We start from the raw sequence: 57130 nt of genomic DNA, 5'->3' as shown, positions 1-57130 counted from the left end.
TGATCGTCTCCGTCTACTCGGCGATGGTGTACCTGCTCGCCATGCCCGGCGGCTGGCTCGGCGACCGCGTCTGGGGCCCCCGCAAGACGGTGGCCATCGCGGCCGTCACGATCATGGCCGGCCACGTCACGCTGGCGCTGCCCGGCGGCCAGGCCCCGTTCTTCGCGGGCCTCGCGCTGGTCGCGGCCGGCTCCGGTCTGCTCAAGGCCAACATCTCCACGATGGTGGGCCACCTGTACGACGGCCCGGACGACCCGCGCCGTGACGGCGGCTTCACGATCTTCTACATGGGCATCAACGCCGGTGCGTTCTTCGCTCCGCTGGCCATCGGCACCGTCGGCCAGAAGGTCAGCTGGCACCTCGGCTTCGGCATGGCCGCGGTCGGCATGGCGATCGGCCTGGCGGCGTTCCTGCTCGGCACGCGCAACCTGAGCCCGAAGTCGAGCGTCGTCCCGAAGCCGCTGGCGGCGGAGGAGCACGCGGCCTTCCTGCGCAAGGGTCTGCTCTGGGTGATCGCCGCGACCGTCTTCTACGGTGTCGTCGGCCTCACCGGCCACTTCACGCTGAACTGGGCGATGATCCCGCTGACGATCATCGGTCTGGTCGTCCCGGCCGGTGTGCTGCTGCGCATCAAGCGGGACAAGGATCTGTCGGCCACCGAGCAGTCGAAGATGACCGGCTACATCTGGTTCTTCGTCGCGGCCGCCGTGTTCTGGATGATCTACGACCAGGGCGCGTCCACCGTCCAGGCGTTCGGCGAGGGCAAGGCGGCGACGTCGCTGCTCGGCTTCGACTTCCCGACCTCCTGGTACCAGTCGCTGAACCCGCTGTTCATCATGGCGCTGGCCCCGGTCTTCGCCTGGATCTGGGTGTGGCTGAACCGCCAGGGCAAGGAGCCCAGCACCATCGTGAAGTTCTCGATGGGCCTGGTCCTGATCGGCGTCTCGTTCTTCTTCTTCCTGGTCCCGCTCGCCATGGCGGCGGGCGGCACCGCGGTCAGCCCGATGTGGCTGGTGGGCATCTACTTCATCCAGACCGTCGGTGAGCTGTGCCTGTCGCCGGTGGGTCTGTCGGTGACGACGAAGATGGCTCCGGCCAAGTACGCGAGCCAGATGATGGGCGTGTGGTTCCTCGCGGTCACCGCGGGAGACTCGATCACGGGCCTGCTGTCCAACCCGGCGATCGCGGGGGTCGACCTCAGCGGGACGCCTGCGGTCTTCGGCGAAGCGGCACTTGCGGCTCTCGCCGGGTTCGCGGTGTGGATGTACCGCCGGAAGGTGAAGTCGCTGATGGGTGACGTGCACTGAGTTCGACGCGCTGAAGAGGGCCACTGCACTGCAGTGGCCCTCTTTGTCATCGCTCTAACTGCTCCTCCGCTTCGGCAGGAACGTGAACACGCCCGCGCCCAACAGCACCGCCGTACCGGCCACCAGCCCCAGGGCCTTCAGCGCACCATGGTCGTCCGAACCGGTCTCGGCCAAGCCCCCGCTCGACGACGAGGACGACGTGCCGCCCGAACTCGACGACGAGCCGCCCGACGCCCCGCTCGCCTGTTCCGTCGTGTCCAGGGTCAGGGAGACCTCTGTCTTGTCGGGCTTGCACGTGGTGGTCGTGCCCAGGGCGTTGATCGTCAGGACGCCCGGGGAGAGCGTCGACCTGCCGTCCGCGCCCGGCTTGTAGGTGCCGGTCAGGTCAGGGATTTCGATCGGGTCGCCCGACTTGATGTCCTTGGCGTTGGTGGGCCCCTCGACGTGGACCGTGCCCTTGTCCGCGCCGCCCAGGACGACCTCCATCGACGGCTTGACCGAGCCCTTGGGGATGTCGGCCGGGCTGTCCATCACCGACTTCTTGAACTGCACGGTGAGGTCGAAACTGCCGCCGTTCTTCTTGGCGTTGATCTGGATGGGCGAGGTCGCCTTCTTCTCACCGATCGGCGACTGGCAGGTGTACGGGATCTCGACCTCCTTGCCGGTGAAGTCCGTCTGGTCGCTGCCCGTGCCGTCGCTTGCGGAGGCGGAAGCCGATGCGCTGCTCGTGTCGGAGGCCGAGGCCGAGGGGGATGCCGACTGCGAGGCCGAGTCCGTCGGGTCCGGTGTCGTGCTCGACGTGCTTCCGTCCCCCGGCGCCACCTCGATCGTCGCCGCCTTCTGCACCGTCTCCGTAGGCGTGCACTTGGTGTCCGTCGACATCGCGTTGACCGTGTACGCGTCCGGTGTCAGCGTCACCTCGCCCGGCGCCGTCAGCTTCAGCGTGCCCTTCATGTCGGACAGCACCATGGCGCCGCCCTTGGGGATCGCCGGGTTCTCCCGCGCCCCCTGCATCGCGATGTCCGCGGCCTGCGCGCCGGCCGCCTTCAACACCCCGGACGGCTGGACCGAGTTGGCGGGCAGGTCGATGATGTCCGGGTTCTTGGACGCGGCCTGGACGAACTTCCATACGACGTCCACCGTGTCGCCCACCTTCGCCGTGGCCGGCGCGGTGATCTCGACCTTCGTCGTGCCGTCGACGGGATCGATGCCCGCGGGCGGCACACAGTGCGTCGCGAACGACACCTCCGCGGCCTGCGCGGTCCCGGCGGCCACGCCGAGCAGCACGCCCGCCCCGCCGAGCACCAGCGCGGCACCCGCCGCACCCGCTCTCCGGACCCGGTCCACGCCGACCGGTATGACTCTCCTTCGCTTGCTCACGTGGGTCCCTTCCTGGTGGGAGTCGTAGGACTCGTCGGGCTGTCGTCGTGCGGTGCGGAGAGCCTCCCGGCCGTGCCCGGATCGGAGTCCGGGGTGAACCACGGCAGGGTCGAGTCGGAGGCGGGTTCTTCGTCCGCCCTGGGTGTCGTGAACTTCGGCATGCGCAGGGTCAGTTCGGGCATACGCAGCCCGCGGTGCCGCAGGCCGCCCGCGCGCCGCGGCCGTACCCGGTCCACGACGGCCATCCCGGCGCGGAACACCGCGGCGGGCACGACCACGCACACCAGGATCCAGAACAGGGTCACGCCCCAGGGCCGGCCCACGCCCCAGGGCTGCTCGGCGAGGACCTTCCCGCCGTACTTCAGGGAGACGGTGTAGTCGCCGTGCGCGCCCGACGTGAGTTCGAAGGGCAGCTTGATCTGCGCCTTCTTGCCGGGCGCGATGGTGCCGCGCCACTGCTGCTCCTCCCACTGCGGGGCGAACACGCCGTGGGAGGTACCGAGTTGGAAGACGGGGTTCTTGATCGCGGTCGTACCGGCGTTGCCGACGGTGAAGACGAGGCTGCGGGCGGGCGGTGCGCCGAACCAGGTGAGCAGGCCGCTGGAGCCGTCGAGCCGGGTGTCCGTGAGGACGGACAGACGCCCGCCGGACGGCTCCGTGGGCAGCGGTTCCACCGCGTGTCCGGCCACCTGGAGGACCGCGTCGGCCTGCGCCTTCGCGCCCTCCACGGTCGCCACATGCACCACGCACGGGCACGGCACCGGCGGCTCGGCCACCGGCAGCTTCTTGCTGAAGCTCCCCTTGGCGTCGGTGGTGACGGCCCGCCCGTCGCCGTTGGCGCAGGAGTTGGTGCCGCCGATCACGCCCCGCGAGGGCGTGGACTGCCCGCAGATCAGCATCATCAGCAGCGCGTGCGACCGCCAGCCGCTGCCGCTCACGGTGATCGAACCGCCGGTCCCCGCCTGGGACTTGGAGAGCTTCACGCTCGGCCCGTCGGCCGTCGCCGTTCCGGTCATGGGCAGCAGGAGCAGCGCGAGCACCGCCAGCAGCGCCGAAATCCGCAGCTTGCCGTTCACGTCACCGCTCCCGTCAACTCGACTTCCGTAAGCGGGGGTTCGCGTAGTTCGTCGGGCTTACGGCGCCTGCGACGTCGTACGGCCGACAAGGCGCCCCCTGCCGCCACCGCCCCCGCAACCCCGACCACCGCACCCCACGGCACGAACCGTGCCGACGCCCCTGCCGAGTCGTGCGCGCCGCCCGCCGCCGTCACCGTGAGGCGTACGTCGACGGCGTCCAGGGCGGGGCGGTCCGGCCACGGCTCGGTGAGTTGCAGGCGGCGGCCGGGCGCGAGGCGCAGGGGCAGGGTGCGCGAAGGGCGGTCGAGGACCGGGCCGAAGAGACCGTGCGCGTGCACCGCGAGGCTCGGTACGAGGGTGGTCGTACCGCGGTTGACCAGGTCGTACGTGATGCGGTCGCCGTGCACGGACACATGCTCGACGGTCAGCGCGGACAGCGCCGGTCCGCCCACCCGCAGACGGACCGGAACCTCGGCAGTGCGGCCGTCCTGGTCGCGGGCGACGATCTCGCCGCTGCGGTCGCCGCGCGCGCTCACCGTGAACGGGATGTCGGCGCGGGTGCGGGCCGGCACCCGTACGCGGCTCTCGGCGAAGGTGACCGGAACGCCGCTGCCGCTCAGCCGCACCGTGACCGCCCGCCCGCTCCGGTTGGTCACGGACACCGTGTCCTGCAGCACTGTCCCGGGCGCCCCCTCGGCGTAGAAGGTGGGGCGTCCGCCGCCGGAGGGCGCGACGGACCAGCCGTCGGCGGCGGAGGCCACCGGGGCAGCGGTCAGCACGAGCAGGAGTGACACGAACAGGACACGGGCGGCAGACGACATCCGGCGGCTCCAGCGGTCGTTCGGGTGGTTCAGCGGCGAGCCGTCTGGTTCCTTCGCGTGATCCACAGCGCGCCCGCCGCACCCGCGAGGAGCACGGTGCCGCCGAACGTGCCCAGGGCGATCGCGGAGTCGTCGGGGCCGGTCCGCGGGAGCGAGGAGCCCGACTCGCTGCCGCTCTGGCTGGTCCCGCCGGAGCCGCCGCTCGCCGCCGTCACGTCCAGCGTCAGTGCCGGACCGGGGCTGTTGGACGGCGTGCACGTGGTCGTCGTACCGAGCGCCTTGATGGTGAGGATGCCCGGGGTGAAGGTGACGCTGCCCGTCTTCTTCGGGGTGTAGGTGCCCGTCAGGTCATTGATCTTGATGGGGGTGTTGGCCGGGATGGCGGCCTGGTTGGCCGGGCCGCTCACGTTCATGGTGCCGCTGTCGGCGCCGCCCAGCTTGATGGTCGCGCTCGGGTTCATCGCACCCTTGCCCAGCTCGACCGGGCTGGAGGAGACACCCTTCTGCCAGGACATGGTGATCTTGTAGCCACTGCCGCTCTTGACGCCCTTGATGTCGATGGGCGAGACGGCGCTCTTGTTGCCGATCGGCGTCTTGCACTGGTAGTTGACGTCGACGACCTTGGCCTCGGCTGCGGGGGCGGCCATCAGCACCGCCGAGCCGGCCAGAGCCGCGACGGACGCGAGCGCGGCGGTTCGTTTCCGGTACGACACGATTTCCGCTCCCTTTCGGTTTCCTGACGGCACATCAGATCGGCCGTCAAGGTACGCCCGGGCTCTTGAGGAGGGAAGAGAAGGTGCGCGCCGGAGTTGTGGGGATCCGGCGCGCACGAAAGGGGGTTCGAGTGGAGGGAGCGGCCCGAGGGTGACCCTGGGTAACCCGAGCTAGTGCGCCCGCAGGGCCTCCGGCAGGCCCCACCGCCGCAGCACGTCCGGCACTTCCACCGTCCCGTCGGCCCGCTGGTGCTGCTCCAGGATCGCGGGCAGCAGCCGGCTGGTGGCGAGGCCCGAGGCGTTGAGGGTGTGGACGTACGCCGGTTTGCCGCCGCCGGCCGGGCGGTAGCGGATGCCACCGCGCCGGGCCTGGTACTCGCGGGCGTTCGACACCGAGCTGACCTCGGCGTACGCGCCCAGGCTCGGCAGCCAGACCTCGACGTCGTAGGTCTTGGCCTGCGCGGGGCTGGTGTCCTCGGCGGCGAGTTTGGTGACGCGGTGGTGCAGGCCGAGTCCGGCGACCAACTCCTCGGCACGAGCGAGCAGTTCGAGCTGGGCGGCCTCCGAGTCCCCGGGCCGGGCGAACTGGAACAGCTCGACCTTGTTGAACTGGTGACCGCGCAGCGTCCCGCGGTCCGCGGTGCGGTAGCCGCCGCTCTCCTTGCGGTAACAGGGCGTGTAGGCCACGTACTTCAGCGGCAACTGGTGTTCGTCGAGGGTCTCTCCGCGGTGCAGGTTGACCAGGGCGGTCTCGGCGGTGGGCAGGAGGAAGTGCTCGCCCGTGCGGAAGACCTCGTCGGCGAACTTCGGGAACTGGCCCGCCGTATAGCCCGCTTCGTACGTCAGCAGGTGCGGCGGCAGCACGAACTCGTAGCCCGCCCGGCGGTGGGCGTCCAGGAAGTGGTTGAGCAGCGCCCACTCCAGGGCGGCACCCTCACCGCGATAGATCCAGTGGCCGTTTCCGGCGAGGGCGGCGCCACGCCGGTAGTCGACCAGGCCGAGGTCCTGGGCGAGGTCCACATGGTCCTTGGGCTCGAAGTCGAAGGCGGGCGGGGCCCCTACGGCCCGTACGACTTCGTTGTTCTCCTTGCCGCCGGCCACGACGTCCTCGTCGGGGAGATTGGGCAGGGCGTCCAGGAACTCCTGATGCCTCCCGGCGAGTTCGGCCAGCCGGGCCTCCGCCTCGGCGAGCCGGTCGGTGAGGTCCTTGGCCCCGGCCTGGAGCTCCTCGGCCACCTCGCCGGCCCGGCGCCGTACGGCGATGTCCGCCGAGACGCGGCGACGCTCGCCGCGCAGCCGCTCCACGGTCGTGCGGGCCTCGCGGAAGGCGGTGTCCAGGGCGAGGAAGGCGGGGATGTCGGCGTCGACCGCGCGCTTGCGCAGGCCGTCGCGGACCTGGTCGGGATGGTTGCGGATGAGGGTGACGTCGAGCATGGTGCGCGCTCCGTCCGGTTCTGCCGGAACGGCACACGCCGCCCCGGGGTGGGTCCCTCGGGGCGTGGGCGAGAGGGTGCTCGCGGTGCCACCACGCCTTCACCGCCGTACGTACGAAAACTCACGGCCGTACGACGGTCTCGTTGTGGCCCGATGACGGGGGCCGGCCGGCGGGGCATTTCCTCCCCGCACTCGGGAGTGGATTCACCCGGGCCCGCGTGGACCCCGGCTACTTGTCTCCGTCAGCGCGTTGCAGACGAGGGTAGGCAGCAGGTCCCGGGCGGCCAAGTGAATTACGCCGGTGCGCCCAGCTCCGCCCACACCGTCTTGCCCGCCGTTCCCGGTGTCCGTACGACCCCCCAGTCCAGACAGAGCCGCTGCACGATGAACATGCCGTGGCCGCCGGGACGGCCCGCGCGGTGCGGGGTGCGGGGGGCCGGCTGGCCCGAGCCCCTGTCCGAGACCTCGATGCGGATCACCTTCCTGTCGCAGGCGATCCACAGCTCGTCCGGGCCTTCGGCGTGCAGACAGGCGTTCGTGACCAGCTCGGAGACCACGAGCAGCACGTCCTCGGCGGCGGCCCGCTGGTCGGCGGTCGCGGCGGGCAGCCAGCCCCACGCGTACAGCGCCTGGCGGGCGAAGTCGCGGGCGAGCGGGACGACGCCGCTCTCGCCGTCGAAGTTCAGTCTGCGGACCTGAGGCCCGCCGGACGACGCGGACGCGGCCGACGACGGGCTCACGTCCCCTTCGGACGCCCCGGCCACCGCCGGCACGCCCCTGTCGGACGCCCCCGTGCTCGGCGTGCCCCCCTCGGACGCCCCGGAAGCGCCGCTGGGCTCCGGGCCGCGGTCGCCCGGCGAGTAAGGCCGGGTCGTGCTCATCAGCGCTTCACCTCACCGATTCACCGGTTCACGATTCAAGAGTCAGTACGTGGCTCGACGGTCAGTACGTGGCTCGACGGGAAATCCGTCGCCGTACCGCCGACATGTTCAGGATGTCTCCTGCCCGACCGAACCGGACGAACACCCCCTTGTTCGGCACGGCCGGTGTGACGCCCGGAAAGTGCCGGTCACACAGAGGCGACCGGCACATCACACAGGGTCGACGGGCTCGCCGGGTCAACCGGTCTCGTCGGCCAGGGCGGCCTCGAGGGTGTCATGGACGGTGAAGACCGCCTCCGCCCCGGTGATCTCGAAGACGCGCGCCACCACGGGCAGCATCCCCGCGAGATGCACCCCGCCCCCCGCGGCCTCCGCCTTCAGTCGCGCACCCAGCAGCACGTTGAGCCCCGTGGAGTCGCAGAACTCCAGTCGTGAGCAGTCCACGACCAGTCGGCTGAATCCCTTGTCGAGGCAGTCCTCGAGTGGCTCACGCAACAAATCGGCCGTGTGGTGATCCAACTCACCGGCCGGGGTCACGACGGCGCTGGAGCCCTCTTCCCTGACCTCCACCAGTAGCCGGCCAGACTGTGTGCTGCCGACCGTCCCGCGGTCCATGCCGTCTCTTCTCCCGACGTCGTGGCTGCTGACGTACGCCCTCGAACACTACGCCTTCCTCACACTCTCCGACACCCGAACAACCGCCCACAAACGGACATATCCCCACAGAAAGCACTTGCGGCGGATGCGGGAAAGCGGGTAGGGCTAGTAGAGATACGTAACCGACACGGCCGGCTTTGGAGGCGCCGCACACCGCAGTGCACGCAATGGCATCGGCAGCCAAATGCCGAGAACGATGGAGGACATCATGTCACCCCGGCTCGACGCATCGCATACCCAGGAGGCGACGTCGACATCCCTTCCGGAACATCTGGCTCCCATCGAGAGCAGCGACACCGACGTGCTGGCCGGGCTTGACGGACTTCCGGAGATCCCCCCGTACGACGAGGTGGGACCGGTCGACGCACGGGCCCTGTCCAAGACCCTCTTCGAGCGCCTCGAATCCCTCGAGGAAGGCACGCACGAGTACTCGTACGTGCGCAACACGCTCGTCGAACTCAACCTCGCCCTGGTCAAGTTCGCCGCCTCCCGCTTTCGCTCCCGCAGCGAACCGATGGAGGACATCATCCAGGTCGGCACGATAGGCCTGATCAAGGCGATCGACCGGTTCGAGCTCGCGAGGGGCGTGGAGTTCCCCACCTTCGCGATGCCGACCATCGTCGGCGAGATCAAGCGCTTCTTCCGCGACACCTCGTGGTCCGTGCGCGTCCCGCGCAGGCTGCAGGAGCTCCGGCTCGACCTGGCCAAGGCCGGCGACGAACTGGCCCAGCAGCTCGACCGGGCGCCCACGGTGGCCGAACTCGCCGAGCGCCTGGGCCTGTCGAAGGACGAGGTCGTCGAGGGCATGGCGGCGTCGAACGCGTACACCGCCTCCTCGCTGGACGCCCAGCCGGAGGAGGACGACGCCGAGGGCGCGCTCGCGGACCGGATCGGATACGAGGACCACGGACTCGAAGGCATCGAGTACGTCGAGTCGTTGAAGCCGCTGATCGCCGAACTCCCGTCCCGGGACCGGAAGATCCTCTCCCTGCGCTTCGTGGCCGGCCTGACCCAGTCGGAGATCGGGGACGAGCTCGGGATCTCGCAGATGCATGTGTCGCGGCTGCTGTCGCGGACGCTGATTCGACTGCGCAAGGGGCTGACGCTGGAGGAGTGACGTCTCCTTCGTACGTCCTTCACGAGTACGAGCACATCAGGCGGCCACTGTGACCTCGACAGTCATGGTGGCCGCTCTGGTTACCCACAGAAACTCTTTCCCCTGAGGTTTACTTCCATCACTATGGGCCTCCATACCCACCGGTAGGTCAGGTCTCCGGCGGGCGTAAGTGCAAGGAGGCGGATGGCGATGGCTCGGGCCGACCGGACCGACAACGGCGTCGAGACCGGAGGCGGGATCCCCGAGCCCGGGGGCGGGATTCACGCGGGCACGTCCGACGTGCGCCTGGTCGAACTGCTGCGCACCAGCACCTCCACCGCCTACCCGGCCCTGCAGGAGGTCCGCGCCCGCCACCAGCCCGCGGTCCTCGGCTACGCCCGTCTGTGCACGGGAGGCGACTCCGCCGCCCGGCAACTGGCCGCGCAGGCCTTCACCCTGGCGGCCCGTCAGACCGCGCGCGGCACCGAGCCACTTGTTCCGCTACGGCTGCAACTCCTGCTGCTGACCGGCCGGTTGGCGGCGTCCTGGGCGGGCGACGAGCGGGCGGGGGGCCTCGACGCCGGTCTGCTGCTGGTCCTGAGCACGGCGGGCCCCGAGGGCCCGACCCCGCCGATGCTGGCCGCCTTCCAGTCCCTCCCGTCCCGCGCGCAGGGCCTGGTCTGGTACGGCGTGGTGGAGCAGGAGCCGACGGACCGCACTGCCGTCCTGCTGGGCCTCACCCGCGAGGACGTCGCCCACGAGACCGCCGCCGCGCTCCAGGCCATGGGCCAGGCCTGTCTGCGCACCCGCCTGGCCGCCTCGGACGACCCGCGCTGCGGCAACTTCGGCCGGCTCATCGAGGAGTCCGTACGGCCCGACAGCCCGCGCAGCAGCAGCGATCTACGCGCGCACATGGTGCACTGCGCCCACTGCACCGCGGCCTACGAAGAGCTGTCCGCCCTCCGCGACTCCCCGCGCACCGCACTCGCCGAGGGCCTGCTGCCGTGGGCGGGCACGGCGTACGTCACGCGCGGCGACGCCGCCGCCCCGCACCCCGGGTCCCGTACGCGGACTGCGCGCACCAGGACGTCCGAACGCCCCAAGGTCATTGCCGTCCCGGCGAACTGGCCGCCGTCCCGGCGCGTCCTGCTGACCTCGGTCGCCCTCGGGGTGGCGCTGACGCCGCTGCTGATCTTCCTGCTGGCGCAGGGCGGTTCGTCGTCCTCGCCGTCCCAGCAGGCGGCGGGCGCGGTCAGTACGCCGCCGACGCCGACGCTGTCGGCCACCCCGCTGCCGTCGGCGACCAACAGGTCACCGTCTCCGTCCCCGACGCCGACCCGGACCCGTACGCACAGCCCCTCCCCTTCGAAGTCGGCATCGAAGTCGGCACGGCCGTCGCCCAAGCCTTCCCCCACGCACGCCCCGAACGGCACGTACGCCCAGGTGGTCAACGTGAGTTCGGGCCTGTGCCTGGACGTTCGCGACGGCGACTTCGAGAAGGGCACGGACGTGGTGACGGCGCCGTGCTCCTCCTCGCTCACCCAGCGCTGGCGGGTCGACTCCGCGCGCGGGATCGTGCAGTCGTATGCCGACTCGAACTACTGCCTGGACAGCCGCGGCGCCGTGGGCAAGGGCGTTGGCATCTGGGAGTGCGACTCGGTGGACGGCAGCAACGGCCAGAACCTGAGGTTCACCGTGGATTCGGACGGAGTGATCCGGCCGGCGATCGCCATCGAGACAGCGGTGACTCCGGACGACGGCGACGGCCTGTCGTTGCGGCCGCTGAGCGGGGGCTCGGAGCAGCGGTGGCGGGCCGGGGCGCGGTGAGCCCCCGACTCAGACCTGGTGCACGCCCCGCCGCCACACGTCCGTGACCAGCGGTACCCCCGGCCGGTAGGCCAGGTGTACGTGGCTCGGGGCGTCGAGGGTGATCAGGTCGGCGTATGCGCCGGGGGTCAGACGGCCGATGTCGTCGCGGCGGAGAGCTGCCGCACCGCCGGCCGTCGCGGACCAGACCGCCTCGTCCGGTGTCATCCGCATGTCCCGTACCGCGAGTGCGATGCAGAACGGGACCGAGGAGGTGAAGGACGAGCCCGGGTTGCAGTCGGTGGAGAGGGCGACGGTGACACCCGCGTCGAGGAGGCGGCGGGCGTCCGGCCACTCGGCGCGGGTGGAGAACTCGGCGCCGGGCAGGAGCGTGGCGACCGTGTTTCCGTTGGCGAGGGCTTCGACGTCCGCGTCGGTGAGGTGGGTGCAGTGGTCGGCGCTGGCCGCGTCCAGCTCGACCGCCAGCTGTACGCCGGGGCCGTAGGAGAGCTGGTTGGCGTGGACGCGCGGGTGCAGACCCCTGGCCTTGCCTGCGGTGAGGATCGCGCGGGCCTGGTCGCCGTCGAAGGCGCCCTTCTCGCAGAAGACGTCGATCCAACGGGCGTACGGCGCACAGGCGTCGAGCATCTCGCCGGTGACGAGGGCGACGTAGGCGGCGGGGTCGTCGGCGTAGTCCGGCGAGACGATGTGGGCACCGAGGTAGGTGACCTCGTCGGTGTGCGCGGCGGCGATGCGCAGGGCGCGGGACTCGTCCTCGGTGGTCAGGCCGTAGCCGGACTTCGTCTCGAAGGTCGTCGTGCCCTGACGGAGGGCCTCGGCGAGGTACCGGGTGAGGTTGGCCTCGAGTTCGGCGTCCGTGGCCGCGCGGGTCGCCGCCACCGTCGTCCGGATGCCGCCCGCGGTGTACGAGCGCCCGGACATCCGGGCGTTGAACTCCTGCGTCCGGTCGCCCGCGAAGACGAGGTGCGAGTGCGAGTCGACGAAGCCGGGCAGGACCGCGCGGCCGCCGGCGTCGACCCGGTTGTCAGTGGCGGGTGCTTTGCTTGACTCACCGGTCCACGCGATGCGGTCGCCGTCGATGACGACGGCCGCGTCCTGGATCAGTCCGAGGGGGGAGCCTCCCCCACTCTCGAATTTGCTCGAGCGGGGGGACCCCCATCCGAGGGAGGGGTCGTTGGTGACCAGCGTGGCGATGTTGGTTATGACGGTGCTGCTGCTCATCGTCGTGTCCTCGTGGGCTTCGGTGGGTGGTCTCAGCCGCGCAGGGCTTCCACGGCCTGGGCGATGGCCTGCGGCACATCCGGTACGAGCGCGTGCGCCCCGTCGCGTACGACGTGCCGCCCGCCCACGATCGTGTGCCGTACGTCCGCTGCCGTCGCGGCGAATACGGCCGTCTCGGCGCCGAGCCTGGGCAACGGCCCCGCTGTTCTGACCGAGTCGAGCGCGACCGTCGTGAGGTCGGCGAGCGCGCCCTGCTCGATCGTGCCCGCCTCCTGCCAGCCGAGGGCCGCGTGGCCGTCGGCGGAGGCGGCGCGCAGCAGCGCCGCTGCCGTCCAGTGGCCGCGGGTGCGGCTGTGCAGGCGTTCGTTCAGCTCCATCGCGCGGGCCTCTTCGAGCAGGTCGATGACGGCGTGGCTGTCGGAGCCGAGCGAGAGCGGAGAGCCCTCGTTCTGCAGGGCCACTGCGGGTCCGATGCCGTCCGCGAGGTCCCGTTCGGTCGTCGGGCACATGCAGGTGCCGGTGCCGCTGCCGCCGATGAGGGAGATGTCCTCGGCGGTGAGGTGGGTGTTGTGGACGCCGGTGGTGCGCGGCCCGAGCACCCCGTGCAGGGCGAGGAGCTGCGTCGGGGTGCAGCCGTGGACCTCCCGGCAGGCGTCGTTCTCGGCGGTCTGCTCGGACAGGTGCACATGGAGCGGGGCCCGCCGCTCCTCGGCCCACTGCGCCACGGTCGCCAACTGGTCGGCGGGCACGGCCCGTACGGAGTGGATGGCCGCCCCGATCCGCGCGTGATCCCGTTCCTTGAGAACTGAACAGCGTTCGGCCCAGGCCTCCGCGCTGCCGTCGGAGAAGCGGAGCTGGTGGGTGTTGGGCGCCTGCCCGAAGCCGGAGGAGAGATAGGCGGTGTCGAGGAGGGTGATGCGGATACCGGCGTCGGCGGCAGCGGCGATCAGGGCCTCGCCCATGGCGTTCGGGTCGGCATAGGAGGTGCCGCCGGGGGCGTGGTGGACGTAGTGGAACTCGCCGACGGAGGTGACACCCGCCAGGGCCATCTCGGCGTACACCGCGGTGGCGAGCGCGTGGTACGTCTCCGGGGTCAGCTTGTCGGCGAAGGAGTACATGACCTCGCGCCAGGTCCAGAAGGTGCCGGAGCCGACCTGGACGGTGCCGCGCAGGGCGCGGTGGAAGGCGTGCGAGTGGGCGTTGGCCAGCCCAGGGAGGGTCAGCCCGCGCAGGATCTCGGCGCCGGGCGGCGGGGTGGGCACCTCCGTGCGGACGGCGGTGATGCGGCCGTCCGCCACCTCGACGACCACCCCCGGCTCGACGTGGGTGTCGAGCCAGGCGTGCTCCAGCCAGTACGTCCGCGTGTGGGAGTGCGTCACCTGCAGGCCAGCCCTTCCAGTACGTCGGCGAGTGCGAGGACCCCGGCCACGCAGTCGTCCTCGGCGGCGAACTCGGCCGGGGAATGCGAGACACCCGTGGGGTTGCGCACGAACAGCATGGCGGTCGGGATGCTCCCGGAGAGGATTCCGGCGTCGTGTCCGGCGCCGGTACCCAGGACCGGGACCGTGATGCCGGTGTCCTTGCCCAGAATGCCGGCGAGTTCGTCGCGCAGGGCGTGGTCGAACTCGACGACGGGTGTGAAGGACTCGCGGACCACGTCGAGGTCGATGCCGTGCGCCTCGGCGTACTCGCGGGCGGCCTTCTCGATGCCGCCGACGACGGTGTCGAGGGTGGCCTGGTCCTCGGCGCGGGAGTCGAGCCAGCCGCGCACCAGGGAGGGGATGGCGTTGACGCCGTTCGGCTCGACGGCGATCTTGCCGAAGGTGGCGACGGCACCGGCGAGTTGGGCCTCGCGACGGGCGGCGAGCACGGTCTCGGCGTACGACAGCATGGGGTCGCGCCGGTCGACGAGGCGGGTGGTGCCGGCGTGGTTGGCCTCGCCCCGGAAGTCGAACCGCCAGCGCCCGTGCGGCCAGATGGCACTGGCGATGCCGACGCGGTCGCCGGACAGGTCCAGCGCCCGCCCCTGCTCGACATGCAGCTCGACGAAGGCGCCGATGCGGGCCAGCCGCTCCGGGTCCGCGCCGATGGCGTCGGGGTCGTACCCCGCCGCCTCCATGGCCTTGGGCAGGCTGACCCCGTCCCCGTCGGTCAGCCTGTGGGCGTTCTCGACGGTGAGCTGCCCGGCGGTGAGCCGAGACCCGACACAGGCGAGCCCGAACCGCGCGCCCTCCTCGTCACCGAAGTTGACGATGGCGAGAGGCTTGCTGAACTGCACTCCCCTGCGGCGCAGTTCGTCGAGCGCGGCGAAGGAGGACACGACACCGAGGGGCCCGTCGAAGGCGCCGCCGTCCGGAACGGAGTCCAGATGCGACCCGGTGACGACGGCGTCCCCGGCGGCGGGATCCCCGAGCCAGGCCCACTGATTACCATTGCGGTCGACCTCGTGGGCCAGCCCGCGCCCCTCGGCCTGCTCCTTGAACCAGGCCCGGCATTCGATGTCGGCGCCGGTCCAGGCGAACCGGCGGTAGCCGCGGGAGTCGGGGTGTTGCCCGACGGGGAGCAGCTCGCGCCACATGGAGTGGAAGGAGCTGCCGCCGCCGGGCTGCCCCGCAGCCGCTCCAGGCCCACCCGCAGTCAGTCCGGGCTGCGTCACGCGTCGTCACCTTCACGCATGGGCACCCGCACGCCCCGCTCACCGGCGACCGACTCGGCGATGTCGTACCCGGCGTCGACATGCCGGATGACACCCATACCGGGGTCGTTCGTCAGCACCCGGCGGATCTTCTCGCCGCCGAGCTTCGTCCCGTCGGCCACCGTCACCTGGCCGGCGTGGATGGACCGCCCCATGCCGACACCCCCACCGTGGTGGATGGAGACCCAGGACGCACCGGAGGCGACGTTCACCATGGCGTTCAGCAGCGGCCAGTCGGCGATCGCGTCGGAGCCGTCGAGCATGGCCTCGGTCTCGCGGTAGGGGGAGGCGACGGAGCCGCAGTCGAGGTGGTCGCGCCCGATGGCGAGCGGCGCCGCGAGCTCGCCGGAGGCCACCATGTCGTTGAACCGCTCGCCGGCCTTGTCCCGCTCGCCGTAGCCGAGCCAGCAGATACGCGCGGGCAGGCCCTGGAAGTGGACCCGCTCACCGGCCATCTTCATCCAGCGGGCGAGGGACTCGTTCTCCGGGAAGAGGTCCAGGATCGCCTTGTCGGTCTTGGCGATGTCGGCCGGGTCGCCGGAGAGCGCCGCCCAGCGGAAGGGGCCCTTGCCCTCGCAGAACAGCGGCCGGATGTAGGCGGGGACGAAGCCGGGGAAGGCGAACGCCCGCTCGTACCCGGCGAGTTGGGCCTCGCCGCGGATGGAGTTGCCGTAGTCGAAGACCTCGGCGCCGGCGTCCATGAAACCGACCATGGCCTCGACGTGCTTGGCCATGGACTCACGGGCGCGGGTGGTGAACCCGGCCGGGTCCTTGGCCGCGGCGGCCCCCATGTCCTCGAAGTCGACGCCCAGCGGCAGGTACGACAGCGGGTCGTGGGCCGAGGTCTGGTCGGTGACGATGTCGATGGGGGCGCCCTCGGCGAGCATGCGCGGCAGCAGCTCGGCGGCGTTGCCCAGCAGACCGACGGAGAGCGGGCGGCGGGCGTCGCGGGCCTCGGTGGCCAGCTGCAGCGCGTGCTCCAGGCTGTCGGCCTTCACGTCCAGGTACCGGTGCTCGATGCGCCGCTCGATGGCGCGCGGGTCGCAGTCGATACAGATGGCGACACCGTCGTTCATGGTGACGGCAAGGGGCTGGGCGCCGCCCATGCCGCCGAGGCCGGCGGTGAGGGTGATCGTGCCCGCGAGCGTGCCGTTGAACTTCTTCGCGGCGACGGCGGCGAAGGTCTCGTAGGTGCCCTGGAGGATGCCCTGGGTGCCGATGTAGATCCAGGAACCGGCGGTCATCTGGCCGTACATGGTCAGGCCGAGGGCCTCCAGGCGGCGGAACTCCTCCCAGTTGGCCCAGTCGCCGACCAGGTTGGAGTTGGCGATGAGGACGCGCGGGGCCCACTCGTGGGTCTGCATGACGCCGACCGGGCGGCCGGACTGGACCAGCATGGTCTCGTCCTGCTTCAGGGTCTGCAGCGTCCGCACCATCGCGTCGAAGGAGCGCCAGTCACGGGCCGCCTTGCCCGTGCCGCCGTAGACGACGAGCTTGTCGGGGTGTTCGGCGACCTCGGGGTCGAGGTTGTTCTGCAGCATCCGCAAGGCGGCTTCCTGCTGCCATCCCAGGGCGCTCAGTTCCGTACCGCGCGGCGCTCGTACGGGGCGGGGTCCTGACATGGTCTGCCTCCTAGCGGATTGCTCCCAGCGACTGTTACTTCGGCTATTCACATCCTGACGTCCTGAATAGAACTAGTCAATACATCCGTGGGCCAGCGTGGGCCCGCCGCAGATGTTTGGCTGGATGCACAGGCGCGGACAGCGAGGAACGGGGACGACGTGAACGGCATACACGGGGACGGGGTCGACCGGGGGGCCCGGCGGGACGAGGCGGTGCGGGCCGCCGTGGAACAGGGGCTGCTGGGACCCGGCACCCCCATCGTGGGCCTGCTCGACGTCACCGGCATCCGGGAGTCGGCGGCGAGTCTGCGCTCGGCGTTCGACGCGGTGACGGCGCCCGGCACGCCCGTGCTGCACGCCTTCGCGGTGAAGGCGACCCCGCTGGTGCCGGTGGTGCGGCTGCTGCGCGCGGAGGGGATCGGCGCCGAGGTGGCGAGCCCGGGCGAGCTGGCGCTGGCGCGGGCGGCGGGGGTGCCGCCGCACCGGACGGTGCTGGACTCGCCCGCGAAGACGCCGGCCGAGCTGCGCGAGGCGCTGGCGCTGGGGATCGCCGTCAACGCGGACAACCCGCAGGAGCTGGAGCGCATCGACGGCCTGATGCGCTCGGCCACCAGCCGCTCCCCGATCGGGATCCGGGTGAACCCGCAGGTCGGCGGGGGTTCCATCGGAGCCACCTCGACCGCCACGGCGACCTCGAAGTTCGGGGTGGCGCTGCGCGACGAGGGGGCGCGCGAGTGGGTCGTAGGGGCGTATGCCGAGCGGCCGTGGCTGACCCGGCTGCATGCGCACACCGGCTCCCAGGGCATCCCGCTGTCGCTGATGGCACAGGGCGTGGCGGAGGCCTACGCGCTCGCGGAGGAGATCAACTCCCGGCTCGGGCGGCGGCAGATCGACACGCTCGACATCGGCGGCGGGCTGCCGGTGAACTTCGGCTCGGACGAGACGACACCGACGTACGCGCAGTACGCGCGCCTGCTGGGCGAGGCGGTGCCGGGGCTGTTCGGCGGGCGGTACGGGCTGGTCACCGAGTTCGGGCGGTCGCTGCTGGGCAAGCACGGGACGGTGGTGGCCCGGGTGGAGTACACCAAGAGCGCGGGCGGGCGGCCGGTCGCGGTGACGCACGCGGGCGTACAGGTGGCGACGCGGACGGTGTACGTGCCGGGGGCATGGCCGCTCAGGATCGCCGCCTACGACGGCAAGGGGCGCCCCAAGGTGGGTCCCGCCGTCGTACAGGACGTCGCCGGGCCGGCCTGCTTCTCCGGCGACCTGCTCGCCGAGGGGCGTGCGCTGCCGTTGCTGGAGCAGGGGGACTATGCGGCGGCGCTGGACACGGGCGCGTACTACTTCGCGCACCACTACGCGTACAACTCCCTTGCCCGGCCCGGGATTTACGGCTTCGCGCCGGACGGTGAGGGTGGCGTCGCCTTCGCGACGGTCCGGGAGCCGCAGAGTCTGGACGAGATCGTGGCCGAGTCGGGAGGGGCGCACGCGGGCTCGCTCACCACCCTCCGGGCGCCCGACAGCCGTTGACGCACACCGGTGGGTCTGCTGTTCAACTGGCGTGAAATCAAGGCAAGTCGACCCACCTTAGTCCCCCGGAGCATGTTCCACCGGAAATTGCCAGATTGCTCACCCCTCGCGCACACGTTGCGTAGTTTCGGCGTCACTCAGCCGAACCCCGAGGCGGGAGGGGAACAACGGTGCCCGGTATCGACGAGTGCCTGCTGGAAGCGATGCGATTGCCCGGTGCGCGGGGCGCAGCGCTGATCGACTGGACCAGCGGGCTGGCCCTGGGCACCGTGGGCGAGTCCCCGGGCGGGGACCAGGAGACGGCGGCGGTGGAGGCCGCCGAGATCGCCCGGCTGGCCGCCGAGCAGCATGCGTTCGCGCCTGACGACGATCCCGACGACGGCGTGGCCGCCGACGCTGATCCACCGGTCGAGGACCTGATCGTCAGCAACCGGGACAGCTATCACGTGCTGCGGTTCGTGGGGGCGTCCTTCGACGGCAGCGTGTTCCTGCACCTGTGGCTGGCGCGCACAGAGGGCAATCTCGCGCTGGCCCGCATCCGGCTCGGCGAGATGGCGGAACGGCTGGTGCTGGCATGACCGCCGTCCGGATGACCGAGCCCCCGCGCCTGCCCGTGCGCAGCAAGGTGGCGGCCGGTGAGCGGGGGTGGGGCGGTGTCTCGCCGATGCTCACACGGCTCGCCGCCGAGCGGGCCACCGGTGTCCTGGTCCGCGAGCGCGGCACGCTCCACCTCGCCGACGGCCTGGTCGTGCACGCCGAGAGCCCGTACGCACCCGGCCTCGACACCCTCCTCATGGCCCACGGCACGCTCAGCCCCGAGGCCTGGCACCAGGCGCGCGCGGAGGCGGGCGAGACCCACCGCGTCGGCCGCCACCTGGTCGACAGCGGGGGCGTCAGCGCCGGCGCGCTGGAGGTGTGCCACCTGGCGGCCCTGTACGACGCCGCGTACTTCGCCCTCGCCCCGAGCAGTGCCCCGGGCCGCTTCCGCTACGGCGCCGTCCACTGGCTCGGCCCCGTCCACCCCGTGCCGGTGGCCGCCCTGGAGCGAGAGACGCTGCGCCGCCGCGACCTGCTGCACCGCATCTGGCCGGACCCGGCCGCGGACGAGGCCCCCCTGGCCCGCGCGGACCCCGTGGCGACCCCCGCCCTCACCCGCCGCCAGCGGACCGTGCTGGCACAGGTGAACGGCGTCAGCAGAGCCACGGAGATCGCCCGCGCACTGGGTCATCTGGCGTTCCACACCCTGGTGGACGTACGGCGGCTGGCTGCGGCCGGCGTCGTGGCGCCGCACACGGGGCGCGAACCACCGTCCGGCGACGAGACCTCGGCAGCCACCGCAGAACTGCTCGATCCCCACATCACCCTGCTGAAGAGGCTCAGAGATGCGCTGGAGGCCCTTTGAGAGGAGACACCGGATGGCAGCCGACCCCCACGTGCTCGACGAGCTGCGCCGTCTGAGAGCCCGCGTCCCCCAGCTCACCGGTGCGCTCGTGAGCGGCGCCGACGCGCGCGTCCTCGCCCAGGACACCCCCGGCGTCGACCCGGACGCCATGGCCGCGCTCACCGCGACCGCGCACGGGACCGCCCAGAAGCTGGCGGACGCGACGGGCCAGGGCGAGTTCCAGGAAATGCTCGTCCGCGGGATGTACGGCTACGCGGCGACGTTCGCGGCGGGCGGCGGCACCGTGCTGACCCTGCTCGCCCAGGACCGGGTGAACCTGGGCCGCCTCCTCCTGGAGGGCCGCCGCGCGGCCGCCCGCATCGGCGAGCTCGCGGAGAGCCGTGCGAGACCCGCGAAGCAGGCCGCCAAACCGGAGACCAAGCCGGCCGGAGCCGACGCCAAACCGGCCGCCAAGACGGCCGCCACACGGACCAGAACCCCGCGCGCACCCCGCACCACGACCACCAACGCGCGCACCACCACGGAAAGTTGAAAGGAACCAGGAGCACAGTCATGGCCAATACGGAAACCGCACTGAAAGAAGCGCTCGCCTCCATCGAGGGCGCCACCGGCGTCGCGCTCGTCGACTACACCAGCGGCATGGCGCTCGGCACGATGGGAGGCAGCAAGAGCTTCGACCTCAACGTCGCAGCCGCCGGCAACACCGATGTCGTCCGCGCCAAGATGCGCACCATGGAACACCTCGGGCTCAAGGGCCAGATCGAGGACATCCTGATCACCCTGTCCGACCAGTACCACCTGATCCGCCTGATCAGCGGCCGCGGTGGCAACGGCCTCTTCCTCTACCTGGTGCTCGACGCCAAGAGGTCCAACCTGGCGATGGCCCGCCACCAGCTGAAGTCGATCGAGGCGGACCTGGAGGTCTGAGTTCAGACGAGCGCCGCGGTGCGGCGGCGTGCCCCGCCAGGGGCCGCGTCGCCCGCCGCGATGCCCGTGCTGCGGTAGGCCCTGACCGCCTTGCCGGCCGGGCGGCCGCCGTTCCCGGCGAGCCAGTCGACCCGCACCCACAGCAGCGCGTCCTCGGCCCGCTCGCGCCGCCCGAGCCAGGCGGCCTTCAGCCGCAGCCCGGTGCCGCAGCCGGCGAGCAGCATGCCGCCCGCCGCGGGCACGGCGAAGGAGAAGCCGAGCGCGACCACGAAGGCGACCAGCAGCCACCAGCGGTGCCCGCGGCGCCAGTTGCGCACACTCACCGCACGGTCCTGGAGCACGTCGTGCTTGCCCGCGCGGGCGGCCGAGCGGGCGAGTTCCGTGTACCGCCCCCGGCGCAGGTACGACACGACGGCCGCGGCGACGATGAACAGCGCCGCCCCCGCCATCACGCCTATCCGCCGGCCCGTTACGCCCGGCACCAGCACCCCGACTCCCGCCGCGAACACCCCGGCCCACCACAGCGGTGCGGCCCCGGCCCGTACGACGACGGCCACCCGAGCCAGCCCCTGAGCCCTGCCCTCTGCGCGTGCCACGTCCGTCTCCCGTCTCACGTCTGTGCGGCATCCGTGAGACGCACGCTAACGAGGCAACGTGAGACGAGTCTGAAAATGGCCGCCTACTCGACGAACAGCCCCCGCGCCGCCGCCCGCGCGTCGAACTCCTCGAGCCGGGCCTGCGCGTCCGGCAGGTCGTCGCACATCGCCTCCAGCAGGACCCGGCCCAGCAGCATCGGCGCGCAGGCGGTGTCGAAGGCGAGGCCCGTGCCGACGGCGGCAGGAAGCAGCAGGTCGGAGACCTTGGCGACCGGCGCGAAGGCCGAGTCCGCGACGGTCACCACCGTCAGCCCGGCCTCCTTCGCGAACGCCAGCGTGTCCACGACCTCGCGGGGATGCCGGGGCAGCGCGAAGCACAGCAGGGCGCTCGCCCCGGCCCGTACGGCGGCCTCGATGCGGTCCTGGATCATCGTGCCGCCCTCGTTGAGCAGCCGTACGTCCGGATGGACCTTGGCGGCGAAGTACGAGAAGCCGTAGGCCTGGGAGGCGGCGGCGCGCAGGCCGAGGACGGGCAGCGGGCGGGAGGCGGCCAGCAGCCGGCCCGCCTTCTGCAGGGGCCGCGGGTCGGCGAGCAGTTCGGCGAGGTGCCGGAGGTTCTCGATCTCGGCCTCGACGGCCTGCTGGTACTCGTTGTACGAGCTCGCATCCGCCGCCTGTTCCGCGGGCGCGACCTCGCGCAGGTGCTTGCGCAGGGCGGGGTAGCCGTCGAAGCCGAGAGCGACGGCGAAGCGGGTCACGGACGGCTGGCTGACCCCGGCCAGCTCGGCCAGCTCCACGCTGGACAGGAAGGGGACGTCGGCCGCCCGGCGCACCATGCTGTGCGCGATGCGCCGCTGGGTCGGCGTCAGCCGGTGCCCCTCGAACAGCGCCTGCAGGCGGGCGGCCGGGCTGTCGATCACCCCCGGACCCACACCCGAGCTCACACCCGGGCTCACGCTCGGGCCCGCGCCCGGACCCGCATCCGTGCCCACACCCCTGCTCCTGTCCGCGTTCATGCCCCGCTCCCCCTCCAGATCTCCGTGAACCGGTCCAGCAGTGCGGCCGCCGCCGTCACGTCGTCCGTGAGCGGCCGGTCGGCCTGCTCCTCGGCCAGCGCCGACTCGGCGAGCTCCTGCGCGCGACCCACCGGAAGCTCCGGATCGGGCCTGAGGTCGCGCTGGCGCAGCGCCCGTACGGCGGCGACGAGTTCGCAGCCGACGACGAGACGGTACGCGCGACAGGCACGCACCGTCTGGCGGGCGGCGAGCGAGGCGAAGCTGGCCTGTTCCTCGACGCCCCGGGAGAGTACAGCGTGGCCGAGCGACGCGGGCGCGGAGAAGGCCCGCAGGTCGCCGAGAGCGGCCCCGGCGGCGTACTCCAGGATCATCACGCCGGAGGAGGCGGGCTCGTCATCGGCGAGGAACGGGCGCAGACGGGTGAACGCGGGTTCGTTCAGCGTGGACAGCCGTGAGGTCGACAGCCGGGCCACCTGGGTCAGCGCCAGCCTGAAGTGGTCCAGGGCGAGGGCGAGTTGGGCCTGGTAGAAGCCGCCGTGGTGGTAGGCGGCCATGTCCTCGGGCGAGATGAGCGGGTTCTCGGCGGCCGCGTTGATCTCGATCGCGACGATCTCATCCAGGGCGTCCGCCGCGTCCAGCGCGGGCCCGTGGATCTGCGGCAGACAGCGGAAGCCGTACGGGTCCTGGATCCGGCCGAGCGGAGGGGTCGGCCGGTCCGCCGCGCCGATCAACTCCCGCATCCGGCGGGCGACTTCACTGGACCCGCGGTGCGGTCGGGCGGCGTGCACAGGGGCGGCGTACGCCTCGTGCGAGCCGTCGACGGCCAGCAGGGAGAGCGCGGCGACGACCTGGGTGGCCTGCACGAGTCCGCGCAGTTCGTGCAGGGCGAGGGCGGACTGGCCGAGGGTGAGGGCGTTGCTGCTGATGAAGGCCAGCGCGTCGTTGTTGTCGAGCTGCTGCGGCTTGGGCGCGCCCGGCCCCCGCCAGGGGTGCTCCCCGGCCAGCGCGAGGCCCGCCTGCGCGAGGGCCGCGATGTCGCCGGTGCCGACCGAGCCGAACTCGTTGACGACCGGATACGCCCCGCTCTCCAGCGCCTCGCACAGCGCGGTGACGACGGTGGGCCTCAGGCCGGCGCCGCCCGCGAGCAGTTGGTTGGCCCGGACGGCGAGCATCGCCCGCACCTCCCGCGCGGGCAGCTCGTCGCCGATCGCGCCGGCGTGGCTGCGCAGCAGCCGGAGGCCGTGCTCGGCGGCCGCCTCGGTGGGCACGTCCTCGTTCCGGTTGGCGCCGACGCCGGTGGAGCGGCCGTAGACGCGTCCGGTCGCGGCGATCTGCCGGGCGGCGTCCCAGGACTCCGTCACCCGCCGCATCGCGTCGGTCCCGGGGACCGCCCGCGCACTTCCGTCGGCGAGGCGCACCACGTCATCGACGCCGAAACCGATGCCGTCGAGGACGACGAGACCGGTGCCCCCGGAGAACGCACTTCGCGGTGCGTCCACGATCCGAGACGACATAAGGCTTCAAACTCCCCTCAATCCGGACATCCGATCTTGCGCTGCGAACATCCGTTACCTCGGATTAACGCCAAACCGTTGACAAGCTATTCAGCTACGAAGAACTCTGCATGACGTTATACAGCCGGGCAAGGGACATCTCATGATCCAGTTCGATGCGGTCCACAAGCGCTTCCCCAACGGCACGACAGCAGTCCACGATCTCTCCCTGGAGATGCCGGAAGGCGGCGTGACCGTCCTCGTCGGATCTTCCGGTTGCGGCAAGACGACCACCCTACGAATGATCAACCGGATGGTGGAGCCGACGTCCGGCACCATCCAGGTCGGCGGCAAGGACGTCACGCGCCAGGACGCCGCCGAACTGCGCCGTTCCATCGGGTACGTCATCCAGCAGGCGGGCCTCTTCCCGCACCGCACGGTGCTCGACAACATCGCCACCGTGCCACTGCTGCTGGGCCATGGCCGCCGCAGGGCACGGGCCCGCGCGGCCGAGCTGCTGGAGACCGTCGGCCTCACCGTCGACGCCGGCAAGCGCTACCCCCACCAGCTCTCCGGCGGTCAGCAGCAGCGCGTCGGCGTGGCCCGCGCGCTCGCCGCCGACCCGCCGGTGCTCCTCATGGACGAGCCGTTCGGCGCGGTCGACCCTGTGGTGCGCACCCAGCTCCAGGACGAACTGCTCCGGCTCCAGAAGGAGTTGAGCAAGACCATCGTCTTCGTCACCCACGACATCGACGAGGCCGTACGGCTCGGCGACCAGATCGCGGTCTTCCGCACCGGCGGCCACCTGGTCCAGTGCGCCTCGCCCGCCGAGCTCCTCGCCCGCCCCGCCGACGACTTCGTGGCCGATTTCCTCGGCGCCGAGCGCGGCCTGAAGCTGCTCTCGCTGAAGACCCTCGCGGACGTCCCGCAGGGCCCGGCACCGGAGGGCGGCGCCTGGACCCTCGTCCTCGACGAGGCGGACAGGCCGCTGCACTGGGCGTCGAAGGACGCCGAGATCCCCGTACGGCCGCTGCGGGACGGCGACTCCCTCCTCTCGGCGCTCAACGAGTCGGTCGCCTCCCCCACCGGCCTGATAGCCCGCGTCGACGCGGCCGGCGTCCTCACCGGCGTCACCTCCCGCGACGACATCCACGAGCACGCGGGCCAGGCGCACAGCGAAGCGCGGGTGGCCGCATGACCATCGACTGGTCGTGGATAGGCGACCACACCGACGACCTGACCAGCCTGACGATCTCCCATCTCCAGGCCGCCCTGACCGCCGTCTTCTTCGGCGTCCTGATCTCGCTGCCGCTCGCGGTGGTCGCGCACCGGATCCGCCCGCTGCGCGGCTTCCTGCTCGGCTTCTCGAACGTCCTGTTCACGATCCCGTCGATCGCGATCTTCGTGCTGCTGCTGCCGGTCAGCGGCCTGACCCGCACCACCACGGTCATCGGCCTGACGGTCTACACCCTGGTCGTGCTGCTGCGGAACACGGTCGAGGGCCTCGACTCGGTCCCCGCGAAGACCAAGGAGGCGGCCAAGGCGATGGGCACACGCCCCCTGCGCACGCTGCTCACCGTCGAGTTCCCGCTGGCGCTCCCCGTGATCATGGCGGGCGTCCGGATCGCGACGGTCATGTCGATCTCGCTGGTGTCGGTCGCGACCTACATCGGCGACGGCGGCCTCGGCCAGCTTTTCACCGACGGTTTCCAGCGCAACTTCCCGACCCCGGTGATCGTGGGCGTGGTCCTCACGATCCTGCTCGCGGTGGTCGCGGACGCGCTGCTGGTGGCCGTGCAGTACGTCCTGACCCCGTGGCGGCGGAGGCGAGCCTGACATGTACGAACTCTTCGAGAACCTCGGCAAGTGGCTGACCAGCGGCGCGAGTTGGTCCGGCCCGGACGGCATCGCCCACCGCCTCGCCGAGCACCTCCAGTACTCACTCCTGGCGACCCTCATCGCGGCCGCGATCGGCCTGCCCCTCGGCCTCCTCATCGGCCACACCGGCAAGGGCGCCTTCGTCGCGATCAACCTCTCGTCCTTCGGCCGCGCCCTGCCGACCGTCGGCCTCGTGGTCCTGGTCTTCCTGGCGGGCGGCCTGTCGATGCTGCCGGTGTACGTGGCGCTGGTCGCCCTCGCGGTCCCGGCGATCGTCACCAACACCTACGCCGGCATGACCGCCGTCGACCCGGACGTGAAGGACGCGGCGCGCGGCCAGGGCATGCGGGGCCACCAGGTCCTGTTCCAGGTCGAGTTGCCCCTCGCGCTCCCCCTGATCATGACGGGCCTGCGCCTCGCTCTGATCCAGGTCGTCGCCACCGCCACGATCGCCGCGTACGTCTCCTTCGGCGGCCTCGGCCGCTACGTCTTCGACGGCCTCGCCCAGCGCGACCTCGTGCAGGTGCTGGGCGGCGCGGTGCTGGTCGCCGTGGTCGCCGTAGCCCTCGATCTGCTGCTGAGCACCCTCCAGCGCTTCCTCTTCCGCCACCGCACCGCCTAGGGAACACAGACCATGAACCGACGCACCCTCATCGGCGGCCTGTTCGCGGCCGCCTCCGTCCCCGCCCTGTCCGCGTGCGCGAGCGGCATCACCTCCCTCGACAGCCAGGGCTCCGCCTCCGGTGGCGGCGGCTCCAGCAAGGGTGGAATCACCATCGGCACCGCCAACTTCACCGAGAACCAGGTGCTGGGCTACCTCTACGCGGCCGTACTGCAGCAGGCCGGCGTGAAGGTGAAGGTCCGCCCCAACCTCGGCACCCGCGAGATCGTGATTCCCGCCCTCCGCAGCGGCGACATCGACCTGCTGCCCGAGTACCAGGGCGCCCTCCTCAACTACCTGGCCCCGAAGGACGCGTCCGCGGAGCCGGGCACCATGCAGAACGCGCTCACCCTGGCGATGCCCAAGGGTCTCCAGGTGCTGCCGTACGGCCAGGCGGCCGACTCCGACTGCTTCGTCGTGACCCGGGCGACCGCACGGAAGTACGGCCTGACCACACTCGCCGACCTGGAGAAGCAGAACGGCAAGCTGGTCATCGGCGCGGCCCCCGAAGTGAAGAAGCGTCAGGTCGGCGCGGTCGGTCTGAAGGACGTCTACGGCGTCGAGTTCAAGGAGTTCAAGTCGCTCGACTCCGACGGCCCGCTGGTCAAGGGCGCCCTGAAGAAGGGCGACGTGGACGTGGCGAACCTCTTCACCACCGACACCGACATCGAGGCCAACGACTGGGTGGTGCTGAGCGACCCGAAGAACCTGATCCCCAGCCAGCACATCGTCCCCCTCATCGCCGACCGCAAGGCCGACGACACCGTCCGCAAGGCCCTGGCCAAGCTCGGCAACGTCCTGACCACCGAACAGCTCACCGAGCTCAACCGCCAGGTGGACAAGGACAAGAAGGACCCGGAGGACGTGGCGAACGCGTACGCGAAGCAGCACGGTCTGGCCTGATCAAGCGGGGGTATCGCGAGGTCGATGATCTGACGACGAATCAGCCAAGTGTCGTTAAACAGGCACCCAGGGTGACGGATCACATGCATACGGTGAACGGGCGCTACCAGAACGACACCTGAGGATGCGTCATGGCCTCGAACCGAAGGGCCTTCCTGGCGGCCACCGCCGTCGGCGCACTGGCCGCCGCTCCAGCGCCGACGGCCCCCGCCCCGGCCGACCGCCCGACCGACCCCCGCACCGCCCTCGCCGAACTGCTCGCCGGCAACCGGCGCTATGTCACATACCACTCCCGGCACCCGGACGAGAGCAGCGGCCGTCGGCACGCTCTCGCCGACGGCCAGCACCCCTTCGCGGTGGTCGTCGGCTGCATCGACTCGCGCGTACCGCCGGAGCTGGTCTTCGACCAGGGCCTCGGGGACCTGCTCTGCATAAGGACGGCCGGCCAGGTGCTGGACGAGGCGGTCCTCGGATCCATCCAGTACGGCGTCGAGGAGCTGCGCATCCCGCTGGTGCTGGTGCTCGGGCACGAGCGCTGCGGGGCGGTCGCGGCGACCCTGGATCATGTGCGCACCGGCACGCCCGTCCCCGGCCACCTGAAACTGCTGGTCGACGAGATCGTCCCAGTGGCCCGCCGCACCCGCGCCCTGCCCGGCGACTGGGCCGAGCACACGATGCGGGCGCACACGGCCTGGGTACGGGACGCGATCCGGGCCGATTCCGCCTTCACGTCGGCCCATGTGACGGCGGCGCGCTTCGACCTCGACACCGGCCTGGTCTCCCTGCTGCCCTGAACCGCTTCGCCCGCCGCTCGAAACCCCCCACTTGAAGCCCACCCGAAGAGACCCATGAACCCCCCTCGCCCGGCCCTCTCCGTCCTGCCCACCCTCGCCGACCTCCGCTCCATGACCCGCGCCCCGCGCCGCGACCTCCTCTGCGGCCTGACCGTCGCCGTGGTCGCCCTCCCCCTCGCCCTCGGTTTCGGCGTCACGTCCGGACTGGGTGCCGCCTCCGGGCTGGCCACCGCGATCGTCGCCGGGGCGCTCGCCGCGCTGTTCGGCGGCAGCGCACGCCAGGTCAGCGGGCCCACCGGCGCGATGACCGTCGTACTCGTCCCGATCGTCCACCACTACGGCGCCGACGGCGTCCTCACGGTCGGTCTGCTCGCCGGCCTCATGCTGCTGGCCCTCGCCTTCGCCCGCGCGGGGGCCGCCATGGCGTACGTGCCCGCGCCCGTGATCGCCGGTTTCACCATCGGCATCGCTGCGGTGATCGCCCTCCAGCAGGTGCCGAACGCGCTCGGCGTCCCGCTCCCGCACGGCGAGCAGGTCGCGCTCGTAGCGGCGCGGGCGGCCGAGGAGTTCGGGACGACCCCGCAGTGGCCGTCCCTGCTGCTCGCCCTGGGTTCGGCCGCGCTGATGCTGACGGGCGCCCGCTGGAAGCCCGCTGTCCCCTTCTCCCTGGCTGCCGTCGCCGCGGCCACCGTCGCGGCCGAGGCCCTGCACCTCCACGTCACCCGCATCGGCCGGCTCCCGGCCTCCCTTCCGGCCCCCTCCCTCGCCTTCCTCGACGTCTCCCGCATCCCCACCCTCCTGGCACCGGCAGCCGCGGTCGCCGCGCTGGCCGCCCTGGAATCCCTCCTCTCCGCCTCGGTCGCCGACGGAATGCGCCCGGGCGAGCGCCACGACCCCGGCAAGGAACTCTTCGGCCAGGGCATCGCCAACCTCGCGGCCCCGCTCTTCGGCGGCGTCCCGGCGACGGGCGCGATCGCGCGTACGGCGGTCAACGTCCGCACCGGAGCCGGCTCCCGCCTGGCGGCCCTCGCGCACGCCGTGATCCTCGCCGGGATCGTCGCCCTCGCCGCGCCGCTGGTGGGCCGCATCCCGCTGGCCGCGCTGGCCGGCGTACTGCTGGCGACGGCCGTACGGATGGTGGAGACGGACGTGGTCCGCGCCATGGCCCGGGCGACCCGGGGCGACGCCCTGGTCCTGACCCTCACCGCGGCCTCCACCCTCGCCCTCGACCTCGTCCGTGCTGTCCTGATCGGCCTCGCGGTCTCCGTCCTGCTGGCCCTGCGCGCGGCGGTCCGCGGCACCCGCTTCACCCCGGCCGCCTCCGACGAGCTCCCGGGCGTGGGCACGGTGACGTACCGCTTCGACGGCCCCCTCCTGTTCGCCGCCGCCCACCGCTTCCGCCGCGGCCTCGCCGACGTGCAGGGTGTCGCGGTGGTCGACCTGCGCCTGTCGGGCCTGACGGCGGTGGACGCGACGGGCGCGCTGGCGCTGAAGGACGCGGTCGGCGACCTGCGCGGCCGGGGCATCGAGGTCAACATCACGGGCGTCGACCAGGACCACCGCAAGGTCCTGGAGTCCTTCGGCGTCCTCCCGGCGAACCCCAGCTCGAACAGGGGGGCTATCCCCAGTGCGGCCGGCGCCCCGGCTCCCTAACGTGGACTCCCATGACGGGAATGTGGACGGAGACCGGGATGGACGCGCGGGACGCCGAGCTCAAGAAGGAACTCAACGCCACCCTGCAGGCCCGCAGGGAGCTGGGTGAGGAGTACGAGTCCGCACTGGTCGACTCGTTCCTGGAGAAGGTCGACCAGCGCATCGACGGAGCGGTGGAGCGCCGGGTGCGCCGGCAGCTGGCCGAGCAGCAGATGGTGGTGGCCCGCGGCTCCCGCGCGCCGAAGCCGACGGACACCTGGGGCGACCGCTTCGGCTTCGGCATCGTCTCGATGGTCCTGGCGATCCCGCTGTCCGCGATCGGCGGCGGCATCGCCCACCTGCCCGGCCTGTTCGTCGCCTGGGCCGGCATCGTCGGCGTCAACGCCTTCCAGGCGGTCCGCGCCAACCCCGGCCTCTTCAGCGGCCGCCGACACCACGGGCCGGCCAAGGACGACGACCGCTGGGAGGACTGACCTCTCACGCCTGCCGACGTAGGCCACCACGTCCGCGACCTCGGTCGCCGTGAACCCCGGCTCGATGTCGGTGACCCGCACGTCACGCGGCCCGAACTCGGCGCGCAAGGTCTCGGAGAGATGGGTGATCGCGGCCTTGGTCGCGCCGTACACCGTGTGGTTCGGAAGCGGCGGAGAGGCCGGCACTGCTGGGGAGTCGGGCGACGACGGGCACGCGGTCCCGCTGAAAAAGATATGCGCGGGGACCGCCGCACCCCCGTTGCCGGGGGGCGGGACGACGGCGGTCCCCGCGAGGGACGTCGACCGGGTCAGGCCGGGTCTGACGTCCGGCGTCCATGGAGGTCCGGGAGCCGCTCCGGAGGTCCTTGGACGTTCGGCGTCGGCCGGGGCGGGGAGCCGCTCCCGCCCTGCCGACACCCACTAATGTGCCGGACCCGTGTTAAGCGTGTGCTGCGTGGACGTGACGCCCTCGTACCACTTCCGCGAAGTCCACCACTTCGGTGGGCAACCGGAAGTTCGCCGCCGGCATGGGCAGTTCACCGCAGGTTTCCCTCTACTTACCGCCCTTGGCGAGGAAGGCCAGCAGGTCCTGCCGGCTGACCACACCGGTCGGCTTGCCCTCGACGAGGACGATCGCCGCGTCGGCGCCGCCGAGCACGGACATCAGGTCGCCGACCGGCTCGCCGGAACCGACCTGGGGCAGCGGGGCGGACATGTGCTTCTCCAGCGGGTCGTCGAGCGAGGCCCGCTTGGTGAACAGGGCGTCGAGCAGCTCCCGTTCGACGACGGAACCGACGACCTCGGCGGCCATGACGTCGGGGTGACCGGCGCCCGGCTTCACGATCGGCATCTGCGAGACGCCGTACTCGCGCAGCACCTCGATGGCCTCCCCGACGGTCTCGTCCGGGTGCATGTGGACGAGGGACGGGATGGCGCCGTGCTCCTTGTCGTTGAGGACGTCACCGACGCGCGCGCTGGGGCCCTCGTCCTCGAGGAAGCCGTAGTCGGCCATCCACTCGTCGTTGAAGATCTTCGAGAGGTAGCCGCGCCCGCTGTCGGGCAGCAGCACGACCACCACGCCGTTCTCGTCCAGCCGCTCGGCGACGCGCAGGGCCGCCACGACGGCCATCCCGCAGGAGCCGCCGACCAGCAGGCCCTCCTCCTTGGCGAGGCGCCGGGTCATCTGGAAGGAGTCCTTGTCGGACACGGCCACGATCTCGTCGGCGACCGTCCGGTCGTAGGCGGTGGGCCAGAAGTCCTCACCGACACCCTCGACGAGATACGGCCGCCCGGAGCCGCCGGAGTAGACGGACCCCTCGGGGTCGGCGCCGACGACCTGCACCTTGCCGTCGCTGACGTCCTTCAGGTACCGGCCGGTGCCGGAGATGGTGCCTCCGGTCCCCACACCCGCCACGAAGTGGGTGATCCTCCCCTCCGTCTGCTCCCACAGCTCGGGGCCGGTGGAGTGGTAGTGGGAGAGGGGGTTGTTGGGGTTGGAGTACTGGTCGGGCTTCCACGCGCCCGGCGTCTCGCGCACCAGCCGGTCGGAGACGTTGTAGTACGAGTCCGGGTGCTCGGGGTCCACGGCGGTGGGGCACACGACGACTTCAGCCCCGTAGGCCCGCAGCACGTTGATCTTGTCGGTGCTCACCTTGTCGGGGCACACGAAGATGCACTTGTACCCCTTCTGCTGCGCCACGATGGCCAGCCCGACCCCGGTGTTCCCGCTGGTCGGCTCCACGATCGTCCCGCCGGGCTTGAGCGCACCGCTCTCCTCGGCCGCCTCGATCATGCGCAGGGCGATGCGGTCCTTCACGGAGCCGCCCGGGTTGAAGTACTCGACCTTGGCCAGGACGGTCGCCCGAATGCCCTTGGTCACGCTGTTGAGCCTCACCAGCGGGGTGTTGCCGACGAGACTGATCATCGAGTCGTGGAATTGCACCGTTGTCTCCGGATGCTTGCAAAAGAAATGGTCGTGATTGGTTCCGCCAGCCTATGGCCTGTACGGGGCACATGACGGTCGTTCACTCGCCGTTGGGATTGGGCGACGGTCCGTGCGGGGCAAGGAGTGGATGTACGGCTAGAGGAGGTGGCGGCGACGTATGACGAGTATGTCGAGGGCGAGGGTGGCCCGGCGGATCGCGGCCGGTGCGGCGTACGGCGGCGGTGGCATCGGGCTGGCCGGTGCGGCCGCCGTCGGGCTGCTGCTGGCCGAGGTGCAGATGGCCAAGCGCCATGTGGGCAACGGCTCCGGCGGCCGCGTCCCGGTGGCGGACGGCCTGTACGGCACCGTCTACTCCACCCCCGACGAACCGCCCCTGCGCCTGACGATGCTCGGTGACTCCACGGCCGCGGGCCAGGGCGTCCACCGCGCGGGCCAGACGCCGGGCGCGCTGCTGGCCTCGGGCCTCTCCGCGGTGGCCGAACGCCCGGTGGAACTGCACAACGTGGCCCTCCCGGGTGCCACCTCCGACGACCTGGACCGCCAGGTCGCACTGGTCCTCGCCGACCCCTCCCGGGTCCCGGACGTCTGCGTGATCATGATCGGTGCGAACGACGTCACCCACCGCATGCCGGCGACCCGCTCGGTCCGCCATCTCTCGGCAGCGGTACGGCGCCTGCGTACGGCGGGTGCGGAGGTGGTTGTCGGCACCTGTCCCGACCTGGGCACGGTGGAGCGCGTCCAGCAGCCCCTGCGCTGGCTGGCCCGCCGCGCCTCCCGCCAGCTCGCGGCCGCCCAGACGATCGGCTCGGTCGAACAGGGCGGCCGCACGGTGTCGCTGGGCGACCTGCTCGGCCCGGAGTTCGAGGCCAACCCCCGAGAACTCTTCGGCCCCGACAACTACCACCCCTCCGCCGAGGGCTACGCGACAGCGGCGATGGCAGTCCTCCCGACGGTCTGCGCGGCCCTCGCCCTCTGGCCGGCGGAAGAGGAACGCCCCGACGTCGCCCGCCGCGAGGGCTTCCTCCCGGTGGCCCGGGCAGCGGCAGAAGCCGCCTCGGAGGCCGGCACCGAGGTCACGGCAGCCATGCCGACGGGCCCGCGGGGGCCGTGGGCCCTGCTCAAGCGGAGGCGCAGGCGCCGGGTGTCGGAACCGCAGACGTCGGCGTCCCCCACCAGCCCGTCCGGCGTTTGAGGACGAGGCCTTTCACTCAACCGCCGGCGAACCAAGCAAGCGCTTAGAAAATTGCGGCCAGGGTCACACCCCTGTACCGGTGACCCTGAAGGTACGTACGGGTAACTTCCCAACCAGTCCTGCCCTGAACAAACCCCGTACGCCAATGGAGCCGTGATGCCCGAAGCCGTGATCGTCTCGACCGCCCGCTCCCCCATCGGCCGCGCCTTCAAGGGCTCTCTCAAGGACCTGCGCCCGGACGACCTCACCGCCACGATCATCCAGGCGGCCCTGGCCAAGGTCCCCGAGCTGGACCCCAGGGACATCGACGACCTGCACCTCGGCTGCGGCCTCCCCGGCGGCGAGCAGGGCAACAACCTCGGCCGCATCGTCGCCGTACAGATGGGCATGGACCACCTCCCGGGCTGCACCGTCACCCGTTACTGTTCCTCCTCGCTCCAGACGAGCCGCATGGCCCTGCACGCCATCAAGGCCGGCGAGGGCGACGTCTTCATCTCGGCCGGCGTCGAGATGGTCTCCCGCTACACCAAGGGCAACTCCGACAGCCTCCCGGACACGCACAACCCGCTGTTCGCCGAGGCCGAGGCCCGCACCGCCGAGGTCGCCCAGCAGGAGGGCACGACCTGGCACGACCCGCGCGAGGACGGCCTGGTCCCCGACCCGTACATCGCGATGGGCCAGACCGCCGAGAACCTGGCCCGCATCAAGGGCGTCACCCGCCAGGACATGGACGAGTTCGGCGTCCGCTCGCAGAACCTCGCCGAGGAAGCCATCAAGAACGGCTTCTGGGAGCGCGAGATCACCCCGGTGACCCTCCCCGACGGCACGGTCGTCTCGAAGGACGACGGCCCCCGCGCCGGCGTCACCATGGAGGGCGTCGCGGGCCTCAAGCCCGTCTTCCGCCCCGACGGCATGGTCACCGCCGCCAACTGCTGCCCGCTGAACGACGGCGCCGCCGCGGTCGTGATCATGTCCGACACCAAGGCCCGCGAGCTCGGCCTCACCCCGCTCGCCCGCATCGTGTCGACCGGCGTCTCCGGCCTCTCCCCCGAGATCATGGGCCTCGGCCCGGTCGAGGCGTCGAAGCAGGCCCTGCAGCGCGCCGGCCTGACGATCGACGACATCGACCTGGTCGAGATCAACGAGGCGTTCGCCGCCCAGGTGATCCCCTCCTACCGCGACCTCGGCATCGACCTCGACAGGCTGAACGTCAACGGCGGCGCCATCGCCGTCGGCCACCCCTTCGGCATGACCGGCGCCCGCATCACCGGCACGCTCATCAACTCCCTCCAGTTCCACGACAAGCAGTTCGGCCTGGAGACGATGTGCGTCGGCGGCGGCCAGGGCATGGCGATGGTCATCGAGCGCCTCAGCTGAGCCCTCCGTAACCACCGAGGCACAGGCCGTGAGCCGATGGCCCGGAGTCCGGGAAACCCCGGACCTCCGGGCCATTTTGTGATCCAATCTCCCCCAGGATGTGACCTATCTCCCTTACGGGAGTGAACTACGCAGGTCAGCGACGTTACGACACCAAACACCGGACCCAAGTTCCTGTCCGTTTCGTGACGTTACGCACTGACAGCTGGTTAGTCCGCCCTTCAAGCTGATGTAGGAAGTCGGGGGTCGACTTTGAACCGGGAGTACGTCAGTGAGCGCCATGCCGATCGCCTTGCTGGTCACCACGGCCGCCACGGGCGCCGTGGGCGTCGCCGTTCTGCGCACGCTCATGGTGCTGCGCCGTGAGGTCGCAGCTCTGCACACCCAGCTCGCCGAGAACCGCACCGCGCGCGGTCTCGTGCCGGCCGCCCGCCCCTCCTCCGAGGCCGACGAGATACGCGCCGCAGTGGCAGAGGCGCTCGCCGAGGAGCGCGAGCGGGAGCTGGCCGAGGCGCGCGCCTTCTGGGCCGCCCAGGAGGCCCGTGACGCCTCCGACGCACCCTCGCTGCTCGGCCTCCCGGACAGCGAGCTCTTCCTGCCCCGGCAGGCCGATTTCGCGGGCCTGGAGCCGGTGACCGAGACGGGCGCAGACGCCGACGAGTTCGCGGGAGAGTCCGCCGAGTTGGCCGCGGCCCGCCGCCGCCACCCCTCCCACCCGGACTTCGTCCCGGTCCAGTCACCGGTCGTGAACGACCACGAGCGCACGGTGGCCACCCTCGAGGAACTGGCCGCCTCCCGCGTGGAACTGGCCGACGTCCGCCCGGGCCCGCTCGGCACCCTCGACGTCTACGTATTCGCCGACGGCACCACCCTGTGCATGACCCCGGGCCACCGCGAAACGGCGGAACGGCTCGCCGCGGCCCTGCGGGCGGGCGAGACACCGGTGCTGCTGGGCGGCTCGGGCATCTCGGGCGCGTACACGCTGACGTTCGAGTGCGGCGAGGAGAATGTCTACATCCTGGCGGACAGGGTCATAGCGTCCCTCTAGGGTTCACACCCCGGCACGCTTCTGCGCCTGTGCCACCAGTTCCACGTTTTCTTCGACTTGGCCCTCGTCCGTCAGGACGAGGGCCAAGTCGTGTACGGCGACGGTGATTTGGTCGGCGGCGGCGAACATCCCGGCGTCCGGCATCTCCCGCGGCTCCGCCCCGGGCTCCTCCACGGCCTGCGCCCGCCGGGACAACTCCCTGGCCAGCGCCAGCGCCTCCGCGGCGGCGCCCCGCTGCAACCGGCTCTGCGGCGCCGCCCTCAAACGGTCGGCGAAGTGATCCACGGCTCGAGTCAAGGGCGTCGTATCAACCACAGAACGAGCGTACGCGGCGCCGCAGGACTGTTGCCAACAGGCGAACGCTCAGGCACGGTGACCTGAAGGACCGGCTTACATCCCCTTTGCGTCCGGAGGCGCCGATGTCCCACGTCCTCTCCGAGGAGACCCACCGCAACATGCTCGCCCGCATCCCCCACTGCACCGGTCGTGAAGTCTCCGACTGGCTGCGCACCGTCGAAGAAGGCCCCGCTCTCTTCCGCTTCGAGGAAAAGGTCAGCTGGCTCCGCCACGAGCACAACCTCGCGTACGGCCACGCGAAGGCGATCATCCACGAGTACGACCTGAGGAGGGCCGCGCGCAAACTGCTCTAGGGCGGCGCGCACTGGGACATGACGAAGGGCCCCGGGTGGCCACGCGGCGGTAGCCGCAAATGTGACGCCGGGGCCCTTCGCTGTACGACCGTCGGACGACTAGTCGTTGCTGTTGAGGATCGCGATGATCCGCAGGAACTCCATGTAGATCCAGACCAGCGTCAGCGTCAGGCCGAAGGCCGCCAGCCACGCCTCTTCCTTCGGCGCGCCGTACGCGATGCCGTCCTCGACCTGCTTGAAGTCCAGGGCGAGGAAGCACGCGCCGAGCAGGATGCCGACGACGCCGAAGAAGACGCCGAGCGGGCCGCTGCGGAAGCCGAGGCCGTCACCGCCGCCGAAGACGGCGAACAGCAGGTTCACCGCCATCAGCAGGATGAAGCCGAGCGCGGCCGCCATCACGAAGCCGTAGAAGCGGCGGTTGACGCGGATCCAGCCCGCCTTGTAGGCGACCAGGACACCGGCGAACACCGCCATCGTGCCGATCACGGCCTGCATGGCCGCGCCGCTCGCGATGCGGTTGTCGACGATGCTGGAGATGACGCCGAGGAAGACACCCTCGAACGCGGCGTACGTCAGGATCAGGCCGGGCGAGGCCTTGCGCTTGAAGGACTGCACGAACGCCAGGACCATGCCGATCAGCGCGGCGCCGACGCCGATGCCGTAGGACCGGCTGATGTTGGCGTCGTCGACCGGCAGCAGCGCCCAGGCGAGCGCGGCCGTCACGATCAGGGTGCCGAGCATGGACGCCGTGCGCAGAACGACGTCGTCCATGGTCATCCGGCCGGTGGTGGCCGGGGCCTGCGGCGGGGCGCCCTGCTGAAGGCCCTGCTGTGCGTAGGGGTTCTGCGCGTACGGGTTCTGCGCGTAGGGGTTGCCGGCCGGCTGGGCGTAAGGGTTGCCCTGCGTGCCGACAGCGGGTCCCCCGGCCTGCGGCGCGGCGTTGAAGCCCGCGTAGCCGTTGTCGCGGCTGAACCCCCGTCGCGAGAAGACCGGGTTTCTGCTCCTCATTGCACTCCTCCATGGCCGCACTGCGCGGCCTTGGCATCAAGGGTAATAGGTAGGCAAAGGATTGACCCTAGTGCTTGGGGAGGATCTTTCCCTCGTCGTGCTGCGCAACACGCTAGCCGCACCGGTGATTCCCCTCACCGGAGGGGCCCATTCATGACCAATCTGCGACATGGCCGGAACCTGTCGGAGATCACCTCAGTCCAGCGGGAAGCCCGTGTACCCCTCGGCGAGGTCGGTCTCGGCCGCCCGCGAGGAGGCGATCCGCTCCAGCCGTGCGAGCTGGAGGCGGTCCTCGAAGGGGGTGGCGTCGGGGGCGCGGTGCAGCAGCGTCGTCATGTCGTAGGAGAACCGCTCGGCCTGCCAGACGCGGCGCAGGCAGGTCTCCGAGTAGGCGTCGAGCAGCTTCGCCGACCCGCTCTCCTTCTGGTACGCCAGTGCTCGCGCGAGGGTGACGACGTCCCCCACGGCGAGGTTCAGCCCCTTGGCGCCGGTCGGCGGCACGATGTGCGCGGCGTCGCCGGCCAGGAAGAGACGGCCGTACCGCATGGGCTCGTGGACGTGGGAGCGCATCGGGGTCACCGACTTCTGTGTGATCGGCCCGCGCTCCAGGCGCCATCCGTCCTCGGTCTCGAAGCGGCGCTCCAGCTCGTCCCAGATCTCCTCGTCGCCCCACTCCTCGGCGTCCGTGCCCTCGGGCACCTGGAGGTAGAGGCGGGAGACGGACGGCGAGCGCATGGACAGCAGGGCGAAGCCGCGGTCGTGGCGGGCGTAGACGAGCTCGTCGTGGGAGGGCGGCACGTCGGCGAGGATGCCGAGCCAGCCGAAGGGGTACGTCCGCTCGAAGACCCGGGTCAGTTCGGCCGGGATGGCCTTCCGGGCCACTCCCCAGGAGCCGTCGCACCCGACGACGTAGTCGCACTCCAGGACGTCCTCGCGCCCCTCGTGCCGGAACCGCACGGACGGACTGTCCGTGTCCGCGCCCTCCACCGCCAGCGCCTCCGCCTCGAACAGCAGCGGGCCGCCCTCCTTGAGCTGCAGGGCGATGAGGTCCTTGCAGACCTCGGTCTGGGCGTAGACCATCACGGACCGGCCGCCGGTGAGGTCCGGGAAGTCGACCCGGTGCCGCTTCTTCGCGTACCGCAGCTCGATCCCGTCGTGCCGCAGGCCCTCCCGGTCCATGCGCTCCCCGGCACCGGCCGCGCGCAGCACGTCCACCGTGCCCTGCTCCAGGATCCCGGCGCGCTGGCGCTGCTCGACGTAGGCGCGGTCGCGGCTCTCGAGTACGACCGAGTCGATGCCGGCGTTGTGGAGCAGCCGGGCGAGGAGGAGGCCGGCCGGGCCGGCTCCGATGATGCCGACGGTGGTGCGCATCGGGCGTTCCCTTCGGGTGGGCGTCGTTGCCGTGGAGTCGCGGTGCGACAGTGATGCAGGGTGTTCGCATAGTGAAGTTTTATTCACCAACTTCTGGACGCGAGTTTGCGCCCGCACTTGGCCGCTGTCAACGGTCTCGCGGTGAAGTCTTCAATGAAGGATGCAGGGATACGACGACGTGGAGGTGCCCGGAGCCGGACTTGAACCGGCACGCCCGCGAAGGGGCAGCGAGGTTTAAGCTCGCCGTGTCTGCATTCCACCATCCGGGCAGGCCATGGGCTCCGCGTCGAGGTTCCGAGCCTATCGGGATACATCCCCCGAACAGCGGAACGGCGGACCGATGTTGTCTTATTTTATTGAGGTCTGAGGGTGCATCAGCCCGCGGAACGAGCCATCCGCACTTGCCAATAGCCTTGCGTGCGACGGCCGGCGGCGCATGCGGAATGACGGAATTTCACCGCCCGAACGAGGGTGCTCCACCGGTTCTTGACGACGGCCCCGACGGCCGTGCCACAGGCCCGTGTTGTCAGGGGTGAGGGTCATCCCCAGGTATGACACGGCGGCGAGGGGTCCGACCGAAGTCTGCCCCTGGAACCAGAACAGCGGCTGACTACACGGCCTCTTGCGGACACCACGATGGAACGAGTCCCTTTCAAGACGTCGTCCCGCGAGGAGCCCCTTTCCGTGACCACCACACCCGTCGCCGACCGGTCCACCGCGACCGTGGCCGCACGAGCCACGGATCTCTCGAAGATCTACGGACAGGGCGAGACCCAGGTGGTCGCGCTCGACCGCGTCTCGGTCGACTTCCGGCAGGCCGAGTTCACCGCGATCATGGGCCCGTCCGGATCGGGCAAGTCCACGCTGATGCACTGCGTGGCGGGCCTGGACACCTTCTCCTCCGGCTCGGTGCGCATCGGCGACACCGAGCTGGGCTCGCTGAAGGACAAGCAGCTCACGAAGTTGCGCCGGGACAAGATCGGCTTCATCTTCCAGGCCTTCAACCTGCTGCCCACGCTGACGGCCCTGGAGAACATCACCCTCCCGATGGACATCGCGGGCCGCAAGGCCGACAAGCAGTGGCTGAACACCGTGATCGACATGGTGGGGCTGCGGGACCGGCTCGGTCACCGGCCCGCGCAGCTCTCCGGCGGCCAGCAGCAGCGCGTCGCCGTCGCGCGCGCCCTCGCCTCCAAGCCGGACATCATCTTCGGCGACGAGCCGACCGGAAACCTCGACTCCCGCTCCGGCGCCGAGGTGCTGGGCTTCCTGCGCAACTCCGTACGGGAGTTGGGGCAGACGGTGGTCATGGTGACCCACGACCCGGTGGCGGCGGCGTACGCGGACCGGGTGGTGTTCCTCGCGGACGGGCGGATCGTCGACCACATGCTGCAGCCGACGGCGGAGAACGTGCTCGACTTCATGAAGCAGTTCGACGCGAAGGGCCGCACCAGCTGATGTTCCGTACCGCCCTGCGCAACGTATTCGCGCACAAGGCCAGGCTGCTGATGACCGTGCTCGCCGTGATGCTCGGCGTCGCGTTCGTGTCGGGCACGCTGGTCTTCACCAACACCATCTCGGACGCGTACCAGACGAGTTCGGCCAAGGGCTTCGACCAGGTCGACGTGGCCGTGCAGGCCAAGTACCAGGACGACACGGGCAACAAGGTCGGCAAGAAGCCCGAGTTGACCCAGGCGATGCTCGACACCAGCGCCAAGGTGCCGGGCGCCGCGTCCGCCGTCGGCGCCGTCAACGGCTTCACCGCGATCGCCGACAAGGACGGCAAGCTCATCGGCGGCGGCTTCCGCTCGGAGGGTGGGAACTACTGGGGCGACAAGGACGCCCGGTACCCGCTGAAGTCCGGCACCGCGCCGCACGGGAAGAACCAGGTCGCCATCGACTCGGAGACGGCGAAGCGCGCCGGGTACAAGGTCGGCGACCAGGTGCGGATCTCGGTCGACGGCCCGGTCCTCACGCCCACCGTCTCCGGCATCTTCACGACGGACGACGGCAACGTCGCGGCCGGCGGCAGCCTCGCCCTCTTCGACACGGCCACCGCCCAGCAGCTGTTCGGCAAGGCGGGCACGTACGACGAGATCGACGTGAAGGCCGCCTCCGGCACCTCCCAGACCGCGCTGAAGGGGCAGTTGGACAAGGCGCTGGGCACGAAGCTCGTCGAGACCACCACCGGCAGGCAACTGGCCGACGACCAGGCCGAGATGATCTCCTCGCAGATGAGCGGGATGAAGCAGGGTCTGCTGGTGTTCGCGGGCATCGCGCTCTTCGTCGGCACGTTCATCATCGCCAACACCTTCACCATGCTGGTCGCCCAGCGCACCAAGGAGCTGGCGCTGCTGCGGGCGGTCGGTGCCTCCCGCCGCCAGGTCACCCGGTCGGTGCTCATCGAGGCGTTCGTGGTCGGCACGGTCGCCGGCGTGAGCGGTCTCGTCGCCGGCATCGGCATCGGCGCCGGGCTGCGCTCCCTCATGGGCACGCTGGGCGCGACGGTTCCGGACGGGCCGCTGGTCATCTCGCCGGGCACGGTCGCGAGCGCCCTCGCGGTCGGCATCGTCATCACCATGCTGGCGGCGTGGCTGCCCGGCCGCCGGGCGGCGAAGATCCCGCCGGTCGCCGCGATGGGCAGCGTGCACGCGAAGGCGACGACCAAGTCGCTGGTGCTGCGCAACACGCTGGGCGCGCTGTTCAGCGCCGCGGGCGTCGCGACCGTCCTGGCGGCCACGACGATGGACGGCTCGGACGGCCAGGCCCCGATGGGCCTCGGCGCGGTGCTGCTCATCATCGGCGTCTTCATCCTCACGCCCCTGCTGTCCCGCCCGCTGATCGCGGCCGCGGCACCGGTCCTGCGTATCTTCGGTGTCTCGGGCAAGCTGGCCCGCCAGAACTCGGTGCGCAACCCGCGCCGTACGGCCGCCACCGCCTCCGCGCTGATGATCGGGCTCACCCTGATCACGGGCATGACGGTGATGGCGGGCAGCCTGCAGAAGTCCATCGACAAGATGGCGAGTTCGGCGATCCGTGCGGACTACGTGGTGTCGATGGCGAACGGCAACGACCTCTCGCCCGACGTCGACAAGAAGCTGAACGCCACCGACGGCGTCACCGACACCAGCCCGCTGCGCAACGCCGCCTCGCGCATCGACGGCACGACGGAGTTCCTGACCGGCGTGAACGGCTCCGCGATCGGCAAGCTCACCGACCTCAAGGTCGACAACGGCACCTTCAAGGTGGACGGCACGCAGGTCGTCGTCGACGAGGACACCGCCAAGTCCTACGGCTGGAAGGCGGGTTCGGGCTTCACCGCGCACTACGAGGACGGGAAGTCGTCCCGGCTGACGGTCTCCGGCGTCTACGAGGGCAACGAGCTGATCCGGGGCATCCTCCTCGACAACACCACTCTCACCCCGCACCTGACCGACGCGTCCGACATGCAGGTCCTGGTGAAGACGGCCGACGGCGCGTCCGGCGCGACCAAGGACAAGCTGGAGAAGGCCCTCGGCACCAACCCGGCCATCAAGATCCAGAGCAAGCAGGACCTGTCCGACGACATCGCGAAGATGTTCACGCTGATGCTGAACATGCTCTACGGCCTGCTGGCCATGGCGGTGATCGTCGCGGTCCTCGGCGTCATCAACACCCTTGCCATGTCGGTGTTCGAGCGCTCGCAGGAGATCGGCATGCTCCGCGCGATCGGCCTGGACCGCAAGGGCATCAAGCGGATGGTCCGCCTGGAGTCCCTGGTCATCTCGCTCTTCGGCGGTGTGCTCGGCATCGGCCTGGGAGTGTTCTTCGGCTGGGCGGCCGGCGAGCTGCTGGGCACGAGGATGGCGACGTACGAACTGGTCCTGCCCTGGGCGAGGATGGCCGTCTTCCTCCTGCTGGCGGCGACGGTCGGCGTCCTGGCGGCGCTGTGGCCGGCCCGGCGGGCGGCCCGGCTGAACATGCTCGCGGCGATCAAGTCGGAGTAGCCGCACAGGAGTTGGGGCCCCGCTCGGCGACCGAGCGGGGCCCCTTCGTACGTACGGGACTCACGCACCCCACGTACGGGCGCGCAGCGGCATCCCGGAGTCCCCGCCCTCGGGTGTGCGCACCGCCAGCACCTGGTTGACGCCGATGCGGTTGCGCTCGAAGGCGAGGGCGCAGGCAGCCATGTACAGCCGCCAGACGCGGGCTCGGCCGGGGCCTGCCAGCCGCATCGCGCGCGGCCAGTCGGCCTCCAGGTTCGCCACCCAGCGGCGCAGGGTGAGCCCGTAGTGCTCGCGGATGGCCTCGACGTCCCGCACCTCGAACCCGGCGCGCTCCAGCTGGGTGACGGTCGTGCCGAGGGGGGCGAGTTCACCGTCGGGAAAGACGTAGGCGTCGATGAACTCGTCGACGTTGTACGAGGATTCGTCGCGCTGCGGCCGACGGGCGATCTGGTGGTTCAGCAGCCGCCCGCCGGGCTTCAGGAGCCGGTACAGGTCCTCGGCGTACTCCAAGTACTTGTCCGCGCCCACGTGTTCGGCCATCCCGATCGACGAGATGGTGTCGTACGGGCCGTCCGCGACGTCCCGGTAGTCCTGCACCCGGATCTCGACCCGGTCGGTCAGGCCCTCGTCGGCGACGCGCTTGCGGGCGTACGCGGCCTGTTCCTGCGACAGGGTGATGCCGACGACGCTCACGCCGTGCTCACGGGCGGCGTGGATGGCCAGGGAGCCCCAGCCGCAGCCGACGTCGAGCTGTCGCTGACCGGGCGTCAGTTCCAGCTTGCGGCAGATGAGTTCGAGCTTGTCGCGCTGGGCGTCCTCCAGGGTGGCGTCCGCGGTGGGCCAGTAGGCGCACGAGTAGACCATCGAGGGGCCGAGGACGATCTCGTAGAAGTCGTTGCCGACGTCGTAGTGGTGGCTGATGGCGCGTTTGTCGCTGCGCTTGGTGTGCAGATGGCCGCGGGATCTGCGGACCTCCTCGCGCGGCGGGGCGGGCGGCAGCGGAATCCCGGCGACCTTCACGAGCCCGCTCACGGCCCGGCGCACCTCGGGGTCCCGCACCATCCGGACCAGGCTCCTGGTGTCCTCCCCGCGCTCCCACACCAGCTCCGACAACAGGTCGAGGGCGAGATAGAAATCCCCCTCGATGTCCAGGTCCCCCGCGACCCAGGCCCGGGCGAGCCCCAGCTCCCCCGGCTTCCACAGCAGCCTCCGCACGGCCCGGCGGTTGCGCACGACCAGGGCCGGCGCGCCCGGCGGCCCCGCCTGCGAACCGTCCCAGGCGCGGATGCGCAGCGGGAGCGGCCCTCCCAGCAACTGTTCGACGAGGCTCTTCAGCCGCAGCGCGGCGTCAGCCATGGCGCACACCTCCATGACGACCGATCCCGGAATGTCCGATACCACGTAAACAAAAAAGGGAGGTCTGCGCAGTCCCCCACGGGCGTTACGGCTGGGCAAAACACATGTAGACGCCACGTGTCCGGGTGGGTGCCCGCGACCCTGCGGCCCTCTGTTGCCGTATCTCCGCAACCCGCACACTGGCGGCATGTCGACGCTGCTCTTCGTGCATGGGACGGGCGTCCGCGACGCAGGAGTACAGGCTGTCGTCGACGTGCTCGCACGGCGCCTGGCACCGTTACGGCCGGACGTGACCGTCGCCGCCTGCTCATGGGGTGCCGACGAAGGTGCGCGGCTGAACGCGGGCGGTGTCTCGGTACCGGACTACGAGCGCACCCGCGCCCCGGACGAGGAGGCCGAGCCCGATCCGGTCGACGCCTGGCTGCTGCTGTACGCCGATCCGCTGTACGAGCTGCGCCTCGCAGGTGTCGGGGAGGCGGCGGATCCGCCACCGGGCGCAGTGCTGCCCGGCGAGTATGCCGAGGAGACCGTACGGTCTTTGGCAGCACCGGGCGGTCAGGGCCGATTACGCGCCCTGGCGGACACGGCGGGCCTGACCGATCGGCTGCCGGGCGCCCTGGCCGCCGTACTGGACACGGACGCCTGGGCGGACGCCCGCACCGTGCTCGCCGACGATCCGGGACTGCCCCTGCTGCTGGCCCGTGCGGCCGTGGCCGAGGCGGCGCGGCAGTTGTCGGCCGAACCGGGCGGCCGGAAGGGGGCACCCGAGGCGGGCGCCGTCGAGGGTGACGGCCAGGCCCGTGACGAGCTGGTCGACGCCCTCGCTGAGGCCCTGGGCGGGCCGAAGCCGGGCACGGAGCCGCGCTCGATCGCGTCCCGGGTCGGCCTGCTGACCGCCCGTACGGCCCTCCGGCTCGGTGCCGCCCGCTCCGTCGAACGCCGCCGGGGCGCCCTGACCGATGCCGGCCATCCGGCCGCCGGTGACATCCTGCGCTACCTGGCCCGCGGCGACGGCATCCGTGCCGTCCTCGCCCGGCGCATCGCGCAGTGCGCGGCCGACGGAGGCGGTCCGGTGACCGTGCTCGCGCACAGCCTGGGCGGCATCGCGGCGGTCGACCTGTTGGCCGCCGGGCCGCAACCGGAAGTGGCCCGCCTGGTGACCGTGGGCTCGCAGGCACCGTTCCTCTACGAGATCGGCGCTCTGCCCAGTCTTCCGTTCGGTACTCCGCTGCGCCCCGGCTTCCCACCATGGATCAACGTCTACGACCGCCGAGACCTGCTCGCGTTCGTCGCCGGGCCCCTCTTCCCGGACCAGGCTCGCGACATCCCGCTCGACAGCCGCCAACCATTCCCGTACGCACACAGCGCCTACTGGTCCCATCCCGGCCTGTACACCCTGCTGGCCCGGGAACTGCCGTGACACCGCCCTCCCGCACCAGCGTGGTCGTGGTCGGGGTCGAGTCCTACGAAGCTGGCCCGGACTGGGACCTCGACGGGCCCGCCGAGGACGCCCGCCGGTTCGCCGACTGGTTCCTGGAGCGTGACGTTCCACCGGAGCGGGTGAGCGTCCTGGTGTCGCCGCTCGAGCGCAACGCGGCGGTCTGGGAGCAGCGCCCGCACCCCGTGCACCCTGCGGACCAGGCGACCGTGCACCGCGAGTTGCTGCGCCGGATTGCGGGTGAGGACGGGGAGCTGTTGTGGGTGGTGTGGGGCGGGCACGGAGTGGTGGATGCCGCCGGGCATCGGCGGGTCTTCTGCGCGGACGCGGTCTCCGACGACCGCGTCAACTTGGATCTTGACGAAGCCCTGGCGTTCTTCCGTTCCAACGCCGTCTCCGCGTTCCGTCGCCAGATATGGCTGGTGGATGCGTGTCAGTCCCTGCCCGATGTTCGACGCACCCGCCGCAGGCTTCCGCACTCCGCCTTCCCCGCGGGTTCTCCCACCGCCGGGCACGACCAGGCCGCACTGTTCGCCGTCCGGGCGGGCGAGCGGGCCCTCAACCTCTCGGGTGAACGCACGGGCCTTTTCAGCCGGGAGGTACTGCGCCTCCTGGCCGACGCGGATCCCGGCCTCTGGCCTCCCGATGTGAACGCCCTGTACGCCTCGCTCCGTCACACCTTCGCCGACCTGCGGGCGCGAGGGCTCGCCCGGCAGACGCCCATTCATCTGTGGTCACGGGGCTGGGACGGTTCCGAAGGTCAACTGCTGGCCACGGGAACGCCTGCGGCCCCCGCCCCGGCGCGACCGTCCAACGCAGCGGTGCGCGCCGTGGCGGAGGCCCTGCTCGCCGTCCCCGAGTGGCGTTCACCGGCTGCCAGGCAGGAGATGATCGGCCTGGTCCGGGGGGACATCGGCCTGTGGGCCGTGGTTCCCGAACAGCCCACGCCCCGGTTGACAGCGATCGCCGTCGTCCGCACCTGTCTGCGCTACGCCGGTGCGCCGCAGGAATTGGTGGAGGCGGCACGCCTCTGCGCCGGGGACGCGCCCGAGGTCAAGGCGCTGTCGCAGGCGGTCGACGCCCTCCTGATGTCAGGCTGACGATTGGGCTCTACGATTCGCCCATGACGAGACAGCACGTGGCGGCAGCGGCGTCGATCACTGACCCGATTTTGCCTGACTTTTCGGATATGCCCCTCGATCAGCTTCCGCCTCTGGACGACCCGTCCGTCGCGCCGGCCGTCACGGCTGTGCTGCACGACGTCGCACGTCCCCTCAGTACCGTGGCAGGCAGCCAGGGAAGCTGAACCCGACGTGACAAGGCAACACCGGCTGTCCGCAACGACTTTGGAGGCGTTGGGTTCGGCCGGAGACAGTGCGCCGACGGTGGGGGAACTGCTGTCGGCCGAGTACAGCCGCCGTCTCCTGCTGCTGAGGATCCTGCTGGAGCGGGGCGCCGCCGCGGCCGACTCCGCGGGGCGGCTGCCGATCGGCAAGGAGGCCTGGGATCTGCTGGCCCGGGCCCAGCGACAGGCCCCTGAGCGCTTCCGGCAGGTGCTGCTCGACCCGCAGACCGGCGCCTGGGCCGCCCGCGCACTGCGCTCGATGGCACAGGGCGAGGAAGCGGAGACGGCCGGCGCCGTACCGTTCTGGGTCGAGTTCGGCGGTCTGCACAGGCTCGCCGTCTCGGCCGCTGCACTGGCCGGCCTCGAGTTCAGCCTCGATGTGCCCGTCGTGTCCGGCCACGTGCTGCTGCCGCACCTCGGCCGGGTCGAACTGACGTCCACGGAGGCACACTCGACGGCCGCGGTGCGGGGCGGACCGGACGGCCTGGACGTGGGCGGCGTACGCGTCCCCGCGGACCCCGAGGCTCCCGCTCCCGGGTGGTCGGGGCTCCGGCGGCTGCGGGCCGAGTGCGACGGTCAGGTGCTGGACGTCGCCCTGGACGATCTGGGGTGGCCGCCCACCGGCGGCACCGGCACTCCCGAGCGGCTCTCCGACGAGGAGTACGCGGACTGGGGGCTGCGCCTCGAGCAAGCCTGGAAGACCCTGGTGCGCGATCATCCCGACAGTGCCGCCGCCCTGTCGACGGGGCTGCTGTCATTGGCGCCGCTGCCGCACGGGGAGCGGTTGCGACCGCACAGCGCCACGTCGTCCGATGCGTTCGGCTGCGTCGTACTGTCCGCCCCGCATCCGGACGACGAGGCAGCCGCCGCAGCGGAACTGGCAGTCACCCTCATCCACGAGTTCCGGCACTCCGTACTGAACGGACTCATGCGGCTGGCCCCGCTGCACGACGGCACGGACGGCGACCTCTATCACGCACCGTGGCGGGACGATCCGCGCCCACTGGTCGGGCTTTTGCATGGGGCATATGCCTTCGCCGGCGTGACCGCGTTCTGGCGCACCCGGCGGCAGCTCGACGAGGGGCCGGCCGGGCAGCTCGCCCACTTCGAGTTCTCGCTGTGGCGGCGCCAGACCCGAGCCGTCCTGGACACGCTCAGGGCACGACCCGGGCTGACGGCGGCAGGGCGCCGGCTGGTCGACGGTCTCACCCGGGAGCTCGACCCATGGCTGGCGGAGTCAGTGCCGGAACCTGCCGCCACACTCGCCGATCTGGCCGCGGCGCACCATCGCGCCTCCTGGCGGGCGCATCACGTACGGCCCACCCGGTCCGCCGTCGAAGAGGCGGCAGCGGCCGTCACCTCCGGAGCCGTGCCGGGGAACGTGGGCCGAAGCGGCCCCACGGTGAGCACCGACCCCGACGGGTGCCGGCTGGACGTCCTCGCCCTGTTGGCCCGCCTCCGGCTCACCGACCCGGCGGCCTTCGGCCGGCTCCGGGACGGCGCCGAGCACCTGCCCGGGTCGTCGCCCGCCGACCTCGCCCTGGTCACCGGCGATCTGGCGCGCGCGGAGACGTTGTACGCCGCCGAGCTCGACGGTCCCGGCCGACCGGCCCGGCCCAGCGCCTGGGCGGGGCTCGGGCTGACCCTGCGGGCACAGGGGGCACCGGCGCCCCGACTGCTGCTCGACCAGCCCGAGTTGATGCGTGCCGTCGCCGCCGAGCTGGGCGACCGTGTCACCTCCCGGGAGCTCGTGTCACTGACCGCCGGGCCGGCGCGGGGCTGACCGGCCGCCGGGTCACAGCGGCATCGGATCGATGTCGCAGTTGGCCCGGCGGTCCCAGTCCAGGGCCTGGAGGACGGCGGGGTGTTCGGAGCCCAGCGTGGTGCCGAGCCGGTCGGCGGTCTCGGCATGCAGCGTCTGGGCCTGCTGCACCGCTCCGGTCGCCCTCAGGTCGAGCGCCAGGTTCGCGGCACACGCCAGCGCAGAGGGATGGTTCTCGTCGAACACCTCCACCGTGCAGGCGAGGGTCTCGGTGTCCAGGTCACGGGCCCCTTCGGCATCCCCCAGCGCGAAGCGGTCGCTCGCCAGGTTCGTGGCGCATACGAGGGTCAACGGGTGCCTGCTGCCGAGCAGTTCACGCAGCAGCTGCAGGGACTCCTCGTCGATCTCGCGTGCCTTCTCCGGGTCCCCTGCCAGCCGTAGGGTCACCGCCAGGTTCACCCAGGAGGCGACGGTGTGCGGGTGCGTCGCGCCGAACGTGGTCGCGTACTGATCGTGGATACGGGTCCCCAGTTCGTAGGCCGCGTCGAGTTCGCCGGAGTGCCGCATGTTCACCGTCACCTCCAGGTTCGCCGCGAGCGACTCCGGGTCGTGCTCGCCGTAACGCGAGAGCAGCCGGCGCAGGGCGCCGTCCGCCGCCTGCCGGGCCTCGTCGTGACGGCCGGCCTTGCGGCGGGCGACGGCCAGGTGGCGCAAGCAGGACATGGTGAGCGGGTTCTCGCTCCCGAGGGCGCGACGGCACTGGGAGGTGATGTCCTCCTGGAAGGTGAGCGACTGGTGGTAGTCGCCGAGTTCGCGGATGTCCACGATCAGCCCCAGCCGGGTGACCAGGCTCACCGCGTGGTCCTGCCCGAACATCTGCACCTTGCGGGACCAGGTGTCCTCGTCCAGCCGCCGAGCACGATCGAAAAGTCCGGCCAGCCGCAGGCTAACGCCCACGTTGTGGGCCGCCCGCAAAGTGTCCGGGTCCTCGTCGCCGTTGAGCCGCACCAGGCGCTCGTGCACGGACTCGGAGAGTTCGAGAGCCTCGCCGAACTTCCCCTGCACCCGCCGGTCGATGGCCACGTTGCCCAGGGCGTCCACGGTCTCGGGGTGGTCCTCGCCGAGCCGGCGCCGGTAGGCCTCCAGCGCTTCGGCGTTGAGCCGTGCGGCGTCCTCGTAGCGGCCGCGGCTGAAGTTCAGCACGCCCAGCCACTTCGCCACCAGGAGCGTCTGCTCCTCGTCGGGGCCGAACCTGTCCTTCCAGATCTGGTGCGCCTCGGTGGCCAGTTCGCTGCCGGTGTCGTAATCCCCCCACCGGCACAGGTACTTGATCTCGTTGATGATCAGTTCCCGCACCCACTGGTCGTCGGAGTGCACCGCGCCGGAGGCCATGACGTGCGGGGTCAGCTCGGCGTAGCGGTCCCAGTGGCCGGCGTGCTCCGGGTTGGAGGGGTCGTAGGCGACGAGGAGCTGGTGGGCACCGCGGCGCATCCGGTCCTGCTCCTCGTCGGTCATCCTGGCCTGGAGCGCCATCTGGACCAGTCGGTGCATCTGGATCGCGTTCGCGCGGTGGTCCATGCGTGCCAGCGAGAAGCGGCCGATCTCCCGGATGACCTGTGCCTGCCGGATCGGATCGCGCAGTGCCTGGTCCAGCTCGGGCGCGATGGAGCGTTCCCGGAGCATGTTGAAGAGGTTCCGTGGAATCGGCTCGGGGGCGCAGAACGAACACACCTGGAGCAGCTGGAGGGCGGCCGGGTTCTTGGCCTCCAGCTGGTCCAGCGAGACGTTCCAGGCGGCGATCACGGGCGCCTTGTAGTCCGGGGACTCGGTCTCGTCCAGCAGCTCCAGCCGCTTCTCCTCGAACAGCCGTAAGTACTCGTCCGCCGACATACCGGTCTCGGCCAGCCAGGCGGCCGCCTGCTCGACCGCCAGCGGAAGGTCACCGAGGGCGCCCGCCAGCCGGCCGGCCTCGTCGTCGGTGAGCTCGGGGGTGCGGCGGCGCAGCAGCTGCATGCTCTCCGCGCGGGCGAACACGTCAACCTCCAACGGCCGCGCGATGCTGGACCACTGGGGGTTGCGGGAGGTGACGAGGATGTTGCCGGTGCCACCGGCCGGGAAATAGGCCCGTACGGTCTCGGGGCTCTCGGCATTGTCGAAGACGAGCAGCCAGTCCTCGTACGGGTCCCCGCGGCGCAGCGCCTCCAGCACGGCCGGCACGGCGGTGCCCGCCTCGCCGCTGGTCTTCAGGCCCAGGCGCAGGGCGAGTTCGGCCAGAGAGCGCACGATCTGGCTGGTGCGTTCGGCGGGGATCCACCACACCACGTCGTAGTCGCTGAGCTGCCGGTAGAGATATTCGACGACCAGGGCGGACTTCCCGACGCCCCCCATGCCGTGCAGGGCGTTCGGCAGGACAGCCGTGGCGCGTTCGCGCTGGAGGCGACGGTGCAGGCTGTCCAGCAGGTCCTCACGGCCGATGAAGTTGGCGTTCTGTGGAGGCACATTGCCCCACACCGCGGGGGTGTTCCCGGACCGCGTACCGCTCTGCGGGCGGCTGGCCTCGACCATCTCCGGGCCCCTTTCCTCGGTGACCGCGTGCGTCGATGACAGTGGTTGCGTGCGTTCGGGCAGCCGGACGTGCGCGCGGCGCAGCCGGCGGGCGACCATGTGTTCGGCCAGAGCCTGGCCCATCCGGGCCGCGGGCTCCAGCCCCGGGCCGGAAAGGGCGCCGAGAACGGCCTTCTGGGCGGTGAGCCAGGGGAAGGTCTCCTCGTCGACCCGAACGCTCGGGGACATGTGCGGTTCGGCCATCAGGCGTGGCAGCTCCCACAACCGCCGGGAGACCGGGCCCAGGCCGTCGGTGACCGTCGCCACCAGCCGGCGCAGCTCGTCCTTGCGCAGATACGCCAACAGCTCCTCGCGCACGCCCGTGACGAAGTCCCAGCGCACCCGCTGCGCGTCGGTGCGGACTCGGTCCACCGGTCGCACCAGGCCGTACGCGAACAGCTGGGCAAGGCTGTCAGGCCCCGCCTTGGGCAGGCACAGCCGTCGCACCCGGTCGATCAGCGGCCAGGTCAGCGGGATCGCGGCGAGCAGCACCCCCAGTTGGAAGACCTCGGGCGGCGCCCAGCGCCGGAAGCCCTCGGCGAGTTCGTACGGCCGCACGGGCACGGGTGGGGCCGGGGACGCGAAAGCAGCCGCCATGCCGCTCGCGGCGCGGCCGGCGAAGGTGACCGGGAAGGGGGCGGGGCCGGTCTCCTCGGCGCTCAACAGCCGAGCCCAGCACGTGAGTTCCCCGGCATCGAGCACCAGCACGGGTACGGGGATCAGGGCACCGACGCCGGGCGGTCCGGCCACGTCGGGGGCGATGCCGCGCACCCGGCAACGCAGCCGGTGTGCCGGGACGCCACGTCCGGCGGGCCGCAGAAACGCCGGCCAGGTGGTGAGCGCACCCCGGTCCCACAGGCTCCGGGGCAGCAGATGGACGACGGCCACCGGGCCGTGCGCCGCCCAGCGGGCCAGTGCGGTCTGGGTACGCCCGGACGCCCATCCCTCCCCCCAGCCGTCGGTCAGCAGCAGGAGCACCCGTCCCGGCCCGCCCGGCAGCGCCCGCCTGTCGTCTCTCTCGCGCAGCGCGACCCGGTCGAACGCCCCGCAGCGGCGCACGAGTTCGGTGAGCTCCCGGGCGGTCTGCCGCCATACATCGGCAGCGGGCCCGGCGTCCAGCACGACCACGGCATCGGGGCGGCCCGGCAGGGCGGCGAACCGACGCAGCGCGAGCAGCACGGCACGCCGGTCGGACAGCCCACCCGCAGGATGACCCCGACAGGCGCTCATTCGTCCCTCCCCCCGCCCCGCCGCCACAGCGCGTCAAGGGCCGCCTGCCCCGGATATTCCCCCTCCGAGTTCCAGCCACCCTCTTGGGCCCGGACCACTCCCAGCCACATCGCGTCCTGCAGCGCCCCGGCCGACGGCACCCGGCCGGGTTCCATCCCCTCGACCACCCGAAGCGCCATCCGCCATGCCGGCTCGACCGTCTCGGGCGGCAGCCAGGACGCGGCCAGCCGCTCGGGTTCGGGCGGGCCGGGTAATCGCAGCGGCATGCAGTGGTCCACGAAGGCGGGCGACAGGCTCTCCTCGTCCTCGGCGGTGATCACCACGACAGGGAACTGCAGGCATTGCACGCGGCCTTCTGTCACCTCCGCACCGGGCCCGTCGTCGGCGGCAACCCGGGCCGACGGGGTCGAGCGCAGCTCGGGGACGGAGAAGCCGCCCTCCTCGAAGATGCCCTGCAGTTCGTCGGCGAGAGCCACATCGCTGCGATCCAGCCCCTCGATCAGCAGCATCCGGGGCCGTTCGTACGGCAGCAGGGCGGTGCCGAGCGGGCCCAGCCGGACGAACCTCCCGGCGTCGGCGTACGCCTGCCCGGCCGCACCGGCCGAGATCCTGGCGACCGCGTCGTAGGAGAACAGGCCCTCGCGCAGCGTCGTACGGCTGCTGATCCACCAGCGCAGCACCCGGCCGAGGCCCAGTTCGCGGCCGATGCGGTGGGCGAGGCTGGTCTTGCCCGCCCCGTGCGGACCGGTCACCAGCAGCGGGCGGCGCAGCATGACGGCGGCGTTCACCACGGCGAGCCCGTCCGCGTCGAGGTCCGGGCCGGCCGGGGCGGCTTCACCGGCGCCCAGATAGCGGGCGGCCCCGGGATCCTCGTCCGGAGGCGCGGGTCGTACGGGTCCGCCGCCGAAGCGGCGCCACGGCGGGGGTGACGGCCAGGGCGCACGTTTCTCGGGGGCCGACGGCTGCGCTTCCCCCCGGTACATCCACCAGGACTCGGCTTCCAACGCGGGCTCCCTTCTACAGGGCCCCCGAGCCCAGCGGGTCGTCGGGGGCGAACGGTGTGCGCGGGGGTGCGTAGGGGTTGCGGTCGGGGTCGTCCCAGAGGACGGAGAGATGTCGGCTCGGCGAGTCCAGAGCCTCGGCCAGATCGTCGCGGCGGGCGGCGGTGACCTTGGTGGGCAGCTCGACCAGCCGGGGTCGGATCAGGCTGCCGACGTACTTCCTGAGCTCCTCGTTCGTCTCCTCGGTGCGATGCCACACCAGGACGGGCGTCCCGGTCAGCAGGGCGGCCGCGGCCTCGCGCCACCCCCGCGACCGCTCGGGTTCGGGCGGTCCGCTCAGCACCACGGCGACGTACTGCTCCTTGTTGAGCTGTGCCACCAGCCGGGTCAGATCCGCCGCCTCCGGCGAAAGGTCCACCGGATCCATGAACTTATGCTTGAAGTCCTCATGTTCGAGCTGCTCCCAGCGCTGTCGCCAGACCCGGTGCCAGCTGTGGTTGCGCAGTCGGTCCAGGCTCCGCACGACGACCTGATAGCGGGCGGCGAGTTCGGCCTGCGGGCCCGGCCGGCCGACGGACCATCCGTGCACGTCGAGGTTGAGCAGCTCCAGCGGGAGGACGATCTCGAGCTGCAGCTCCCCCTTGCGTTGCCGGATGCCCTCGTCCTGCTCTGCCAGCGAGACCACCTGGTCGACCGCGACCTCCAGACCCTTGCGGTCGGCGGTGCGATCTCCGGTCCCGGGGACCAGCTCCGGGTGGCCCGGCAACTGCAGCCAGTAGGAGACCCGGTACAACTTGCGAGACCGGCCTTCCTGGGTGATGGCGATGATCAGGTAGTCGCTGGCTTGTTGTGGACCGGGCACCGCCTTGAGCACGTGGGGGGCCAGACCGTCCAGCCGGGCGGCCAGCTCCCGGCTCTGTTCCACCTCCAGGGCGGTCTTGCGGGTCAGGGCGAACAGTTCACGCCCTTCCCCGCCGCCGAGCTCCTTGGCAAGCCGGACCATCAGCCGCATCCAGGGCGGCACTCCTCCCGGAGGGGCGGTGTGCCCGACGAGATGGAGCAACGCGTCCCACGCCGTGCCGCAGTGGGACGGTGCCCCGGTGACCCGGCCCTCGGTGGCAAACCGGACGGCCTCCGTCCCAGTGCCGCTCAACTTCTCCTGCAGCCATGCCCACTTGTGTGCGAACAGGGTCAGGGCGAGGGTCGCGTTCCACTCGTCGGCCAGTCTGTGGACGCGCAGGGTCTGATGATTGCCCGGGGCCATCAGGTCGAGGACGTTGACGAGCTCCGGAAGCAGACACGCCTCGCCGTCCTGGGTACAGGACCGGACCAACCGCATGATCCACATGCGCGGCACCAGGGTGTCGTCCGACTGCAGCTCGCGTCCGACCTTGTCCTGCAGCTCTTCGAGCAGCAGAGTCCTGGCGGATTGGGTCGTCAACACCCCGCTCTTCACCAGGGCTTCGACGACTTCTCCCCGGATTCTGTTGCGGATCCCCGCCGGTTCCTCGGGCACGCGCCGCCCCCTCCCCCGACCCCCCGTTGGGCCGCACCGAGCGCAACGACGAGTATCCGCTCCATCACCCACGGGCGTAAGGGTTGTGACGACCGGTCAGGAAGCCCCATACACCCCCCGGACACGCCGAAGGGGCCGCCCGCACCACGGATGGCGGGCGGCCCCTTCGGGCTGTCGGACGGCCTGAGGTCAGGAGGCCTTGGCCTTCTGCTCGGTCTTCTCCTTCGGGGCGGAGGCGACCGGGGCCGGCTTCGCGGCCTCGTAGAACTCCTCGCGCGGGTGCTCCATCGCACCGAGGGAGACGACCTCGCGCTTGAGGAACATGCCGAGGGTCCAGTCGGCGAAGACGCGGACCTTGCGGTTCCAGGTCGGCATGGCCAGACCGTGGTAGCCGCGGTGCATGTACCAGGCGAGACGGCCCTTGAGCTTGATCTTCATCTTGCCCATGACGATCATCGCGACGCCCTTGTGCAGGCCGAGACCCGCGACGGCGCCCTTGTTGCCGTGGCTGTAGTCCTTCTGCGGGAAGCCCCGCACACCGGAGATCACGTTGTCGCCGAGGACCTTGGCCTGGCGCAGGGCGTGCTGGGCGTTCGGCGGGCACCAGGCGTTCTCGTTGCCCGCCTTGCGGCCGACGAGGTCCGGGACCTGGGCGTTGTCGCCGGCGGCCCAGATGTAGTCGGTGCCCTGGACCTGGAGGGTCGGCGCGCAGTCGACGTGACCGCGGGGGCCGAGCGGCAGGCCGTAACGGGACAGGACCGGGTTCGGCTTGACGCCGGCGGTCCAGACGATGGTGTTGGAGTCGACCTCGAGGCCGTTCTTCAGCACGACGTGGCCGTCCACGCAGGAGTCCATCGAGGTGGAGAGGTAGATCTCCACGCCGCGGCTCTCCAGGTGCTCCTTGCCGTAGGCGCCCAGCTTGGGGCCGACCTCGGGAAGGATCTTGTCGGCGGCGTCGACGAGGATGAACCGCATGTCCTCGCGGGACACGTTGTTGTAGTACTTGGCCGCGTCGCGGGCCAGGTCCTCGACCTCACCGATGGTCTCCGCACCGGCGAAGCCGCCGCCGACGAAGACGAAGGTGAGCGCCTTGCGGCGGATCTCCTCGTCGGTGGTGGAGTCGGCCTTGTCGAGCTGCTCGAGAACGTGGTTGCGCAGGCCGATGGCCTCCTCGATGCCCTTCATACCGATGCCCTGCTCGGCGAGGCCGGGGATCGGGAAGGTGCGGGAGACCGCGCCGAGCGCGATCACCAGGTAGTCGAAGGGCAGCTCGTACGCCTCGCCGACCAGCGGGGCGATCGTGGCGACCTTGCGGTCCTGGTCGATGGTGGTGACCCGGCCGGTGAGAACCTCCGCCTTCGGCAGCACGCGTCGCAGCGGGACGACGACGTGGCGCGGGGAGATGTTGCCGGCGGCGGTTTCGGGAAGGAAGGGCTGGTAGGTCATGTACGACCGGGGGTCGACGACCGTGACGGTCGCCTCGCCGTAGCGCATCTTCTTGAGGATGCGCCGAGCTGCGTACAGGCCTACGTACCCACCGCCTACTACGAGGATCCTGGGACGCTCCGTGGTGCTCATGCCATCGAGTATCCACCCGGCCCAGGGGGGTCGCTCGTGCGCCCCTTCACAAGCTCTTGCAGGGGGTGTGCTATCCTCCGCGACCCGCGTGACGCAGGTCATGATCCGGCGAGGAACTCCGGGTCCGGTACGACCCGTTGTCAATGCCGCGTGAGCTGCCTCTCTTGGTCGCCGGGCCACCCGTGAGCCGCCCGAAACAACCCCCCGCGACACCCTCCCGAACAGCCCTCGACCCGCCGGTTTGAACATGTTCACCGACCGCTGGAACCCCCGGAAGGGCCAACCGGGCCACTTTCGTCCTCCGACAGGGCCGAATTCCTTGTGAAGAACTTCACGAAGTTTCTCGGCGGGGCGCCCGAGAGGGCTCCCCGAGGGGCCTTCGGGGGGCGTTTCCACGACCCCCAGCACGACGCCCCGGACGCGCTCATACGTTATCCGACCTGCTCAGCAGAGGGCTACTGGTCGGTAGCAAAGGAGACCTACGCCACCGACCACGCGATGCCGTCGAGGATGTCGTGCTCGCTCACGACGACCTCCTCCGCGTCGATCCTGTCCATGATCGACAGCAGTACGAGAGCCCCCGCCGCGATGACGTCGACGCGCCCCGGGTGCATGGAGGCGACGGCCGCGCGCTCGGCGTGGGTGGAGTGCAGCAGCCACTCGGTGA

The 57130-nt window shown here is 71.2% G+C and carries 49 protein-coding genes, 1 tRNA gene and 1 pseudogene (2 of these 51 only partly in view); 25 read left to right on the top strand and 26 right to left on the bottom strand.

Features of this window, described 5'->3' with window-relative positions:
• Window positions 1-1307: the 3' portion of an oligopeptide:H+ symporter gene (locus tag ABZ880_RS12150; RefSeq protein ID WP_361260443.1), read on the top strand. 232 nt of this gene lie to the left of the window's left edge; 1307 of the gene's 1539 nt are visible here — the last part of the coding sequence; the start codon falls outside the window, past its left edge; it ends in the stop codon at window positions 1305-1307.
• A 54-nt stretch (window positions 1308-1361) separates the two neighbouring features.
• On the opposite strand, the gene ABZ880_RS12145 is transcribed toward ABZ880_RS12150, so the two are convergent.
• The 7 genes from ABZ880_RS12145 to ABZ880_RS12115 all read right to left on the bottom strand — a co-directional run bounded on the left by ABZ880_RS12145 (window position 1362) and on the right by ABZ880_RS12115 (window position 8227).
• Window positions 1362-2612 (bottom strand): hypothetical protein, encoded by a 1251-nt coding sequence (locus ABZ880_RS12145; RefSeq protein WP_361260556.1) that lies wholly within the window; start codon window positions 2610-2612, stop codon window positions 1362-1364.
• Between the two features lie 71 nt (window positions 2613-2683).
• Window positions 2684-3763, bottom strand: a complete 1080-nt coding sequence (locus ABZ880_RS12140) for a hypothetical protein (protein ID WP_361260441.1) — start codon at window positions 3761-3763, stop codon at window positions 2684-2686.
• Window positions 3760-4584, bottom strand: coding sequence for a hypothetical protein (locus ABZ880_RS12135; protein WP_361260439.1), 825 nt, complete (start codon window positions 4582-4584; stop codon window positions 3760-3762). The genes ABZ880_RS12140 and ABZ880_RS12135 overlap by 4 nt, the downstream gene beginning before the upstream one ends.
• A gap of 29 nt (window positions 4585-4613) precedes the next feature.
• Complete coding sequence (locus tag ABZ880_RS12130) at window positions 4614-5297, bottom strand: LPXTG cell wall anchor domain-containing protein (protein WP_361260437.1); 684 nt, start codon at window positions 5295-5297, stop codon at window positions 4614-4616.
• Window positions 5298-5468: 171 nt separating this feature from the next.
• Window positions 5469-6731, bottom strand: a complete 1263-nt coding sequence (serS, locus tag ABZ880_RS12125; RefSeq protein ID WP_361260435.1) for a serine--tRNA ligase — start codon at window positions 6729-6731, stop codon at window positions 5469-5471.
• A gap of 293 nt (window positions 6732-7024) precedes the next feature.
• On the bottom strand, window positions 7025-7612 hold the full coding sequence (locus ABZ880_RS12120; RefSeq protein ID WP_361260433.1) for an ATP-binding protein: 588 nt from the start codon (window positions 7610-7612) through the stop codon (window positions 7025-7027).
• 237 nt (window positions 7613-7849) lie between these two features.
• A complete protein-coding gene (locus ABZ880_RS12115) occupies window positions 7850-8227 on the bottom strand; it encodes an STAS domain-containing protein (RefSeq protein ID WP_361260432.1) in 378 nt (125 codons plus the stop codon).
• A gap of 238 nt (window positions 8228-8465) precedes the next feature.
• Between ABZ880_RS12115 and ABZ880_RS12110 the strand changes: the two genes are divergently transcribed.
• A complete protein-coding gene (locus ABZ880_RS12110; RefSeq protein ID WP_361260554.1) occupies window positions 8466-9386 on the top strand; it encodes an RNA polymerase sigma factor SigF in 921 nt (306 codons plus the stop codon).
• A 189-nt stretch (window positions 9387-9575) separates the two neighbouring features.
• On the top strand, window positions 9576-11192 hold the full coding sequence (locus ABZ880_RS12105; RefSeq protein WP_361260553.1) for an RICIN domain-containing protein: 1617 nt from the start codon (window positions 9576-9578) through the stop codon (window positions 11190-11192).
• A 9-nt stretch (window positions 11193-11201) separates the two neighbouring features.
• Here ABZ880_RS12105 and hutI read toward each other — a convergent pair whose 3' ends face one another.
• From hutI to hutU, 4 genes are all read right to left on the bottom strand, one after another.
• Window positions 11202-12413 carry an imidazolonepropionase gene (gene hutI / locus ABZ880_RS12100; protein WP_361260430.1) on the bottom strand — a complete coding sequence of 404 codons (1212 nt, stop codon included), beginning with the start codon at window positions 12411-12413 and terminating at the stop codon, window positions 11202-11204.
• Between the two features lie 32 nt (window positions 12414-12445).
• Window positions 12446-13792 (bottom strand): formimidoylglutamate deiminase, encoded by a 1347-nt coding sequence (locus tag ABZ880_RS12095; protein WP_361260428.1) that lies wholly within the window; start codon window positions 13790-13792, stop codon window positions 12446-12448.
• Window positions 13789-14991, bottom strand: coding sequence for an allantoate amidohydrolase (locus tag ABZ880_RS12090; protein WP_361260551.1), 1203 nt, complete (start codon window positions 14989-14991; stop codon window positions 13789-13791). Before ABZ880_RS12090 ends, ABZ880_RS12095 begins: the two co-directional genes overlap by 4 nt.
• A 74-nt stretch (window positions 14992-15065) precedes the next feature.
• Window positions 15066-16730, bottom strand: a complete 1665-nt coding sequence (gene hutU, locus ABZ880_RS12085) for a urocanate hydratase (protein WP_361260426.1) — start codon at window positions 16728-16730, stop codon at window positions 15066-15068.
• Window positions 16731-16889: 159 nt separating this feature from the next.
• Here hutU and ABZ880_RS12080 point away from each other — a divergent pair, with 159 nt between their 5' ends.
• The 5 genes from ABZ880_RS12080 (at window position 16890) to ABZ880_RS12060 (ending at window position 20589) form a co-directional block, all read left to right on the top strand.
• Window positions 16890-18260, top strand: a complete 1371-nt coding sequence (locus tag ABZ880_RS12080) for a diaminopimelate decarboxylase (RefSeq protein ID WP_361260424.1) — start codon at window positions 16890-16892, stop codon at window positions 18258-18260.
• A gap of 170 nt (window positions 18261-18430) precedes the next feature.
• Window positions 18431-18838: a hypothetical protein gene (locus ABZ880_RS12075; RefSeq protein WP_361260422.1), complete on the top strand. Its 408-nt coding sequence runs from the start codon at window positions 18431-18433 to the stop codon at window positions 18836-18838.
• Window positions 18835-19662, top strand: a complete 828-nt coding sequence (locus ABZ880_RS12070; RefSeq protein ID WP_361260420.1) for a transcriptional regulator — start codon at window positions 18835-18837, stop codon at window positions 19660-19662. Before ABZ880_RS12075 ends, ABZ880_RS12070 begins: the two co-directional genes overlap by 4 nt.
• A 13-nt stretch (window positions 19663-19675) precedes the next feature.
• A complete protein-coding gene (locus ABZ880_RS12065) occupies window positions 19676-20194 on the top strand; it encodes a roadblock/LC7 domain-containing protein (RefSeq protein WP_361260418.1) in 519 nt (172 codons plus the stop codon).
• Between the two features lie 20 nt (window positions 20195-20214).
• Window positions 20215-20589, top strand: a complete 375-nt coding sequence (locus ABZ880_RS12060) for a hypothetical protein (protein ID WP_361260416.1) — start codon at window positions 20215-20217, stop codon at window positions 20587-20589.
• A gap of 2 nt (window positions 20590-20591) precedes the next feature.
• On the opposite strand, the gene ABZ880_RS12055 is transcribed toward ABZ880_RS12060, so the two are convergent.
• The 3 genes from ABZ880_RS12055 to ABZ880_RS12045 all read right to left on the bottom strand — a co-directional run bounded on the left by ABZ880_RS12055 (window position 20592) and on the right by ABZ880_RS12045 (window position 23715).
• Entirely contained in the window at window positions 20592-21146 is a 555-nt protein-coding gene (locus ABZ880_RS12055; protein ID WP_361260549.1) for a hypothetical protein, read from the bottom strand.
• 122 nt (window positions 21147-21268) lie between these two features.
• On the bottom strand, window positions 21269-22201 hold the full coding sequence (locus ABZ880_RS12050) for a MurR/RpiR family transcriptional regulator (protein WP_361260414.1): 933 nt from the start codon (window positions 22199-22201) through the stop codon (window positions 21269-21271).
• Window positions 22198-23715, bottom strand: coding sequence for an aromatic amino acid ammonia-lyase (locus ABZ880_RS12045; RefSeq protein WP_361260413.1), 1518 nt, complete (start codon window positions 23713-23715; stop codon window positions 22198-22200). The genes ABZ880_RS12050 and ABZ880_RS12045 overlap by 4 nt, the downstream gene beginning before the upstream one ends.
• 142 nt (window positions 23716-23857) lie before the next feature.
• On the opposite strand from ABZ880_RS12045, the gene ABZ880_RS12040 reads away from it, so the two are divergent.
• From ABZ880_RS12040 to ABZ880_RS12010, 7 genes are all read left to right on the top strand, one after another.
• Window positions 23858-24892 (top strand): ABC transporter ATP-binding protein, encoded by a 1035-nt coding sequence (locus ABZ880_RS12040; RefSeq protein ID WP_361260411.1) that lies wholly within the window; start codon window positions 23858-23860, stop codon window positions 24890-24892.
• Window positions 24889-25530 carry an ABC transporter permease gene (locus tag ABZ880_RS12035; RefSeq protein ID WP_361260409.1) on the top strand — a complete coding sequence of 214 codons (642 nt, stop codon included), beginning with the start codon at window positions 24889-24891 and terminating at the stop codon, window positions 25528-25530. Before ABZ880_RS12040 ends, ABZ880_RS12035 begins: the two co-directional genes overlap by 4 nt.
• Window position 25531: 1 nt before the next feature.
• On the top strand, window positions 25532-26194 hold the full coding sequence (locus tag ABZ880_RS12030) for an ABC transporter permease (RefSeq protein ID WP_361260407.1): 663 nt from the start codon (window positions 25532-25534) through the stop codon (window positions 26192-26194).
• Between the two features lie 12 nt (window positions 26195-26206).
• Window positions 26207-27136, top strand: coding sequence for an ABC transporter substrate-binding protein (locus tag ABZ880_RS12025; protein WP_361260405.1), 930 nt, complete (start codon window positions 26207-26209; stop codon window positions 27134-27136).
• Window positions 27137-27267: 131 nt separating this feature from the next.
• Window positions 27268-27930, top strand: coding sequence for a carbonic anhydrase (locus ABZ880_RS12020; RefSeq protein WP_361260403.1), 663 nt, complete (start codon window positions 27268-27270; stop codon window positions 27928-27930).
• A gap of 54 nt (window positions 27931-27984) precedes the next feature.
• Entirely contained in the window at window positions 27985-29583 is a 1599-nt protein-coding gene (locus ABZ880_RS12015) for a SulP family inorganic anion transporter (RefSeq protein ID WP_361260402.1), read from the top strand.
• A gap of 38 nt (window positions 29584-29621) precedes the next feature.
• Window positions 29622-30056, top strand: a complete 435-nt coding sequence (locus ABZ880_RS12010; protein WP_361260547.1) for a hypothetical protein — start codon at window positions 29622-29624, stop codon at window positions 30054-30056.
• Here the strand turns inward: ABZ880_RS12010 and ABZ880_RS12005 are convergent.
• Window positions 30030-30221 (bottom strand): annotated as a pseudogene (locus tag ABZ880_RS12005) (SDR family NAD(P)-dependent oxidoreductase); the annotation flags it as partial. The gene ABZ880_RS12010 and the pseudogene ABZ880_RS12005 sit on opposite strands and share 27 nt — an antisense overlap.
• Before the next feature lie 388 nt (window positions 30222-30609).
• Window positions 30610-31998 carry a cystathionine beta-synthase gene (locus ABZ880_RS12000; protein ID WP_361260400.1) on the bottom strand — a complete coding sequence of 463 codons (1389 nt, stop codon included), beginning with the start codon at window positions 31996-31998 and terminating at the stop codon, window positions 30610-30612.
• 160 nt (window positions 31999-32158) lie between these two features.
• Here ABZ880_RS12000 and ABZ880_RS11995 point away from each other — a divergent pair, with 160 nt between their 5' ends.
• The 3 genes from ABZ880_RS11995 (at window position 32159) to ABZ880_RS11985 (ending at window position 35618) form a co-directional block, all read left to right on the top strand.
• Window positions 32159-33193, top strand: coding sequence for an SGNH/GDSL hydrolase family protein (locus ABZ880_RS11995; protein ID WP_361260398.1), 1035 nt, complete (start codon window positions 32159-32161; stop codon window positions 33191-33193).
• A 156-nt stretch (window positions 33194-33349) separates the two neighbouring features.
• Window positions 33350-34570, top strand: a complete 1221-nt coding sequence (locus ABZ880_RS11990) for an acetyl-CoA C-acetyltransferase (RefSeq protein ID WP_361260396.1) — start codon at window positions 33350-33352, stop codon at window positions 34568-34570.
• A gap of 271 nt (window positions 34571-34841) precedes the next feature.
• A complete protein-coding gene (locus tag ABZ880_RS11985; RefSeq protein WP_361260394.1) occupies window positions 34842-35618 on the top strand; it encodes a hypothetical protein in 777 nt (258 codons plus the stop codon).
• A 3-nt stretch (window positions 35619-35621) separates the two neighbouring features.
• Here ABZ880_RS11985 and ABZ880_RS11980 read toward each other — a convergent pair whose 3' ends face one another.
• Window positions 35622-35933: a hypothetical protein gene (locus ABZ880_RS11980; protein ID WP_361260393.1), complete on the bottom strand. Its 312-nt coding sequence runs from the start codon at window positions 35931-35933 to the stop codon at window positions 35622-35624.
• 104 nt (window positions 35934-36037) lie between these two features.
• Here ABZ880_RS11980 and ABZ880_RS11975 point away from each other — a divergent pair, with 104 nt between their 5' ends.
• Window positions 36038-36268 carry a DUF4287 domain-containing protein gene (locus tag ABZ880_RS11975; protein ID WP_266515704.1) on the top strand — a complete coding sequence of 77 codons (231 nt, stop codon included), beginning with the start codon at window positions 36038-36040 and terminating at the stop codon, window positions 36266-36268.
• A gap of 99 nt (window positions 36269-36367) precedes the next feature.
• On the opposite strand, the gene ABZ880_RS11970 is transcribed toward ABZ880_RS11975, so the two are convergent.
• The 3 genes from ABZ880_RS11970 to ABZ880_RS11960 all read right to left on the bottom strand — a co-directional run bounded on the left by ABZ880_RS11970 (window position 36368) and on the right by ABZ880_RS11960 (window position 38916).
• Window positions 36368-37276, bottom strand: a complete 909-nt coding sequence (locus ABZ880_RS11970; protein WP_361260390.1) for a Bax inhibitor-1/YccA family protein — start codon at window positions 37274-37276, stop codon at window positions 36368-36370.
• Between the two features lie 195 nt (window positions 37277-37471).
• On the bottom strand, window positions 37472-38647 hold the full coding sequence (locus ABZ880_RS11965) for a 4-hydroxybenzoate 3-monooxygenase (protein WP_361260388.1): 1176 nt from the start codon (window positions 38645-38647) through the stop codon (window positions 37472-37474).
• Between the two features lie 185 nt (window positions 38648-38832).
• Window positions 38833-38916: transfer RNA gene (locus ABZ880_RS11960), tRNA-Leu, on the bottom strand.
• Window positions 38917-39331: 415 nt separating this feature from the next.
• Here ABZ880_RS11960 and ABZ880_RS11955 point away from each other — a divergent pair.
• Together ABZ880_RS11955 and ABZ880_RS11950 are read left to right on the top strand one after the other, a co-directional pair.
• A complete protein-coding gene (locus tag ABZ880_RS11955; RefSeq protein WP_361260386.1) occupies window positions 39332-40105 on the top strand; it encodes an ABC transporter ATP-binding protein in 774 nt (257 codons plus the stop codon).
• Window positions 40105-42633: an FtsX-like permease family protein gene (locus ABZ880_RS11950; RefSeq protein WP_361260384.1), complete on the top strand. Its 2529-nt coding sequence runs from the start codon at window positions 40105-40107 to the stop codon at window positions 42631-42633. Before ABZ880_RS11955 ends, ABZ880_RS11950 begins: the two co-directional genes overlap by 1 nt.
• A 60-nt stretch (window positions 42634-42693) precedes the next feature.
• Here ABZ880_RS11950 and ABZ880_RS11945 read toward each other — a convergent pair whose 3' ends face one another.
• Window positions 42694-43989, bottom strand: a complete 1296-nt coding sequence (locus ABZ880_RS11945; RefSeq protein WP_361260382.1) for a cyclopropane-fatty-acyl-phospholipid synthase family protein — start codon at window positions 43987-43989, stop codon at window positions 42694-42696.
• A gap of 187 nt (window positions 43990-44176) precedes the next feature.
• On the opposite strand from ABZ880_RS11945, the gene ABZ880_RS11940 reads away from it, so the two are divergent.
• From ABZ880_RS11940 to ABZ880_RS11925, 4 genes are read left to right on the top strand one after another with little or no spacing between them, the layout of a single operon-like run.
• The gene (locus ABZ880_RS11940; RefSeq protein ID WP_361260380.1) at window positions 44177-45409 is read left to right on the top strand and encodes a hypothetical protein; all 1233 of its coding nucleotides are present in this window, start codon (window positions 44177-44179) and stop codon (window positions 45407-45409) included.
• The gene (locus ABZ880_RS11935; RefSeq protein WP_361260379.1) at window positions 45406-46527 is read left to right on the top strand and encodes a caspase family protein; all 1122 of its coding nucleotides are present in this window, start codon (window positions 45406-45408) and stop codon (window positions 46525-46527) included. The genes ABZ880_RS11940 and ABZ880_RS11935 overlap by 4 nt, the downstream gene beginning before the upstream one ends.
• A gap of 23 nt (window positions 46528-46550) precedes the next feature.
• Entirely contained in the window at window positions 46551-46733 is a 183-nt protein-coding gene (locus ABZ880_RS11930; RefSeq protein ID WP_361260377.1) for a hypothetical protein, read from the top strand.
• Window positions 46734-46740: 7 nt separating this feature from the next.
• A complete protein-coding gene (locus ABZ880_RS11925; protein WP_361260375.1) occupies window positions 46741-48555 on the top strand; it encodes an HEXXH motif domain-containing protein in 1815 nt (604 codons plus the stop codon).
• Between the two features lie 12 nt (window positions 48556-48567).
• Here the strand turns inward: ABZ880_RS11925 and fxsT are convergent, their stop codons facing one another.
• From fxsT to ABZ880_RS11900, 5 genes are all read right to left on the bottom strand, one after another.
• Complete coding sequence (gene fxsT, locus ABZ880_RS11920; protein ID WP_361260374.1) at window positions 48568-52368, bottom strand: FxSxx-COOH system tetratricopeptide repeat protein; 3801 nt, start codon at window positions 52366-52368, stop codon at window positions 48568-48570.
• Window positions 52365-53372, bottom strand: coding sequence for a MoxR family ATPase (locus ABZ880_RS11915; protein WP_361260372.1), 1008 nt, complete (start codon window positions 53370-53372; stop codon window positions 52365-52367). The genes fxsT and ABZ880_RS11915 overlap by 4 nt, the downstream gene beginning before the upstream one ends.
• Window positions 53373-53385: 13 nt before the next feature.
• Window positions 53386-54885: a hypothetical protein gene (locus ABZ880_RS11910; protein ID WP_361260370.1), complete on the bottom strand. Its 1500-nt coding sequence runs from the start codon at window positions 54883-54885 to the stop codon at window positions 53386-53388.
• A gap of 189 nt (window positions 54886-55074) precedes the next feature.
• Window positions 55075-56463: an NAD(P)/FAD-dependent oxidoreductase gene (locus tag ABZ880_RS11905; RefSeq protein ID WP_361260368.1), complete on the bottom strand. Its 1389-nt coding sequence runs from the start codon at window positions 56461-56463 to the stop codon at window positions 55075-55077.
• Window positions 56464-56942: 479 nt separating this feature from the next.
• Window positions 56943-57130: the final stretch of a Ppx/GppA phosphatase family protein gene (locus ABZ880_RS11900; RefSeq protein WP_361260545.1), read on the bottom strand. It continues 769 nt past the right edge of the window; the window shows 188 of its 957 coding nt (coding positions 770-957); its start codon lies beyond the right edge, outside the window; the stop codon is at window positions 56943-56945.

Source organism: Streptomyces sp. NPDC047043, from assembly GCF_040644055.1.
Classification (GTDB): domain Bacteria; phylum Actinomycetota; class Actinomycetes; order Streptomycetales; family Streptomycetaceae; genus Streptomyces.
Note: the sequence above shows the minus strand (reverse complement) of the source record. Positions and strands in the feature narration are given on the sequence as shown.

What these genes read in the sequence shown, in the direction of transcription:
- ABZ880_RS11965 (WP_361260388.1), bottom strand. Translation starts at nt 38,647, where the DNA reads ATGCGCACCACCGTCGGCATCATCGGAGCCGGCCCGGCCGGCCTCCTC.
- ABZ880_RS11930 (WP_361260377.1), top strand. Translation starts at nt 46,551, where the DNA reads ATGACGAGACAGCACGTGGCGGCAGCGGCGTCGATCACTGACCCGATT.
- ABZ880_RS12065 (WP_361260418.1), top strand. Translation starts at nt 19,676, where the DNA reads ATGGCAGCCGACCCCCACGTGCTCGACGAGCTGCGCCGTCTGAGAGCC.
- ABZ880_RS12060 (WP_361260416.1), top strand. Translation starts at nt 20,215, where the DNA reads ATGGCCAATACGGAAACCGCACTGAAAGAAGCGCTCGCCTCCATCGAG.
- ABZ880_RS11995 (WP_361260398.1), top strand. Translation starts at nt 32,159, where the DNA reads ATGACGAGTATGTCGAGGGCGAGGGTGGCCCGGCGGATCGCGGCCGGT.
- ABZ880_RS12025 (WP_361260405.1), top strand. Translation starts at nt 26,207, where the DNA reads ATGAACCGACGCACCCTCATCGGCGGCCTGTTCGCGGCCGCCTCCGTC.
- ABZ880_RS12135 (WP_361260439.1), bottom strand. Translation starts at nt 4,584, where the DNA reads ATGTCGTCTGCCGCCCGTGTCCTGTTCGTGTCACTCCTGCTCGTGCTG.
- ABZ880_RS12105 (WP_361260553.1), top strand. Translation starts at nt 9,576, where the DNA reads ATGGCTCGGGCCGACCGGACCGACAACGGCGTCGAGACCGGAGGCGGG.
- serS (WP_361260435.1), bottom strand. Translation starts at nt 6,731, where the DNA reads ATGCTCGACGTCACCCTCATCCGCAACCATCCCGACCAGGTCCGCGAC.
- ABZ880_RS11940 (WP_361260380.1), top strand. Translation starts at nt 44,177, where the DNA reads ATGTCGACGCTGCTCTTCGTGCATGGGACGGGCGTCCGCGACGCAGGA.
- ABZ880_RS11990 (WP_361260396.1), top strand. Translation starts at nt 33,350, where the DNA reads ATGCCCGAAGCCGTGATCGTCTCGACCGCCCGCTCCCCCATCGGCCGC.
- ABZ880_RS12040 (WP_361260411.1), top strand. Translation starts at nt 23,858, where the DNA reads ATGATCCAGTTCGATGCGGTCCACAAGCGCTTCCCCAACGGCACGACA.
- ABZ880_RS12020 (WP_361260403.1), top strand. Translation starts at nt 27,268, where the DNA reads ATGGCCTCGAACCGAAGGGCCTTCCTGGCGGCCACCGCCGTCGGCGCA.
- hutU (WP_361260426.1), bottom strand. Translation starts at nt 16,730, where the DNA reads ATGTCAGGACCCCGCCCCGTACGAGCGCCGCGCGGTACGGAACTGAGC.
- ABZ880_RS12120 (WP_361260433.1), bottom strand. Translation starts at nt 7,612, where the DNA reads ATGAGCACGACCCGGCCTTACTCGCCGGGCGACCGCGGCCCGGAGCCC.
- ABZ880_RS12050 (WP_361260414.1), bottom strand. Translation starts at nt 22,201, where the DNA reads ATGAACGCGGACAGGAGCAGGGGTGTGGGCACGGATGCGGGTCCGGGC.
- hutI (WP_361260430.1), bottom strand. Translation starts at nt 12,413, where the DNA reads ATGAGCAGCAGCACCGTCATAACCAACATCGCCACGCTGGTCACCAAC.
- ABZ880_RS12045 (WP_361260413.1), bottom strand. Translation starts at nt 23,715, where the DNA reads ATGTCGTCTCGGATCGTGGACGCACCGCGAAGTGCGTTCTCCGGGGGC.
- ABZ880_RS12015 (WP_361260402.1), top strand. Translation starts at nt 27,985, where the DNA reads ATGAACCCCCCTCGCCCGGCCCTCTCCGTCCTGCCCACCCTCGCCGAC.
- ABZ880_RS11945 (WP_361260382.1), bottom strand. Translation starts at nt 43,989, where the DNA reads ATGGCTGACGCCGCGCTGCGGCTGAAGAGCCTCGTCGAACAGTTGCTG.
- fxsT (WP_361260374.1), bottom strand. Translation starts at nt 52,368, where the DNA reads ATGAGCGCCTGTCGGGGTCATCCTGCGGGTGGGCTGTCCGACCGGCGT.
- ABZ880_RS11905 (WP_361260368.1), bottom strand. Translation starts at nt 56,463, where the DNA reads ATGAGCACCACGGAGCGTCCCAGGATCCTCGTAGTAGGCGGTGGGTAC.
- ABZ880_RS12070 (WP_361260420.1), top strand. Translation starts at nt 18,835, where the DNA reads ATGACCGCCGTCCGGATGACCGAGCCCCCGCGCCTGCCCGTGCGCAGC.
- ABZ880_RS11975 (WP_266515704.1), top strand. Translation starts at nt 36,038, where the DNA reads ATGTCCCACGTCCTCTCCGAGGAGACCCACCGCAACATGCTCGCCCGC.
- ABZ880_RS12030 (WP_361260407.1), top strand. Translation starts at nt 25,532, where the DNA reads ATGTACGAACTCTTCGAGAACCTCGGCAAGTGGCTGACCAGCGGCGCG.
- ABZ880_RS12090 (WP_361260551.1), bottom strand. Translation starts at nt 14,991, where the DNA reads ATGTGGCGCGAGCTGCTCCCCGTCGGGCAACACCCCGACTCCCGCGGC.
- ABZ880_RS12110 (WP_361260554.1), top strand. Translation starts at nt 8,466, where the DNA reads ATGGAGGACATCATGTCACCCCGGCTCGACGCATCGCATACCCAGGAG.
- ABZ880_RS12010 (WP_361260547.1), top strand. Translation starts at nt 29,622, where the DNA reads ATGGACGCGCGGGACGCCGAGCTCAAGAAGGAACTCAACGCCACCCTG.
- ABZ880_RS11970 (WP_361260390.1), bottom strand. Translation starts at nt 37,276, where the DNA reads ATGAGGAGCAGAAACCCGGTCTTCTCGCGACGGGGGTTCAGCCGCGAC.
- ABZ880_RS12035 (WP_361260409.1), top strand. Translation starts at nt 24,889, where the DNA reads ATGACCATCGACTGGTCGTGGATAGGCGACCACACCGACGACCTGACC.
- ABZ880_RS12115 (WP_361260432.1), bottom strand. Translation starts at nt 8,227, where the DNA reads ATGGACCGCGGGACGGTCGGCAGCACACAGTCTGGCCGGCTACTGGTG.
- ABZ880_RS11950 (WP_361260384.1), top strand. Translation starts at nt 40,105, where the DNA reads ATGTTCCGTACCGCCCTGCGCAACGTATTCGCGCACAAGGCCAGGCTG.